The sequence below is a fragment of the Paracoccus thiocyanatus genome (assembly GCF_900156255.1).
In the GTDB taxonomy this organism is placed as follows: Bacteria; Pseudomonadota; Alphaproteobacteria; order Rhodobacterales; family Rhodobacteraceae; genus Paracoccus; species Paracoccus thiocyanatus.
The window spans coordinates 1-54,614 of record NZ_FTMK01000006.1 but is presented as its reverse complement, the minus strand read 5'-3'; the positions used below and the strand labels follow the sequence as shown (position 1 = coordinate 54,614).

Below are 54,614 nucleotides of genomic sequence, written 5' to 3'. Positions count from 1 at the left end.
GTCACCACGATCCCCGAGGACGGCAAGGCCAATGCCGCCGTGATCAAGCTTTTGGCCAAGGCGCTGGGCGTGGCCAAGTCGCGGCTGGTTCTGGTGCGCGGCGCCACCGGGCGCGACAAGCTGTTCCGCCTGGATTAATCGCGTTGCAGGCGATAGTTGCCCTCGGGCAGGTTCAGGGCGGCGCGCAGCTCTTCCAGTTGTTCGATGGTCAGCACGATCTGCGCCAGTTCGCCCGTGTCGGGGTCGAACTGCTCGATCACCACCCGGTCGTCGAAGCTGTGGATGGTCACATCCTCGTTCAGCGGCCGCGACCGGGCCTCGGACGGGGGAAGCTCGTCGATCAGGGTGATGACGGTCGCATCGAAATCATGTTCGATGGTGAACATGGCGCCTCCTTCCCGTTCCGCTTTCGCAACAATCGCGTGATATTGCGGCGGGGGCAACCCCAGGCCTTGGCGGCGCGGGAACGCCGCGGCTAAAGTGGCGCGAACAAGCATGCGAGGCGGCAGATGATCAGGATGTGGCAGGCGGTGGCGGCGGGGATGCTGGTCCTGGCGGGCTGTGCCGCCGCGCCGGTGCCGCAACCGGGCATCCCGCAGCGCAGCCTGCCCGATGTCGCCATCGTGCCGGCCCCGGACACGCCGGCGAACGCCTCGGCATCCGCGCGCACCTTCGTGTCGGTCGTCAGCCGCATGGAGCCGGCGGTCGAGCGGGAATGCCTGGAGCGCCGCACCCAGCCGATCAACTGCGACTTCCAGTTCGTCGTCGACGACCGCGCCGGGTTAGAGCCGAACGCCTTCCAGACCGTCGATGCGACCGGGCGGCCGATCATCGGCTTTACCCTGTCCCTGATCGGCGAGGCGCGCAACGCCGATGAGCTGGCTTTCGTCGTCGGGCACGAGGCAAGCCATCACATCCTGGGCCATATCAACCGCAAGACCGGCGCGGCGACGGTGGGGGCGGTGATCCTGGGCGGGCTGGCCAGCGCCTATGGCGGCGACCCCGAGGTGATTCGCACCGCGCAGGATTACGGCGCGCAGTTCGGCGCGCGCTATTATTCCAAGGATTGGGAACTCGAAGCCGATTACCTGGGCGCCATCATCACCCTGAATGCCGGTTTCGACCCCGAACATGGCGCGCTGTTCTTTGCCCGGATTCCCGATCCGGGCGACAAGATTCTGGGCACGCACCCGTCGCGCAGTGCCCGGATGGGACAGGTCGCGCGCGCCGTCGCCGACTACCGGGCCGGCCGGGTGCGATAAGCCATCCGGCCGCCGGCTTGCGGGGCGGGCATATTTTCCGTTGGAATCGCATAGCTGCATCAACAGCCTGTGGCGATAAAGCCTAATTTGCCTGCGACCTGCGGCAAACTGAACTGTTCCGCCAAAAATCCCTTTCATAGGCGAGAAATTGCCGATAGTTTCCCGCTTGGGTTGGATACGTCCATTGCCGGGCGGCTTGCTTTTTAGGAGCTTTCATGATCGGGGTTATTTTATGGAGCAGTCCTGCCAAGGAAAAAGCCGTGATCTGGTGCGAAGATCATGGGGCGCTGGCCTATCTTCAGGGCCGGGAGAACCTGTTTTCCCGCCAGGACTGGCCCGAGGCCGGCGATCTGGTCGAGCTTGAATTCGAAGTCCTGGCCGGGCTGCGCCACGCGCGCTTCGTCAGCCTGGTGACTGGCAATAAGCGTTCGGAACTGCCAAGCCTGCTGCGGGACATCGGCGACAAGCCTGCGCCGGCCCGCCCGGCGCTGCGCGTTATCTCGAACCCCGAGGACGAGGCGCCAGAGCGGCCGCTGAAACTGGCGGCCGCCCGCTGATCCCTTACGCGCCGCGCGCCAGGGCGGCGACGCCGGTGCGCGCCTGGTCCGACAGGCCCAGCGGGCGCATCAGATCGGCGAATGCGTCCAGTTTCTCGGGCGTGCCGGTGATTTCAAAGACAAAGCTTTCCAGCGTGGAATCCACCACGCTCGCGCGGAAGATCTCGGCAATGCGCAGGGCCTCGACCCGCTTGTCGCCCTTGCCCGTGACCTTGAGCAGGCCCAGTTCACGCTCGACGCTGGGGCCTTCGACGGTCAGGTCGTGGACCTCGTGCACCGGGACGATGCGGCCAAGCTGCGCCTTGATCTGTTCGATCACCGCCGGCGTGCCGCGGGTCACGATGGTGATGCGCGAACGGTGGCCCAGGTGGTCCACCTCGGCCACGGTCAGGCTGTCGATATTGTAGCCGCGCCCGGAAAACAGGCCGATGACGCGTGCCAGCACGCCCGGCTCGTTCTCGACCAGCACGGCCAGGGTATGGCTTTCGATGGTCTGGGCGTTCGGGTCGCGCAGGTCATAGGCCGAATGGCTGGATGCGCCCTTCTGGATGTTCAGTGCCGCCATGTTCTTCTCCTATCCTCAGACCAGGGCCGCGCCGGCGCCGGTGATGGCGCCTTCGGTCGATGCCTCGCCCAAGAGCATCTCGTTATGCGGCTTGCCCGAGGGGATCATCGGGAAGCAGTTCTCGTGCTTTTCGACCAGCACGTCCAGGATGAACGGGCCGTCATGGTCGATCATCTCCTGGATGGCCGCGTCCAGGTCGGCCGGGTCCGAGACGGTTCGCCCGCCGCAGCCGAAAGCCTCGGCCAGCTTGACGAAATCGGGCAGGCTTTCCGACCAGCTTTGGCTATAGCGTTCGCCATGCAGCAATTGCTGCCACTGCCGGACCATGCCCAGGCGTTCGTTGTTCAGGATGAACTGCTTGACCGGCGCGCGGAACTGCACGGCCGTGGACATTTCCTGCATGTTCATCAGCCAGGACGCTTCGCCCGCGACATTGATCACCAGCGCCTCGGGATGGGCGACCTGCACCCCGATCGAGGCGGGCAGGCCATAGCCCATCGTCCCCAGCCCGCCCGAGGTCATCCAGTGGTTCGGTTCCTCGAAATGCAGGAACTGCGCGGCCCACATCTGGTGCTGCCCGACCTCGGTGGTGAAATAGGGGTTGCGCGCGGCGGTCAGCGCCTGAAGGCGCTGCAAGGCGTGCTGCGGCTTGATGACCTTGTCCGAGTTGCGATAGCCAAGGCAGTCGCGCGCCTTCCATTGCTCGATCTGCGCCCACCAGGCGCGCAACCCTTCGGCATTGGTCTTGCGGCCGCGGGCCTTCCAGACCTTCAGCATGTCCTCCAGCACATGGCCGACATCGCCGACGATGGGCAAGTCGACATGGATCACCTTGTTGATCGAACTGGGGTCGATGTCGATCTGCGCCTTGACCGAGCCGGGGCTGAAATCCGCGACCCGCCCGGTGATGCGGTCGTCAAAGCGCGCGCCGACGGCGATCATCAGGTCGCAATCGTGCATGGCCATGTTGGCTTCGTACAGCCCGTGCATGCCTAGCATCCCGATCCAGCCCTGCCCCGAGGCCGGATAGGCCCCCAGCCCCATCAGGGTCGAGGTGACGGGAAAGCCGGTCGCATCCGCCAGTTCGCGCAGAAGCTGGCTGGCGCCGGGACCCGAGTTGATGACGCCGCCGCCGGTGTAGAAGATCGGCCGCTGCGCCGTCTCCATCCGCTCGACCAGGCGGGTGATGGTGGCCAGGTCGCCCTTTTTCGCCGGCTGGTAGCTGGGGGTTTCGATCTGCCTGGGCCCGACATAGTCGCCGGTGGCGAATTGCACGTCCTTGGGAATGTCGATCAGCACCGGCCCCGGACGGCCCGAGGTGGCGATGTGGAACGCCTTGTGGATCGTCGCCGCCAGTTGGTCGGTGTCCTTGACCAGCCAGTTATGCTTGGTGCAGGGGCGGGTGATGCCGATGGTGTCCGCTTCCTGGAAGCCATCGGTGCCGATCAGGAAGGTCGGGACCTGCCCGGTCAGCACGACGATGGGGATCGAATCCATCAGCGCATCGGTCAGCCCGGTGACGGCATTGGTCGCGCCCGGCCCGGACGTGACCAGCACCACTCCCGGCTTGCCGGTCGAGCGGGCATAGCCTTCGGCCATGTGGACGGCGCCCTGTTCGTGGCGCACCAGGATGTGCTTGATGTCGTTTTGCTGGAAAATCTCGTCATAAATGGGTAGCACCGCCCCGCCCGGATAGCCGAATACCGTATCGACGCCCTGATCGCGCAGAGCCTCGATAACCATCCTTGCACCCGTCATTTGTCGGGACATGCCCATTCTCCATCTCTGAAACAAAGCGCGGCAGGGGACTCGCCCCTGCTGCGTCGCGGGAAACTATTGGCGTGGGGCGGCGCGGTCAATGGCGTTTATCCAAGAATATGACCCGCTTCCGCAAAATATTGAAATAATCTTGCGAAACGAACGCGTCTTCGATAATTATCTCCGGCCCGAGGGCAGGCTGATCCGCGCCACCTGCTCGACGATCGGGTCGATGGACAGCGGATGGATGTCCGAACTGTGCTGCGCCGGGTCGCCGATCGGTTGCCAGACGCCGCCCTTATAGATCTCCAGCGCCGAAAATCTGGCTTTGTAGTCCATCTTGCGGCTGCCCGGCACCCAATATCCCAGATAGACAAAAGGCAGCCCGGCGCTGCGCGCCAGCTCGATATGGTCAAGGATGATATGCGTGCCCAGGCTCGCGCTTTCCAGCGCCGGATCGTAGAAGCTGTAGACCAGGCTCAGCCCGTCATCCAGCACGTCGGTCAGGCAGACCGCCGCCAGCCGGTCGCCGCCCGGCTGCGCCCCGCCCTGCTGGCCGTTCTCGGTGTCGTTCTCGGCGCCATGCGCGGTGCGATATTCGATGACGCGGGTGCGGACCGGCGTTTCCTCGATCATGGCGGCGAATTCGAAGATGTCCATGTCGGCCATGCCGCCATCGGCGTGGCGTTCGTCCAGATAGGCGCGGAACAGTTCATATTGCTCTTCGGTCGCCCAGGCGCTGGTGGCAAGCCGGCGCAGGCCGGTGTTCCGGCGCATCACCCGGCGCTGCGTGCGCGAGGGCTTGAAATCGGACGCGCGGATGCGCGCCGACATGCAGGCGACGCAGCTTTCGCAACTGGGCCGATACAGCACGTTCTGCGAGCGGCGAAAGCCCTGGCGCGACAAGGCGTTGTTCAGTTCGTTCGCGGCATCGCCCGCCAGGGCGGTGAACAGCTTGCGCTCGGCCCGGCCATGCAGATAGGGGCAGGGCTGCGGCGCTGTCACATAGAATTGCGGCGCATGGGGCAGGCTGTGCCGCATCAGCCCCGCCCCCGGCCCAGGGGGCGCGCCACGCCATGGGGCGCATATGGTCGGATGATTGTCATGTCGGCGCGCATCGGCGGCGGCTTGGGCTTTGCTGTCAATTGCACTTGGATCGAGCCTAGCAACAGTTGCCCTCCGCGCCAAGCATGGAAAACCGTAAGATTTGAACCAGCGGGTCCATCCGTGCGGCATTGACGCTGCGCCGGCCGCGGCTAGGCTGCGGCCATGGATTTCGCCGCCCGCATCACCCGACTGCCCCTTGCCGCCGATCCCGCCCGCGGCCTGTCCGCGCTGCAAGCGTCGGGGATCGCCGAACCTCGCCTTGGCGACCTGATCCGGGGGGCCGCGGGATGCAGCCCCTATCTGGCCGGGCTGGTCGAGCGCGAGGCGGACTGGCTGGCCGAGGCGCTGGCGCATGAGGATGTCGTCGCCCGCGAGACGGCGGGGTTCGAGGCGCTTGCCGCCGACGCCCTTGGCCCGGCCTTGCGCCGCGCCAAGCGGCGGGTGGCGCTGTGGGTGGCGCTGGCCGATCTGGGCGGGGTCTGGCGGCTGGAACAGGTGACGGGCGCGCTGACCGAACTGGCCGACCGCGCAACCGATCTGGCGTTGCGCGCCCATGTCGCGGCCGAAGGGGCGCGCGGCAAGCTGCCCGCCAATGCGGCCGACGCCGGCGGCATCGTGGCGCTGGCCATGGGCAAGATGGGCGCGGCGGAACTGAACTATTCCTCGGATATCGACCTGATCGTGCTTTACGACGACAGCGCTTATGCCCCCGACGATCAGCACGAGGCGCGGGCCAGCCTGATCCGCGCCACCCGAAAGGCGGCGGCGACGATTTCCGACAATACCGACCAGGGCTATGTCTTTCGCACCGATCTGCGGCTGCGGCCCGATGCCGCGGTGACGCCGGTCTGCATCTCGATCTCGGCGGCGCTGGCCTATTACGAGGCCGAGGGTCGCACCTGGGAACGCAGCGCCTATATCAAGGCGCGGCCCTGCGGCGGCGACCTGGCGGCGGGGGCGCGCTTCTTGCGGGAATTGCGGCCCTTTGTCTGGCGGCGGCACCTGGATTTCGCCGCGATCCGTGACGCGCATGACATGCGGCTGCGCATCCGCGACCACAAGGGGCTGCACGGCCGCATCGAGCTGCCGGGGCACGACATGAAGCTGGGCCAGGGCGGCATCCGCGAGATCGAGTTCTTCACCCAGACCCGGCAGTTGATCGCCGGCGGCCGCGATCCCGACCTGCGTGCGCGCGGCACGGTCGAGGGGCTGGCGCGGCTGGCCGAAAAGGGCTGGGTGCCGCCCGAGGTGGCCCAGGAACTGACCGCGCATTACCGCGAGCATCGCGAGATCGAGCATCGCATCCAGATGGTGAACGATGCGCAAAGCCATTCGCTGCCGAATTCGGCCGAGGGGCTGGACACCATCGCCCGCATGATGGGCGAGGGGGACACCGCCGCCTGGTCGGCGCGGCTGGCCGGCCGGCTGGCGCGGGTCGAGGCGCTGACCGGCGCCTTTTTCGCGCCCGGCGAAAGCCGCGCCCGCCCGGCGCTGTCGCCCGAGGCCCAGGCGCTGGTCGAGGGCTGGCGCAGCTATCCCGCCCTGCGTTCGGCCCGCGGCCGCGAGGTCTTTGCCCGGATCGAGCCCGATCTGCTGACCCGGCTGACCGCCGCCGCCCATGTCGAGGAAGCGCTGGCGCGCTTCGATGCCTTCCTGGCCGGATTGCCTGCCGGGGTTCAGCTTTTCTCGCTTTTCGAGGCCAATCCGCAACTGATCGACCTGATTGCCGACATCTGCGGCACCGCGCCGCGGCTTGCCGCCTATCTGGCGCGCCACCCCGAGGTGCTGGACGGGGTGCTTGCCGGCAGCTTCTTCAGCGCCTGGCCGGGTGCGGCCGGGCTGCGCCGTCAACTGGATCAGGTGCTGGAACAGGCGCTGGGCGCCCCGAACGGCGGCTATGAACAGGCGCTGGACGCGGCGCGGCGCTGGGCGCATGAGGCGCAGTTCCGCGTCGGCGTTCATCACCTGCGCAACCTGATCGGCGCCGAGGAGGCGGGCGGTCAATATGCCGATGTGGCCGATGCCGCGGTGGCCGGCCTGTTCCCGGTCGTCGCGGCCGAGTTCGCCCGCCGCCACGGGCCACCGCCGGGCCGCGGGGCGGTCGCCCTGGGCATGGGCTCGCTGGGCGCGCGGCAGTTGAACGCATCTTCGGACCTGGACCTGATCGTGATCTACGACGCGGCCGGGCAAGAGACGTCCGAGGGGCCCAAGCCCCTGGCCACGCGGGCCTATTACGCGCGGTTGACCCAGGCGATGATCACCGCGCTTTCCGCCCCGACCTCGGCCGGGCGGCTTTACGAGGTGGATATGCGGCTGCGTCCTTCGGGGCGGCAGGGGCCGGTGGCGACGGCGCTGCAAGGCTTTCGCGACTACCAGATGGCCGAGGCGTGGACCTGGGAACATCTGGCGCTGACCCGCGCGCGGGCGATCGGCACCTGCGGGCCCGATGCCCCGGCGCTGGCCGATGAGGTCGAGGCGCTGCGCGTCGAGGTGTTGCAAACCCGCGGCACCGATCCGCGGGTGATGCCGGACCTGGCCGGGATGCGGGCGCGGATCTTTGCCGCCAAGCCCCCCGACGGCGCCTGGGAGGCCAAGATCGGCCGCGGTCGGTTGCAGGATATCGAACTTTTGGCGCAAAGCATGGCGCTGCGTGCCGGGTCGCCGGCGCGGGGCGCGCAGGCGCAATTGCGCAGCGGCCCGCGCGCCGGGCTGATCGGCCGGGCCGAGGCCGAAAGCCTGGCTTCGGCGCGGCGCTTCTTGTGGAACCTGCAATGCGCGGGGCGGCTTCTGACCGAAAAGCCGCTGGACATGGACAGTCTTGGCAAGGGCGGACAGGCGTTTCTTTTGCGCGAGACCGGCACAGGCTCGCTGGAGGAACTGGCGCAGCGCCTGGCCGAAACCGTCAGGACCGCGGGCGCCATCATCGACGGCGTGCTGGCCGGGATCCAGGCGGGGGCGCAGGCGCAATAGCATCATCGGCCCTAGCCGATCCGGCCCAGCAGGGGCACCCGCCGCGGCTGTCCCTGGGCTGCGGCTGGTGCAGGCCCCGGCGGGCCGGGCGGTTGCTTGTGCAAGGGCAGCAGCTTGCCGGCGGGGGCGGCGACGGGATCCGTTGCCTCCTCTTGCCCGGCCTCGAAGATGCCGTGCTGCGTCTTGTCCCAGTAAAAGGGCTTGACCAGCATTTCATACATCGCCTTCCACGCGGCCAGGCAGCCCAGCGGGAAATACAGATGCAGCGTGGGCACCCAGGCCATCAGGTGGCGGTGCGGCCCCCGCACGGCCCAAAGCCCGATGGCGATGTTGAGCAGTTCCGAAACCATGAACAGCGCAAACAGGACGGCGATGGCATGGCCGCCCAGCATTTCCGACAGCACGGGGCGCATCGGATGCGGCAGCCCAAGCGCGAAAAGCCAGAAGCTCCACAGCACCGGGGCCAGCAAATATTGCGAGACCGAGGCGAAAAGCTGCACCTGCAAGCCGATGAAGCGCCGCGCCCCCAGGTCGCGCCACAGCGCCCGCGGGTCGCGCATATGCACCCCCCAGGTCATGGCAAAGCCCTTGAGCCAGCGCGAGCGCTGCTTGACCCAGGGGATCAGCCGGCAATTCGCCTCTTCATGGGTCACGGTGTCCAGCATCTGCGTGCGATAGCCGCGCCGGGTCAGGCGCACGCCCAGATCGGCATCCTCGGTCACGTTCCAGGCATCCCAGGCGCCGACCTCTTCCAGCGCGTCGCGGCGAAAGAACAGCGTCGTTCCCCCCAGGGGGACCACCAGGTCCAGCGCCGCCGCCCCGGCCAGCGTGCCGCGGAACCAGGACGCGTATTCGATGGTGAACGCGCGGGCCAGCCAGTTGGTGCGCGGGTTGTAATAGTCCAGCACGCCTTGCAGGCAGACAACCTCGGGCGGGGCAAAGTGAAAGCCGCGCGCGACCTTGTGGAGCTGGTCGGGCTCGGGCCGGTCCTCGGCATCCCAGACCCCGATGATCGAGCCGCGGCAGAAGTTCAGCGCGTAGTTCAGCGCCCGCGGCTTGGTGCGCACCGGCCCGTCGGGCACCTTGACCACCCGCAGCCAGCGCGGCAGCCGGACCCCCTCCAGCGCGTCGCAGGTGACGCGGTCGGTTTCCTCGATCACGATCAGGATATCGGTCAGTTCGCGCGGGTAATCCAGCCGCGACAGCCGGCCGATCAGCTTTTCGGCGATGTCGGCTTCGGCGAACAGCGGCACCATGACCGAAATCACCGGCAGGGGCGCCGTCATCTGTGGCGGCGAAAGCCGGGCGCCCGCCACGGCCTGGGCCTGGGCGCGACCTTGGCGCTGCTGGCGCAGGATGGCCGCGAAGGAAAGACCCTTCAGCATGGCCGAGGCGATCAGCGTCAACACCGCCCAGCCCGTCAGCAGGGCGACCACCGCCACCGGCGCCAGCGCCAGCCCCAGCACGACCGCGGCGATCAGGACCGCGGCCATCCGCCCAAAACGGCCCTCATTGCGGGTACGGCAGCTTTCCCCGGCGGGGACACGGGTTTCCGCCTGGCGGATCAGCGCGGTGCGGCGCAGAGCCAGGATCGCCTCGCGCGCGGCGTTTTCCGAACAGAGCAGCATGCGCACCGGCCCGAAATCCTGTGGCAGGCGGTCTTGCAGCGCCGCGAACCCTTCGGGCCGGGCGGTGGCGATGAAGGTCACGCCGCCGACGCGCCGCCACGGCACCACGGCTTCGGCCAGGCAAAGCTGCGCGCCCATGGCGTCCACCAGCCGCGGGTCGGGCGGCAGCGCCCCCAGGTCCAGCAGGCTGGCCCGCCATTGCCGCGACAGGGCGCGCATGAGCGCGTCTTCCCGGACCCAGCCATGCGCCAGCAAAATCTCGCCCAGGCGCGCGGATTGGCGCTGGCGCATGACCAGCGCCCGAAGCAGGTCGCGCGGATCGACCGCGCCATCCTCGATCAGGATCTGGCCCAGCGGGCGCAGGTCGCGGGCCGACACCACCGTTTCGGCGGCAACGGGGGCGGCAAGGGGAACGGGTGCGTCCCGACGGGGCCTGATGGGGGCGATGCGGGCCATGCGCGATTCCCGGTCCTGGTCATTTCCGACCCCCTCTGTGGCATGCCGAGGGTTAAGAACGGGTTAATCGCGCCTTGGCCCCGGCATTATCCGCGGCGGCTGCGCATCGCCTCGGTAAAGCGTTCGAACAGATGAGCGCTGTCCTGGGGACCGGGGCTGGCCTCGGGGTGGTATTGCACGGAAAACACCGGCTTGCCGGCGACGCGCAGCCCGCAGTTCGAGCCGTCGAACAGGCTGACATGGGTTTCGATCACACCCTCGGGCAGGGTTTGGGCATCCACGGCAAAGCCGTGGTTCATCGACGTGATCTCGACCTTGCCGGTTTCAACGTCCTTGACCGGATGGTTGGCGCCGTGATGGCCGTGGTTCATCTTTACCGTATCGGCCCCCAGCGCCAGCGCCAGCATCTGGTGGCCCAGGCAGATGCCAAAGATCGGCAGGTCGCGGTCCAGCAGTTCCCGGATCATCGGCACGGCATATTCGCCGGTGGCGGCCGGATCGCCTGGACCGTTCGACAGGAAGATGCCCTCGGGGTTGTGGGCCAGCACCTCTTCGGCGGTGGCGGTGGCGGGCAGGACCGTCACCTCGGCGCCGCTTTGCGCCAGCGAGCGCAGGATGTTGCGCTTTGCGCCGTAATCGACGGCCACGACGCGGAGGGGGGCCTTTCCGTCCGGCTGGCCGAAGCTGCCCGGCCAGGACCACATCCCTTCGGTCCAGCGATAGCTTTGCCGGCAGCTCACCTCCTTGGCAAGGTCCAGCCCGACGATGCCCTTCCACTCGCGCGCCTTGGCGACCATGGCGGCGATGTCGAAATCGCCCTGCGGATCATGGGCCAGGACGACATGCGGCGCGCCCTGCTGGCGGATCGCGCGGGTCAGCCGGCGGGTGTCGATGCCGCCGATGCCGATGCGGCCGCGCCGCGCCATCCAGTCGACCAGGTCGGCGCTGGCGCGCCAGTTCGACGGCTCGGTCGGGTCCCATTTCACCACGATGCCCGCCGCGACCGGATCGGCGGATTCGTCATCCTGTTCGGTGACGCCGGTATTGCCGATATGGGGAAAGGTAAAGGTCACGATCTGGCTGGCATAAGAGGGATCGGTCATGATCTCCTGATAGCCGGTCATCGCGGTGTTGAAGACCAGTTCGGCCACCACTTCCCCGACCGCGCCGAAGCCATGGCCGTGGAACACGGTGCCGTCGGCAAGCGCAAGACATGCGGTCGGTTTCTGGGGCATCGTCACTCTCCGGGTAAATCGGCGGGAACCTAGGGAAAGGCCAGGCGGGCGTCAAGGCGCGAAGGGGACCCTGCACGGAACTTTGACGCATGGCCGGGGTTGACGCCACGGCTTGACTGCGGGAACCAAGCCGGGCACCACCCGGCCAAACGGACAAGCGAGGATCAGATGGGACTGCGCGAACGCATTCTGGCCGACACGAAAGAGGCGATGAAGGCCAGGGACACGGCACGCCTTTCGACATTGCGGCTGATCTCGGCCGCGATCAAGGATCGCGAGATCGCCGCCCGCGGCGAAGTCGAAGGCGGCGACGAGGCCGGGCTGACCGATGCCGACCTGACCGCCATCCTGTCCAAGATGGTCAAGCAGCGTCAGGAATCGGCGAAAGCCTATGAAGAAGGGGGGCGGCTGGAGCTGGCCGAGCGGGAACTGGACGAGATCAAGGTGATCCAGCCCTATCTGCCGCGCCAGCTTAACGAGGATGAGACGCGGGCGGCCATCGACAAGGCCATTGCCGAACTGGGCGCCGGGTCGATCCGCGACATGGGCCGGGTGATGGCCGAGTTGCGCGCCCGCCATGCCGGGCAGATGGATTTCGGCGCCGTCGGCCCCATGGTCAAGGACCGGCTGATGAAGTGACGGCCTGATTCTGTGTGCGAAGCGGCTGCCCGGCCCATCCGCGCGCAGGCCGCATCCTTTTCCCGATCCGCCCCTGATACAATTATTCCGGATATGGGCAAAAGCCCGCGCAAGGCGCGGGTTTCTGTTTACAACCGGCCCGACTCGCCGCCAAAGACGCCGTAAGGGCGCCCCAGGGCGGCGCGGCCATCAGGAGGACGGGCGATGAAGGCATTGGTGCTGGAAGAAAAGGGCAGGCTGTCGCTGCGGGATTTCGACATTCCCGGCCGGCTTGGCCCCAGGGACGTGCGGATCAAGACCCATACGGTCGGTATCTGCGGCTCGGACGTGCATTATTACACCCATGGCAAGATCGGGCATTTCGTCGTGCGCGAGCCGATGGTGCTGGGGCACGAGGCCGCGGGCACGGTGATCGAGGCCGGGGCCGAGGTCGCGCATCTGAAACCGGGCGACCGGGTGTGCATGGAGCCGGGGATACCCGATCCAACCTCGCGCGCGGCCAAGCTGGGGATCTACAACGTCGATCCGGCCGTCAGCTTCTGGGCCACGCCGCCGGTGCATGGCTGCCTGACGCCCGAGGTCATCCACCCCGCCGCTTTTACCTATAAGCTGCCCGACAATGTCAGCTTTGCCGAAGGCGCGATGGTGGAACCCTTTGCCATCGGCATGCAGGCGGCCTTGCGCGCGCGTATCCAGCCGGGCGACCTGGCGGTGGTCACGGGTGCCGGTCCCATCGGCATGATGGTGGCGCTGGCGGCGCTGGCCGGCGGTTGCGCGCGGGTGATCGTCGCGGATCTTGCCCAGCCCAAGCTGGACATCATCGGCGCCTATGACGGGATCGAGACCGTGAACATCCGCAACCGCCCGCTGGCCGAGGCGGTGGCCGAGGCGACCGACGGCTGGGGCGCCGACATCGTCTTCGAATGTTCGGGCGCGGCGCCGGCGGTGCTGTCTATGCACCAGCTTGCACGTCCGGGCGGCGCCATCGTGCTGGTCGGGATGCCGGTCGATCCGGTGCCGGTGGACATCGTGGGCCTGCAAGCCAAGGAGCTGCGGGTGGAAACGGTGTTCCGCTATGCCAATGTCTATGACCGGGCGATTGCGCTGATCGCCTCGGGCAAGGTGGATCTCAAGCCGCTGATCTCGGCCTCGATCCCGTTTCAGGACAGCATCGCCGGTTTCGACCGCGCCGCCCAGGCGCGCGACACCGACGTGAAGCTGCAAATCGTCATGCCGGAGTAAGGCCATGTATCTGGGGATCGACCTGGGCACCTCGGGCATCAAGGCGATGCTGGTGGACGAGACCTTTGCGACCGTGGGCGTGGCCCATGCGGCGCTGACCGTCAGCCGCCCGCATCCCGGCTGGTCCGAACAGGCGCCCGCCGACTGGATCGCCGGGGCCGAGGCGGCGATCGGGGCGCTGCGGCGCGATTATCCGCAGGACATGGCGCGGCTTCAGGCCATCGGCCTGTCCGGGCACATGCACGGGGCCACGCTGCTGGACGCATCGGACCAGGTGCTGCGGCCCTGCATCCTGTGGAACGACGGCCGCTCTGGTCCGCAATGCGCCGAACTGACCGTGCGCGCCGATTTCCACGGCATCGCCGGCAACCTGGTCATGGCGGGTTTTACCGCGCCCAAGCTGCTGTGGGTGGCGCAGAACGAACCCGCGATCTTTGCGCGTGTCGCCAAGGTGCTGCTGCCCAAGGATTACCTGCGGCTGTGGCTGACGGGCGAGCATGTCGCGGAAATGTCGGACGCCGCGGGCACGCTGTGGCTGGACGTGGGCCGGCGCGACTGGTCGGATGCGCTGCTGGCCGCGACCGGGCTGACCCGCGCCCAGATGCCGCGGCTGGTCGAGGGCAGCGAGGTTTCCGGCCACCTGCGCGCCGATCTGGCGGAACGCTGGGGCATCCCGCGCGTGCCGGTGGCAGGCGGCGGCGGCGACAATGCCGCCACGGCCTGCGGCATGGGGGTGATGACCCCCGGCACCGGCTTCTTATCGCTGGGCACCTCGGGCGTGCTGTTCGCCGCGACCGCATCTTACGCGCCGAATACCGGCGATGCGGTGCATACCTTTTGCCATGCGGTGCCGGATACCTGGCACCAGATGGGGGTGATCCTGTCGGCGACCGACAGCCTGACCTGGCTGGCCGAGATCACCGGGAAAACTGTGCCCGAGCTTGCGGCGATGGTGGGCGATGATGTGACGGCGCCCGCGCCGGTCACGTTCCTGCCCTATCTGTCGGGCGAGCGCACGCCGCTGAACGACCCCGACGCGACCGGGGCTTTCCTGGGCCTGCGCCGCGCCACCGGGCTGGCCGATCTGGCGCAGGCGGCGATGGAAGGCGTGGCCATGGCGTTTACCGACTGCGTCCATGCCCTGCGCAAGGCCGGCACCCCCATCGAGGCCGCCTATGCGGTGGGCGGCGGTGCGCGGTCGCGGGCCTGGCTGCGCATCATGGCCTCGGCCACCGGGCTGACGCTGCTGGAGCCCGAGGACGGCGATTTCGGCGCGGCCTTCGGGGCGGCGAAGCTGGCGGCGGCCTGCGCGACGGGCGACATCTCGGCCCGCATCTTTGCCCAGCCGGCCGTTCGCTCTGAAGTTGTGCCAAATCCTGAACTGGCGGCAGCCTATGCGGAAAAGTATGAAATCTATCATGCTGCTTATCCGCATCTGCGCGACCTGGCCTCGGCGCGCGCAAAATAGCGCCGGCGCCAGGTTTTTGCGGAAAACCAAGCCTGTTTCGCCGCGCCGCAGCATGGATTTTCTGCTGCGCAGCATGTTTGGGCGGCGGCGCTTTGCGGTCGGCTCTTCATTTCCTGAACCGACCAGTGCAAAAAAGTATCGGTATTTTTTTGGCCCTGATGTGGAGCGCGGGCGCACATCGGGCCTATGATTCCCGGACGTCCCGCGGCGGGTCCGCGCGGCGTGCAGGAGGAAGGCGATGCAACCCGATCTGGAACTGGTCCACATCCGCAAGGGCGAATCCTTCGCCGCGTGGATGCATGGCTATCCGTTCCGCACCGTGCGCTGGCATTACCATCCCGAATACGAAATCCACCTGGTCGTCGCCACCTCGGGCACGTTTTACATCGGCGACCATGTCGGCAGCTTCCAGCCCGGCCAGTTGATCATGACCGGCCCGAACCTGCCGCAGAACTGGATCAGCGACATCGCGCCGGGCGAGGCGGTGCCCCTGCGCTCGCTGGTGATCCAGTTCCCCGAGGCGTTCATCGACGAAGCCAGCGCGGCCATGTCCGAGATGCAGGCCCTGCGGCCGCTTCTGGAACGCTCGCGCCGCGGCTTGCTGTTCGACGACGAGACCAGCGCCCGCGTCCGCCCGCTGATGGAACGGCTGATCGAAGCCGAGGGGCTGCGCCGCCTGGCGCTGTTCTGGGAGATTCTGGACCTGCTGGCCCATGCGCCGGAATACGAGGTGCTGGCCAGTCTCAGCTTTGAGCTGGACCTGACGCGCATCCACGACGGCGGCATCAATCGCGCGCTCAGCTATCTGCGCGAGCATCTGACCGAACAGGTCGAGGAAAGCGAACTGGCCGGCCTGGTCGGGCAAAGCCAAAGCGCCTTTTCCCGTGCTTTCAAGCGCCATACCGGCACGACGCTGGTGCGCTATCGCAACCAGCTACGCATCGACCTGGCCTGTCAGATGCTGCTGACCGATCCCGACATCAAGGTGGCCGAGATCTGCTACGACGTCGGGTTTTCGAACCTGTCGAACTTCAACCGGCATTTCCTGAAGCTCAAGGGAATGTCGCCCTCGCAGTTCCGCGCGACGTTCGCGGCGCAAAAGGCGCTGGTCATGGCGGACTGACAGGGACGCAATATCGCGACTTTCACCAATTCGGGCGGCGTGCCGCCACCCGGAGACGCGCAGGCCTTGCCTGCTTTACTCAGATGGGAGGGAACCCTGATGAAATCGAAACTTCTGACCGCCTCGGCCGCGCTTGCGCTGGTTGCGGCCCCGGCGCTGGCTCAGGACAAGCTCAAGATCGGCATGACCTTCCAGGAGCTGAACAACCCCTATTTCGTGTCCATGCAAGAGGCGCTGAACGAAGCCGCCGCATCCTTGGGCGCCGAGGTGGTCGTGACCGATGCCGGCCATGACGTCGCCAAGCAGCTTTCCGATGTCGAGGACATGCTGCAACAGGATATCGACATCCTGCTGCTGAACCCGACCGACAGCGCCGGGATCGAGGCCGCCGTGCACGCCGCCAAGGCCGCCGGCGTGACCGTGGTCGCAGTCGATGCGAACGCGAACGGCCCGGTCGATACCTTCGTCGGCTCCAAGAACCGCGATGCGGGCTATATGTCGTGCAAATACCTGGGCGATGCCCTGGGCGGCAAGGGCGAGGTCGCGATCCTGGACGGCATCCCGGTGGTTCCGATCCTGCAACGCGTCGAAGGCTGCAAAGCCGCGCTGGAAGAGTTCCCGGATATCCAATTGGTCGATACCCAGAACGGCCGCCAGGACCGCTCGGTCGCGCTTGGCGTGGTCGAGAACATGATCCAGTCGCATCCGAACCTGGCCGGCCTGTTCTCGGTCAACGACGGCGGCGCCATGGGCGCGCTGGCAGCGATCCAAGGCTCGGGCAAGGATATCAAGCTGACCTCGGTCGATGGCGCGCCGGAAGCGGTCAAGGCGATCACCGAAGGCGGCCCCTTCATCGAGACCACCGCGCAATTCCCGCGCGACCAGGTCCGTGTCGGCCTGGCCATGGCGCTGGCGCAGAAATGGGGCGCGCGCGTGGTGCCGAAGGAAGTGCCGATCGACGTGATGGTCGTGGACAAGGAAAACGCAGCCGATTTTAGCTGGTAAGGGTTCATCCCCATTCCCGTCCCCGCTTGCTGCGGGGACGGGGCTTTCCCGGCGATCCATGAGGGGCATCATGCTGGAACTGAACGGTATCCGAAAAAGCTTCGGCAAGATCGAGGTCCTGCACGGCGTCGATCTGGAGGTCCGCGCGGGCGAGGTCCATGCCCTTCTGGGCGAGAACGGCGCCGGCAAGTCCACGCTGATGAAGATCCTGTGCGGCATCCTCCAGCCCAGCGAGGGCACGATCCGCATCGAAGGGACCGAGCGCCAGTTCGCCGATTACGACCAGGCCATCGCCGCGGGCATCGGCATCGTGTTCCAGGAATTCAGCCTGATCCCTTATCTGGACGCGGTGGAAAACATGTTCCTGGCGCGCGAGATGCGCGGACGCTTCGGCACGCTGGACCGCAAGGCGATGCGCGCCCGCGCCGCCCAGATCATGCGCCAACTGGCGGTGGACGTGCCGCTGGACGTGCCGGTCCATCGCCTGTCCGTGGCCGAGCAGCAATTCGTCGAGATCGCCAAGGCGCTATCGCTTGATGCCCGCATCCTGGTCCTGGACGAACCCACCGCGACCCTGACCCCCTCCGAGGTCGAGCACCTGTTCAAGGTCATGCGCGAATTGCGCCGTCAGGGCGTGGCGATCATCTTCATCTCGCATCACCTTGAGGAAATTTTCGAGATCTGCGACCGTATCACCGTGCTGCGCGACGGCGAATTCGTCGCCTCTTGCGCGGTATCCGAGGTGGACAACGACCGGCTGGTCGAAATGATGGTCGGCCGGCGGATCGAGAACAACTTCCCGCCCAAGCCCGCCCCTTCGGCCGCCCCCGTGGTGGTCGAGGTCGAGGAGGTGCAGTTGAAAAAGGGCGGCCCGGTGTCGCGCTTTGCCCTGCGCCGGGGCGAGATCCTGGGCTTTGCCGGCCTGGTCGGCTCGGGCCGCACGGAAACCGTGCTGGCGATGCTGGGCGCCGGCCCCGCGCAACGCTGCAAGGTCAAGGTGGACGGGGCCGAGAAACGCTTTCGCGGCCCCGACGAGGGGCTGGCGCATGGCATCGGCCTGCTGCCCGAAAGCCGCAAGGAACAGGGGCTGATCACCAGCTTTTCCATCCTGCAAAACGTTTCGCTGAACAATTACGGCAAGTATCGCAAGAACCACTGGTTCATCGACCTGAAAAAGGAACTGGCCGCGACCACGGCGGCGATGGCGCAGGTCCGCGTCAAGGCGCAGGGACCGCATGCCCGCGTCGACACGCTGTCGGGCGGCAACCAGCAAAAGGTGGTCATCGCCCGCTGGCTGAACCACGACATGCAGGTGCTGATCTTCGACGAGCCGACGCGCGGCATCGACGTCGGCGCCAAGGCGGAAATCTATGCCTTGATGCGCGAATTCACCGCCAGGGGCGGCGCCATCATCATGATCTCGTCCGAACTGCCCGAGGTGATCGGCATGTCCGACCGGGTCTGCGTGTTCCGTTCCGGCGGGATCGTGGCCACGGTCGAGGGCGACGAGATCGAATCCGAAACCATCATGACCCATGCCACGACCGGGAGAGTTGACCATGTCGCATGACGCAAACACCGGCGCGGCCGGGAAAACCGGCGGCTTCTCGTTCGGCCGCCTGCTGCATTCGCCGCTGGCGCTGCCGCTGATCGGGCTGATCGTCGTTTCGGTGCTGATGGGGCTGGCAAGCGACAGTTTCTTCAGCCTCAGCAACATCATGAACGTGCTGCGCCAGGTGTCGGTCGTCGGCATCCTGGCCGTGGGCATGAGCTTCGTGATCCTGACCGGCGGCATCGACCTGTCGGTCGGCGCGGTCATGGCGCTGGTCGGCACGCTCAGCGCCGGGCTGATGGTCAATACCGGACTGCCCGCGCCGGTGGCGCTGCTGGCCGGGCTGGGCATCGGGCTGGGCATCGGGCTGGCCAATGGCGTGCTGGTCGCCTGGGGCCGGATGCCGGCGATCATCGTCACGCTGGCCACCATGGGCATGGCCCGCGGGCTGGGCCTGATCTATTCCGGCGGCTATCCGATCAGCGGCATCCCCAGCTGGATTTCCTGGTTCGGGGTGGGCCGCGTCGGCGTGGTGCCGGTGCCGGTCATCGTCATGGTGGTGATCTATGCGCTGGCCTGGGTGCTGTTGCAGCGCACCGCCTTTGGCCGCCATGTCTATGCGCTTGGCGGCAACGAGACCGCGGCGCGGCTGTCGGGGGTCAAGACCCAGCGGGTCAAGCTGGCGGTCTATGGCATCTCGGGCCTGACCTCGGCATTCGCCGCGGTGATCCTGACCGGCCGGCTGATGAGCGGCCAGCCCAATGCCGGCGTGGGGTTCGAACTGGACGCCATCGCCGCGGTGGTGCTGGGCGGCACCGCGATTTCCGGCGGCCGGGGCCTGATCCTGGGCACGCTGATCGGCGCGGTGCTGCTGGGCATCCTGAACAACGGCCTGAACCTGATGGGCATCAACCCCTATCTTCAGGACGTCATCAAGGGCGCGATCATCCTCTTGGCCATCTATATCGGGCGCGAATGGCGCTAGACCCCGCCCGCACCATACCGAAGACAGGAGAACGGAATGTCTGAATCGCTGGACGGCAAGGTTGCCGTCATCACCGGCGCGGCCTCGGGGATCGGGCTTGCGACCACCCAGCGGCTGCTGGATCGCGGCGCCACCGTGGTCATGGTGGACTGGAACCAGGCGGCGCTGGCCGAACTGGCCGCCAGGCTGGGCGACAGGGCGATCCCGCAGGTGACGAACCTGCTGGACGCCGAAAGCTGCAACGCCATGATCCCCCAGATCCTGGCCAAGGTCGATCACATCGACATCCTTTACTGCAATGCCGGCACCTATATCGGCGGCGATCTGGCCGACACGACGCCCGAGGCCATCGACCGGATGCTGAACCTGAACGTCAACGCGGTGATGAAGAACGTCCACGCCGTGCTGCCGCACATGACCGGGCGCAAGACCGGCGACGTCGTCGTCACCTGCTCGATCGCCGGGCATTTCCCGACCTGGTGGGAGCCGGTCTATTCCGGCTCGAAGTGGGCGATCACCAGCTTTGTCCAGGGGATGCGCCGCCAGATGATCCCGCATGGCGTGCGGGTCATGCAGGTGTCGCCCGGCCCGGTCGTCTCGGCTTTGCTAGCCGACTGGCCCGAAGAGAACCTGCGCAAGGCCAAGGAATCGGGCAGCCTGATCGACCCGGAAGAGGTCGCGGATGCGGTCGAATACATGCTGACCCGCAAGCGCACCGTCACCATCCGCGACATGCTGGTGCTGCCGACCAATTTCGACCGCGTCTGACGCCCGGCCCCCGGAACGGAGTAGCGCCATGGACCAGTATCTGATCGGCATCGACGTGGGCACCGGCTCGGCGCGGGCCGGGCTTTTCGACCGCGCCGGCCGCCTGCTGGCCACGGCCAAGCGCCCGATCGAGATGCATCGCGAAGGCGGCGTGATCGCCGAGCAATCCAGTGAGCAGGTCTGGCGCGCGGTCTGCGATTGCGTCCGGGAATGCGTCAGCGGCGCGGGGATCGACCCCGCGCAGGTGGCGGGCATCGGTTTTGACGCCACATGTTCGCTGGTCGTGCGCGGGGCGGGGGATGCCACGCTGCCGGTGGGCGACCCCGCCCATCCCGAACGCGACATCATCGTCTGGATGGACCACCGCGCCGTCGAACAGGCCGAACGCATCAATGCGCAGGGCCACGACGTGCTGGCCTATGTCGGCACCCGCATCTCGCCCGAGATGGAGACGCCGAAGCTGCTATGGCTGCGCGAGAACCGCCCCGAGGTCTATGCGGCAGCGGCGCATTTCTTCGACCTGACCGATTTCCTGACCTGGAAGGCGACCGGCGCGCTGGAACGCTCGGCCTGCACCGTGACCTGCAAATGGACCTATCTGGCGCATGAGGGGCGCTGGGACGCGGGCTATTTCCGCCAGATCGGGCTGGGCGACCTGGCCGATGACGGCTTCGCCCGCATCGGCGCCCGCGTCGTCGATCCCGGCACGGCGCTGGGGCAGGGGCTGACCCCGGCGGCGGCCACGGCGATGGGGCTGCGCCCCGGCATCGCGGTCGCGGCCGGGCTGATCGACGCCCATGCCGGCGGCGTCGGCACGGTGGCGGCCGGGGGTGATGCGACGGCTTGCCTGGGCTATGTCTTCGGCACCTCGTCTTGCACCATGACCACGACGCGCGAGCCGGCTTTCGTGCCGGGCGTCTGGGGTCCCTATTACTCCGCCATGGTGCCCGGCATGTGGCTTAACGAGGGCGGGCAATCCGCCGCCGGCGCCGCCATCGACCAACTGGTGCAGCTGCACCCCGCCACGGCCGACGCGACGGCGCTGGCCCAGGCCGCGGGCAAGTCCCTGCCGCAATGGCTGGCCGACCGGGCGCTGGAACTGGCCGGTTCGCCCAGCGGCGCGGTGCGGCTGGCCGACGACCTGCATGTCGTGCCCGAATTCCTGGGCAACCGCGCGCCCTTTGCCGACCCCCATGCCCGCGCCGTCGTCATGGGCCAGGGGATGGAGAGCGGGCCGGATTCGCTGGTCGCGCTTTATGTCGCCGGGATCTGCGGCCTTGGCTATGGCCTGCGCCAGATCATCGAGACCCAAGGCCAGCATGGCGCCCCGGTCCAGACCATCAGCGTCAGCGGCGGCGCCGGCGCGCATCCGCTGACCCGGCAATTGCTGGCGGACGCTACCGGCCTGCCGGTCGAGGTGACGGAATGCCCCGAGCCGGTGCTGCTGGGTTCGGCCATGCTGGGCGCGGTGGCGGCGGGGGTGTTTCCCGATCTGTTGACGGCGATGCCGGCCATGTCGCGCATCGCCACGCGCTGCGCCCCCGACCCGGCCAGCCGCGCCAGGCAGGACGCGCGCCATGCCGCCTTCCTGGCGCTGCAATCCACGGCGCGGCAGATCCGCGCCGCCATGGCGGCCCTGCCGCAAAACTGAACACAGCGCGGCCCTGCCGCCGAACTGAACACCGGCGGCCTTGCCGCAAAACTCATGCGAGGGAAACCATGCCATTCACGGGCAAGACCGTCATCATCACCGGCGCCGGCAAGGGGATCGGCCGCGCCTGCGCCCAACTGATGGCCGGGCGCGGCGCGCAGGTCGTGGCGCTAAGCCGCACCCAATCCGATCTCGACAGCCTGCATGACGAAACCGGCGCGCGCGGCATCGCCGTCGACCTGGCCGATGCCGCCGCCGCCCGCGCCGCCATGGCGCAGGCCGGACCTGCCGATTTCCTGATCAACAGCGCCGGCATCAACGTGCTGGAAAGCGTGCTGGACATGACTGAGGCCGGCTATGAGGCGGTGCTGGGCATCAACCTGCGCGCCGCGCTGATCTGCTGCCAGGAATTTGCCCGCGCCCGCGTCGTGGCGGGCGGTGGCGGCGCCATCGTCAACATCACCTCGATCGCCGGCCATCGCGGCTTTCAGGACCACCTGTGCTATGCCGCCTCCAAGGCCGGGCTAGAGGGCGCGACCCGCGTCCTGGCCAAGGAACTTGGCCAGCATGGCATCCGCGTGAACGCGGTCGCGCCCACCATCACCCTGACCGAACTGGCGGCCGAGGCCTGGTCGGATGCGGCGAAAAGCCAGCCGATGATGGTGCGCCACCCCCTGAACCGCTTTGCCGAGGCCGACGAGGTCGCGCAGGCCATCGCGCTGCTGCTTTCGAACGACAGCCGCATGGTTTCGGGCGCGGTCCTGCCGGTCGATGGCGGCTTCCTGGCGGTCTAGCGCGGCCTGCACCCAAGGTCCGGCGCGGGCGGTGGAACCGGCGCCGGCCATTGCGGCTTGTCCCCTGGCGCAAACCACGCGCGGACAAGGAAAAACGGCCGCCATGATCGACGAATTTCACCGCATCTTCCTGGGCGACCAGAACCTGAGCTTTGCCTGGGAGGTGTTTCTTCGCACCGTCATCATCTATTTCTACACGCTGGCGCTGATGCGCTGGCTGGGCGGGCGCACGGTGGCGCAGCTTTCCATCGTCGAGTTCCTGCTGGTCATCGCCATCGGCTCGGCCGTGGGCGATTCGCTGTTCTATCCCGATGTGCCCCTGTTGCCGGCCATGCTGGCGATCCTGCTGGTGGCCGGCTTCAACAAGCTGCTGGACGTGGCCATCCTGTCCTCGGACCGGCTGGGCCGCATCTTCGAGGGCCGCCCGCGCATCGTCATCACCGAAGGGCGGGTGCATCTGGACCGCCTGCGCCGGCAGGGCATCGGCATGGGCGAACTTTACCTCAAGCTGCGCGAACACGGCATCGCAGACCTGTCGCATGTCAAGTTCGCCATCCTGGAATCGAACGGCACGCTTTCCGTGCTGACCCATCGGCACGAGGGCGAGGCGGGGCTTTACCAGTCGCCGGCTTTGCCCAGCCGCGAAATGATCTGGGCCGAGCGGCGCTGACCGCCCCGCAGCCCGACCGCGGCGCGCCTTTTCCCGCATAGCCGGCCCCGACCCCGGCGGGGCCCCCGGTTTCATCGCCCCCGCCCGCGGCTGCGGCGACAAGTGAGTTGCATTCGGCGCCGGGCGCCGCTTACTGTCAAGGGGCGGAACAAAGACCAATAGGGAAACAGGGAGCCCGCATCGTGACAGCAGACCCCGGCAACGATGCTTTCGTTGTCTTCGACCATGTCCAGAAAAGCTATGACGGCCAGACGCTTGTGGTCAAAGACCTGAACCTGGCCATCGGCAAGGGCGAATTCCTGACCATGCTTGGCCCGTCCGGTTCGGGCAAGACCACCTGCCTGATGATGCTGGCCGGGTTCGAAACCGCCACCCATGGAGAGATCCGCCTGGACGGCCGCAACATCAACGACGTGCCGCCCCACAAGCGCGGCATCGGCATGGTGTTCCAGAACTACGCCCTGTTTCCGCATATGAGCGTCGGCGAAAACCTGTCCTTCCCGCTGGAAGTGCGCGGCATGGGCAAGGCCGAGCGCGAGACGCGCGTGGCCCGCGCGCTGGACATGGTGCAGATGGGCCGGTTCAAGAACCGCCGCCCGGCGCAGCTTTCGGGCGGCCAGCAGCAGCGCATCGCCCTGGCCCGCGCGCTGGTCTTCGATCCCAAGCTGGTCTTGATGGACGAACCCCTGGGCGCGCTGGACAAGCAGTTGCGCGAGCACATGCAGTTCGAAATCAAGGCCCTGCACGACCGGCTGGGCATCACCGTGGTCTATGTGACCCACGACCAGGGCGAGGCGCTGACAATGTCGGACCGCATCGCCGTCTTCGACGATGGCCGGATTCAGCAGCTTGCCGCGCCGCCGGTGCTTTACGAGCAGCCCGAAAACAGCTTTGTCGCCGGGTTCATCGGCGAAAACAACGCGCTGCGCGGCACGATCGAGCAGTTGCAGGGCGACAAGGCGCTGGTGCGGCTGGGCAATGGCGAACTGATCGACGCCACCGCCGTCAACATCCGCGAGGTTGCGCAGACCACCACCGTCTCGATCCGGCCCGAGCGCGTCGAGTTCAAGCCCGATCTGATGCCCCAGGGCGCACACACGATCGAGGCGCAGGTGCGCGACGTGATCTATATGGGCGATATCCTGCGGGCGCGGCTGCATGTCGCCGGCCAGGACGATTTCGTGATGAAATACCGCAATACGCTGGGCCAGGTGAAACTGTCGCCCGGCGAGACGATACGGATCGGCTGGCACCCCGAGGATGCCCGCGCCCTTGATCCGGTGTGAACGTGCATCAAAAGCAAGGAACCAGGGAGTTATGATGAAACGCACGCTGATACTGACCTCTGCGCTGGTCGCCATCGCCGCCACGGCGCAGGCGCAGGACAAGCAGGTCAACCTGTTGTCCTGGGGCGGTGCCTATGGGCGCAGCCATGTGGAAGCCTATGTCAAGCCGTTCGAGCAGCAGACGGGGATCAAGGTCCAGGTCTCGGATGCCGACAACCCCGCAACCCCGGTCAAGGCCCAGGTCGAAGCCGGCAACGTCACGATCGACGTCGCTTCGGTGGAATATGCCGATGCGGTGCGGCTTTGCGACGAAGGGCTGCTGGAAGAGTTCGACCCGTCGATCCTGCTGCCCACCGCCGACGGCACCTCGGCCGAGGATGACTTCATCGAGGGCGCGATCACCGAATGTTTCGTGGGCACGGATGTCTATTCGATGATCCTGGCCTATGACGACAGCAAGTTCCCCGATGCCAAGCCCGCCGGGGCGGCCGATTTCTTTGACACGGCCAAGTTCCCCGGCAAGCGCACCATGCGCAAGGGCGCCAAGTTCAACCTGGAATTCGCGTTGATGGCCGACGGTGTCGCGGCCGACCAGGTCTATGAGGTGCTGGGCACCCCCGAAGGCGTGGACCAGGCTTTTGCCAAGCTTGAAACCATCAAGAACGACGTCATCTGGTGGGAAGCCGGCGCCCAGCCGCCGCAGCTTCTGGCCGATGGCGAGGTGACGATGGCCTTTGCCTTCAACGGCCGGATCTTCAATGCGGCCCAACAAGAGGGCAAGCCCTTCAACATCGTCTGGGACGGCCAGATCTACGAGATGGAAGGCTGGGTCGTGCCCAAGGGCGCCCCCAACCCCGAGGCGGCCAAGGAGTTTATCGCCTTCTCGACCGCGCCCGAGCAGCAGGCCCGCGCCGCCGAGTTCATCAGCTATGGCCCGCCCCGCACCTCGGCCGCGGCCTTGGTCGGCAATATCGAGGGGACCGACGTGCCGATGGGTCCGAATCTGCCCACCTATGCCGCGAACCTGGAAAATGCGCTGGCCTCGAACCTGGATTTCTGGGTCGATCACGATGCCGAATTGCAGGAACGCTTCAACGCCTGGCTGGCGAACTGACGCATCGGACCCGCGGCGGGCGGACCCCGCCGCGGCCATCTGCACGCCGCAGGCCGCCCAAGAGCCGCAAGCACCAACGGGAGCAGACGATGAAAACCGGGCCGATCCTGATCCCGGCGCCATGCCGGCCCTGGGGTCCAGGAACTGCCCGCCCCCGATGATCCGGCTGGGGTTGCCCCCGGCCACCCCGCGGCCCCCAGGTTCCGGGCCGCGGCTTCGACCCATGGATTGCCCGACGAAGGACCAAGATGGCCAATGCGCTTGACCCCCATGCTGCCATCGTGACCAAGGCCGGCGGCCTTGACCGGCAAGGCACGCTGCGAACCGCGGACGGCCGCCCGTTAAAGGCGGCCCTGGCGCGCAGTTCGCGCCGGGCAAGGCGGCGCGCGTTCTTCCTGGTTCTGCCGCTGCTGCTGTTCGTGCTGATCACCTTTGTCCTGCCGATCGGGCAGATGCTGCAACGCTCGGTCAAGAATGACGGCTTTTCAGCCAACATGCCGCAGCTAACGGCCTGGTTCCACGACAACCCGCGCGGCACCCAGCCCGACGACGCGGCCTGGGCGGCCTTGGCCGCCGATCTGGCCGCCGCCGCCCAGGCGCGCACCATCGGCGTCGTCGGCACCCGCATCAATTACGACATGCCGGGCACGCGTTCGCTGTTCACCTCGGCCGGGCGCAAGGCGCGGGGCGGCATCGACCCGCCCTATCGCCAGGCGATCCTGGACATGGACGAGACATGGGGCGATCCGAAACTGTGGTCGGTGATGCGGATGGCCGCCTCGCCCTATACCGCGAACTTCTATCTTGCGGCGGTGGACCGCACGCGCGACGACCAGGGCCAGATCACCGCCGTGCCCGAGCAGCAGCAGATCTATGTCAAGCTGTTCATGCGCACCTTCTGGCTGTCGCTGGCCATTACCGCCACGACCTTCCTTCTGGGCTTTCCGGTGGCGCATCTGCTGGCCACCCTGCCGATGCGGCAATCGAACCTGCTGATGATCCTGGTGCTTTTGCCATTCTGGACATCGCTGCTGGTGCGCACCACCTCGTGGATCGTGCTGTTGCAGCAGCAGGGCGTGGTCAACGACATGCTGGTCTGGCTGGGGCTGATCGGCAACGGGCAGCGATTGCAGATGATCTTCAACCAGACCGGCACGATCATCGCCATGACCCATATCCTGCTGCCCTTCATGATCCTGCCGCTTTATTCGGTGATGCGCACCATCAACCCGTCCTATGTGCGCGCCGCCCGCAGCCTGGGCGCGACAAGCTGGACCGCGTTTCGCCGCATCTATTTCCCGCAGACCCTGCCGGGACTGGGGGCGGGGGCGCTTTTGGTCTTCATCCTGGCGGTCGGCTATTACATCACGCCGGCGCTGGTCGGCGGCGCGTCCGGGCAACTGATTTCCAACATGATCGCGATGCACATGACGCAGACGCTGAACTGGTCCATGGCGGCGGCGCTGGCCGCGCTGCTGCTGGCCGGGGTCCTGATCCTTTACTGGGTCTATGACCGGCTTGTCGGCATCGACAACCTGAAACTGGGATAATCGCCATGGCGCTTCCGACTTACGCCTCGCCGCTGGAGAAGGTCTGGCATTATGCCTATCTGGCGATCTGCGCCGCGATCTTCTTTTTCCTGATCGCGCCCATCGTCGTGGTGATCCCGCTGTCCTTCAACGCCGAGCCTTACTTCACCTTTACCGACAAGATGCTGTCCCTGGATCCCGAGGGTTATTCGCTGCGCTGGTATGACAGCCTGCTGACCTTTGGCATGGCGCGGCCGGATGCGCCGCGCGACCTGACCTGGTGGGCGGATGCCTGGCAGAACGCGAAATGGGTCAATGCGGCGAAAAGCTCGATCATCATCGGCGTCTTCTCGACGCTGGTCGCCACGGTCCTGGGCACCCTGGCCGCGCTTGGCCTGTCGCGGCCCGAGATGCCCTGGCGTCGCGCGATCATGGCCATCCTGATCTCGCCCATGATCGTGCCGATCATCATCACCGCGACGGGGATGTTCTTCTTTTACTCGAACCCCTGCGAGCCGCTGACCTGGATCGGGCTGGATCCGCAATGCGGCCGGCTGGCGGGCACCTATCTGGGGGTGATCCTGGCCCATGCGACGCTGGGCATTCCCTTCGTCATCATCACGGTGACGGCGACGCTGGTCGGCTTTGACCAGTCGCTGAACCGGGCGGCGGCCAGCCTGGGCGCCAATCCGCGCACCACCTTTTTCCGCATCACCATGCCGCTGATCCTGCCGGGGGTGATCTCGGGGGCGCTGTTCGCCTTTGTCACATCGTTCGACGAGGTGGTGGCGGTGCTGTTCATCGCCGGCCCCGACCAGCAGACCATTCCCCGCCAGATGTGGAACGGCATCCGCGAACAGATCAGCCCGGCCATTCTGGCGGTGGCGACGTTGCTGGTCATCTTTTCCATCGCGCTTCTGACCACGGTCGAACTGTTGCGCCGCCGGTCGGAACGGCTGCGCGGCCTGACGCCCCGCTGACCACGGAACGCCGCCTTGGCCGGGCGGCGTTTCCGCGTCAGGGCAGGACCGCGAGCCAGAACCAGACGGTCAGCACCGAAAGCGCGGTCGCCACCAGCACGGCCGAGGCCGAGACGCGCTTGGCCACCCCGTAAAGCGCGGCGAAGATATAGGCATTGACCCCCGGCGGCATGGCGGCGGTCAGCACGGCCGAACGCATCTCGGCCAGGTTCAGCGCGAACAGCTTGCCCAGGCCAAAGGTCACGGCCGGATGCAGCAGCAGCGACGCGCCGCAGCACAGGGCGATGGCCCGCGCCTCGCCTTCGGGCCGATAGCGGTAAAGCACGCCGCCCAGCCCGAACAGGGCGGCCGGCAGCGCGGCGTTGGATATCATCTTCACCGCCGCCCAAAATCCCTGGGGCAGCACCAGCCCGGCCTGCATGGACAGGTTTACGGCAAAGCCGCACAGGATGCCGATGACCAGCGGCGTGTGCAGCACCCCCGACAGCGCCCGCAGCGCCACCCCGCCCAGCGACAGGTTCTGGCCGCGCGCGCGCACGAATTCCATCGCGGTGATGCCAAAGGTGTACAGCAGCGGCGAATGGATCGAGATGATGGTGAAATTGCCCAGCACCGCCTCGGGGCCATAGGCGCGTTCGGTGATCGGTACCCCCAGCAGCAGCGAGTTCGAGAACAGGCAGACGAAGCCGATGGCGATGGCATCCTCGGCCGGGCGGCGCAGCCAGTAAAGCGAAAGCGCGGTCCCCAGGGCAAAGGACAGCAGCGCGCCGCTGTAAAAGGCCAAAAGCAGCAGCGGCTTGTAATTCGCGCCCAGGTCCAGCCCGGCGATGGCGCCAAACAGCAGCACCGGCAGCGCGAAGTTCTGGGCAAAGCGCATCACCCCATCGACCGCGACCTCGGACAGCCACTTGCGCCAGCAGACCAGATAGCCGAAGCCGACCACCAGAAAGACCGGCAGGATGACGTCGAACAGCGCCGTCATGCCATGTCGATCCTCATGCCGTCATAGGCGGGCACGACGTTTTCCGGCGTTTCGCGCATGACCGCGTCATAATCCAGGTCGATATGCATGTTGGTGATCACCCCCCGCGCGCAGCCCGAGCGCGCGATCCATTCCAGCGTCAGCGCCAGATGGGCATGGCTGGGATGAGGAATGCGCCGCAGCGCGTCGCAGATGAACACATCGCAGCCCATGATCACCGGCCAGGCGTCTTCGGGGATGGCCAGGACGTCGGGCAGGTAAACCAGGCTTGGGCCGGTTCCGCCGAGGCGAAAGCCAAGCGCATTCATGTCGCCATGTTCGACCTGGAACGGCGCGACCTCGATCCGGCCGCCCGCGCCGTCGATGGCAAAGGGACCGTCAAGCGCCTGCAAGTCGCAGACCGGCGGATAGGACGAGCCGGGCGGCGTTTCGAAAATATAGCCGAAGCGGGCCTTCAGCGCGGCCGCGGTGGGCGCATCGGCCCAGGCCGGCATCCGTCGGCGGGTGTTGAACACGACCTGCCGCAGGTCGTCGATGCCGTGGATATGATCGGCATGGGCATGGGTATAGGCGACGGCGTCCAGCTCTCCGACCCCGGCATCCAGAAGCTGCGCCACCAGATCGGGGCCGGTGTCGATCAGCAGCCGGGTAATGCCCCCGTCGCCCAGCCGCTCGACCAGAAGCGAGCAGCGGCGGCGGCGGTTGCGCGGGTTCGACGGATCGCATTCGCCCCAGCGGCCGCCCAGCCGCGGCACCCCCCCCGAGGAGCCGCAGCCGAGGATGGTGGCGCGGATCATGCCGCGGCCTTGGAAAACAGCCGCTCGAAATTGCGCGTGGTCAGCTCGGCGAATGCCTGCGGGGTCATGGCCAGGGCTTCGGCCCCGACCCTGGCGGTATGGGCGACATAGGCCGGCTCGTTGCGCTTGCCGCGATGGGGCGGGGGGGCCAGATAGGGCGCATCGGTCTCGACCAGGATGCGGTCGCGGGGCGCTGCGGCAAAGATTTCGCGGATCTCGGTCGAGCGCGGAAAGGCCGCGATGCCCGACATGGACAGGTATAGCCCCAGGTCCAGCGCCGCGCGCGCCAGTTCTGCGCCGCTGGTATAGCAATGCATGACGCCGGTGAAGGCGCCGGCGCGATATTCCTCGGTCAGGATACGGGCCATGTCCTGATCCGCGTCGCGCGAATGCACGATCAGCGGCAGGCCGGTGCGGCGCGCCGCCTCGATATGGATGCGCAGGCTTTCGGCCTGCACCGCGGCGCTGTCGGCGGTGTAATGATAGTCCAGCCCGGTTTCGCCGATGCCGACGAAACGCGGATGACGCGACAGGGCGACCAGCTCCTCGACCTTGGCCATGGGTTCTTCTGCGGCATGCATCGGATGGGTGCCCGCGGCGTAAAAGACGCCGGAATGCGCCTCGGCGATGGCGCGCACCAGCGGTTCATGGCGCAGGCGGGTGCAGATGGTGACCATGCGGGTCACGCCGGCGGCATGGGCGCGGGCGACCAGTTCGGCATGTTCGCCATCGAAATCGGGAAAATCCAGGTGGCAATGGCTGTCCACCAGGATGGGAAGATCGGGTTCGGACATCGGCGGCTTCCGTCAGGCGGCAGGCTGGTTTGCCAGCCCCACCAGCATATCCAACACCAGCGCGGAAGGGTCAAGGTTGACCGCCCGCCCGGCGCGGGCGCGGGCCGACAGTTCGGCCTGGGCTGTCGCCCAACGCCGTGCCGCGGCCGGATCGGGGGCGATGCGGCTCAGCACCGCGGCTTCGCCTTCGGCGGCCTCGGGCAGGGGGGCGCCCAGAAGGCCGGCGCGCGCGGCGCGCGTCAGGAAGCGGTCAAGCAGCGTGACGACCAGGTCGAAGGGATCGCCCTCGGCCCCGGCGCGGGCGGCGGCCCGTTCGGCCAGGGCCGCGGCGACGCGGCGGTCCATGCGGGGATGTTCCGCGAAAAGCCCGACGATCTGTCGGTAAACTGCCAGCCCGTCCTGCCCGGCCAGCCGCAACGCCTCGCCGATCGAGCCGGCGGACAGTGCCGCAAGCGCCGCCGCGTCGTGGTCCAGCCCCAATTCGTGCAGCACCAGGCCCATATCCGCGGCGTCCAGCGGATGCAGCCGCACTTCCCGGCAGCGCGAGCGGATGGTCGGCAAAAGCCGGGCCGGCTGATGCGCGACCAAAAGCAGGATCGCATCCTGCGGCGGTTCTTCCAGCAGCTTCAGCAGCGCATTGGCGGCGGCCGGGTTCATCTCGTCGGCCGCATCGACGATGGCGACGCGCCGCCCGCCCTCGGCCGCGCTCATGTGGAAAAAGCCCTGAAGGCGGCGGATTTCGTCCACGGTGATCTCGGCACGCAGGCGCAGGGTCTTTTCGTCGACCGGGCGCCGGACCAGGTGCAGCCGCGGTTCGGACAGGGCGCGGATGCGGCGGATGACCGGGTCGTCCGGGGGCGCTGTCAGGTCGGCGGTGGCCGCGCCGCTTAGCAGCCATTTCGCGATGCACCAGGCCAGGGTGGCCTTGCCGGTGCCGCGCGGCCCCGAGATCAGCCAGGCATGGTGCAGCCGCCCCGCGCGCGCGGCCGCCAGGAAATCTGCGACCGCGCCGTCCTGGCCGATGATCCGCGTCGCTTCGCGCGGATGGGGGGCGCCCGGCACGCGGTCGGGCTCGGGCAGCGGCTCGTCGTCCCGGTCGGATCTTTTCATTCCAGCGCCTCCAGCACGCGGGCGGCGATGTCATCTTCGGTGCCGCGGCCATCGATGATGCGGATGCGGTCGGGGCATTCGGCGGCCAGCGCCAGAAAGCCCGCCCGTAGCCGGCGCTGGAAATCGACGCCCAGCCCTTCGAAGCGATCCTCGGCCCCGCCGCGGGCCTGGCCGCGGGCCAGCGCCACGGCCGGGTCGATGTCGATAAGAAAGGTGCGGTCGGGTTCGATGCCGATGGTGAGCCGGTGCAATTCTTCGACCAGATGGCGTAGGTCGGCGCGGGCTACGCCCTGATAGACGCGGCTGGAATCGGCAAAGCGGTCGGTGACGATCCAGGCGCCGCGGTCCAGCCCCGGACGGATCAGCCGTTCGACATGATCGCGGCGGGCGGCGGTGAACAGCAGCAACTCGGTCTCGGGGGACCAGCGTTCGCCGCGCCCCTCGACCAGCAGGCGGCGGATTTGCTCAGCGCCCTCGCTGCCGCCGGGTTCGCGGGTCAGCAGCGTCTCGGTGCCGCGCGCGTTCAACGCTTGCGCCAGCCGCCGCGCCTGGGTGGATTTTCCCGAACCGTCGATGCCTTCGAAGCTGATGAACATGGGCCGGTCGCGCGTCAGTTCCGCACCGCCTGGATGGCCTTGTGGCCCAGGCGGAACGCCGCGCCCTGCATGCGGCCCAGCACGCCGGTGCGGGCCACGTCGCTGGCGGCGAGAAGCGGCAGGCGCGACTGGCCGGCGCCGGGGATGTTCACCACCAGCTCGCCCAAGCGGTCGCCCTTGGTGATCGGGGCCTCGATCGGGCCGCGGAACACGGCCTCGGCGGTGACGCCGGATTGCGATCCGGCGGGGATCAGCACCCGGACGCCATCGACGGTCGTCAGCCCCACCTTGCCCTGGCCGCCCAGCCAGACCGGGGCCTGGGCCACGATTTCACCCTGGGGAATGATGGTTTTCATGGTGAACTGGCGATAGGCCCAATTGACGATGCGCTCGGCCTCTTCGGCGCGGGCACGGTCGCTTTGCAGCCCCGAGATCACAAAGATGACCCGCCGGTCGCCCTGAACGGCCGAGCCGACAAGGCCGTAGCCCGCCTCTTGCGTGTGGCCGGTCTTCAGCCCGTCGGCGCCGATCCCAAGCTTCAGCAGCGGATTGCGGTTGAAGCGGTTGGCGGGGGCGCGGTCGTCGAAACGGTATTCCTCGATCGCGAAGCTCCGATAGAGGTCGGGAAAATCGCTGATCAGCCGCTGCGCCAGGATGCCCAGGTCGCGGGCCGACATACGATGCCGCGGATCGGGCCAGCCGGAAGCATTGGCAAAGGTCGAATGCGTCAGCCCCAGCGCCTTGCCGCGCTCGGTCATCTGGCGGGCAAAGGCTTCTTCGGTGCCGGCAAGACCTTCGGCCACCACCACGCAGGCATCGTTGCCGGAAAGCACGATGATGCCCTTGATCAGCTCCTCGACCGTGGGGCGGTCCTGTTCGTTCAGGAACATGGTCGAGCCCTGCATCTGCCGCGCCTTGGTCGAGACGGGCAGCCGGGTGTCGGATTGCACCCGGCCTTCCTCAAGCGCCTCGAACAGCATGTAGACGGTCATCAGCTTGGACATCGACGCCGGGGGCAGCGGCTCGTCGGCGTTCTTTTCCATCAGCACAGTGCCCGTCGCCACGTCATAGACCCAGGCCGCGCGGGCATTGGTGTCAAAAGCCCGTGCCGGCAGCGCAAGCAGCATGACCAGAGCGAAGATGCGGAACGTCAGAGCGCGCATGGATAATCCTTGAGCTGTCGCCTTTGGCCCCATGGTTAGCGCAGCCGGCCAACCCCCGCAACGCCAGCCGGCGGCCCGTGCCGCGCAAGTGAACGCCGGCCTTTGCCTAATAGCTGCGGATCAAGCCCACCAGCCGGCCCTGGACGCGCACCTTGTCTTCGGGCAGGACGCGGGTTTCATAGGCGGGGTTGGCGGCTTCCAGCGCGATCATGCCACCCTTGCGGCGATAGCGTTTCAGCGTCGCTTCGTGACCGTCGACCAGGGCGACGACGATGTCGCCGTTTTCAGCCGTGTCCTGTTCGCGGATGACCACGACGTCGCCGTCGTTGATGCCGGCGTCGATCATCGAATCGCCCCGCACCTCCAGCGCATAATGCCGGTCCTGGCCGGAAAGCATCGAGCCGGGCACGGCGATGTGATGCGACACTTCCGATATCGCCTCGATCGGGACGCCGGCGGCGATGCGGCCCATCACCGGCAATTCGATGGCCGATACAGAAATCTCCATCGCGCCGCGGGGCAGCGGGGCGGCGCGGTCGGGGACGGCGCCGTCGATCACGCGGGGCTGGAAGCCCGATCCCTTGCTGAGGCTGTCGGGCAGGCGGACGATTTCCAGCGCTCGGGCGCGATGCGGCAGGCGGCGGATGAACCCGCGTTCTTCAAGGGCGGTCACGAGGCGATGAATTCCCGATTTCGAGCGCAGGTCCAGCGCGATTTTCATTTCGTCGAACGAAGGCGGCACCCCGTCGCGGGCCATGCGGGCCTGAATGAATTCAAGAAGCTGGATCTGTTTCCTGGTCAGCATGCTCTGCCCCCGATCTGCTGCGGCCGCCGTTATGTTCGTCGAATGTTCTAGCGCGGCCAATCCCTTGCGTCAATCACTATGGCGATTCGGGTAAATTTCCGGTTAACGCGCTTAGAGCGGCAGGTAGCTCATGCGTTCGCCGGCCTTGCGGGCCGGATCATGGGCGGGACGGACAAGCAGCGCATCGGCCTCGGCCAGCACCCACAGCCGGGCGGAATCCTGGTCGTCGAAGGGCTCGATCAGCGGCAGCGCGTCGCCTGCGGCAAGCCGGGCGCGCAGATAGTGCTGGCGGTCGCCTTCGGGGGCCAGATCGCGGGCCAGGACGGCTTGCAGGATCGCCGGTCCCGGCGGCAGGCCCTGCATGGCGCGGATCAGCGGCTGCATGAACAGCTTGGCGCAAACGACGGCAGAGACCGGATTGCCCGGCAGGCCAAGCATCGCGGCCGTCCCGATGCGGCCGGCCATCAGCGGCTTGCCCGGCCGCATCGCCAGCTTGTAGAACGCCCGCTCCATGCCCAGGTCGGCCGCAACCTTTCCGATCAGGTCGTGATCGCCGACCGAGGCCCCGCCGATGGTCACGATCAGGTCGCAGCCCTGCGCCTGGGCAAAGCGGTCGCGCAGGCTTTCCTCGGTATCGCGGGCCAGCGGCAGGACGACGGGCTCGGCCCCGGCCTCGCGCGCCAGGGCCGCGATGGCGAGATCGTTCGAGCTGATGATCTGTCCGGGCGCCGGCATGCTTCCGGGGGGAACCAGCTCGTCGCCGCCGGCCAGCACCGCGACGCGGGGGCGGCGGGCGACCGTCAGCCGCGGCACGTTCATCGCCGCGGCAAGCGCCAGGTCGGCGGGGCGAAGCGGGCGCTGCGGCTGAAACGCCGATCCCTGCGTGAAATCATTGCCCTTGGCGCGGATGTTGTGGCTGTGGCCCGGCTCGGCCACGGTAATGCGGTGGCCGTCGCGCTGGACCAGTTCCTGCATCACCACGCGGTCATAGCCCGCCGGCACGGGGGCGCCGGTAAAGATGCGGATGGCGCTGCCGGGCGGCGTGTCGCCTTCATAGGGCTGGCCCGCGGCGGCGGTGCCGATCACCGGCAGGGGACCGGGCAGGTCGGCCGAGCGCAGCGCATAGCCATCCATGGCGGCAGCGTCGAAGGGCGGCTGGGTCAGCCGCGCCATTGCCGGCGCGATCAGGGCGCGGCCAAGCGCCTGTTCCAGCGCGATCTCTTCGGGCTCGGGCGGGCGGGCCAGGGCCAGGACGCGGGAACGGGCTTCTTCGACGCTGATCATTCTATCCCCTTCAGGGCGCGCGAAAGGCGCCCGATTTGCCGCCGGTCTTGGACAGCAGGCGGACACCTTCGATCCGCATGTCCTTTTGCGCGGCCTTGAGCATGTCGTAAACGGTCAGGCAGGCGGTCGTGACGGCGGTCAGCGCCTCCATCTCGACCCCGGTCTTGCCGGCGGTCTTGACCGTGGCGGTGATGCGGATGCCGGGCAGGGCGGGGTCGGCCGCCAGTTCGACCGAGACCTTGGTGATCGGCAGCGGATGGCAAAGCGGGATCAGGTCCGCGGTGCGCTTGGCACCCATGATGCCGGCCAGCCGCGCCACGCCCATCACGTCGCCCTTGGCCGCGCCGCCCTGGGCCAGCGCCAGCGTCTCGGGGGCCATGATCACCACGCCCTCGGCCACCGCCTCGCGCGCGGTTTCGGGCTTGTCCGAGACATCGACCATATGCGCCTGGCCCTGGGCGTCGAAATGCGTCAGGCTCATGCGGCAAGTCCCAGGATCTGGCGGGTGGCGCCGGTCACGTCCTGCTGGCGCATCAGGCTTTCCCCGATCAGGAAGCGCCGGATCCCGGCCTCGGCCATGCGGTTCAGGTCGGCAGGCGTGAAAAGCCCGCTTTCGCAGACCAGGTCGCGATCCGCGGGCACATGCGGCGCCAGGTCCAGCGTCGCGTCCAGGCTGACCTCGAAGGTCTTGAGATTGCGGTTGTTCACCCCGATCAGCGGCGATTTCAGGCGCAGGGCGCGGTCCAGTTCGGCGCGGTCGTGCACCTCGACCAGCGCATCCATGCCCCAGTGAAAGGCCGCGTCCTCTAGTTCGGCGGCCAGGGCGTCATCGACCGAGGCCATGATGATCAGGATGCAATCGGCGCCCCAGGCGCGCGCCTCGGCCACCTGATAGGGATCGTAAAGGAAATCCTTGCGCAGCACCGGCAGGTCGCAGGCATCGCGGGCGGCGGTCAGGAACTCGGGCGCGCCCTGGAAGCTGGGGCCGTCGGTCAGCACCGAAAGGCAGGCGGCACCCCCGGCCTGATAGGCGCGGGCCAGCGCGGGCGGGTCGAAATCCGGGCGGATCAGGCCCTTGGAGGGGCTGGCCTTCTTGATCTCGGCGATCAGCGCGTGGCCGGTCGCAGCCTTGGCCTCCAGCGCGGCGGCAAAGCCGCGCGGCGGGGTGGCGGCACGGGCCGCGGCCTCGATGCCGGCCAGCGGCCGGGCGGCCTTGGCCGCGGTGATTTCGTCAAGCTTGTAAGCCCGGATGCGGTCGAGAATATCCATGACGCAGCTTTACCCCGCGACGGTCGTTTCGGAAAGGGCCCAGTCGATCGGCGGCTCGCCCCGCGCCGTCAGCCACGCGTTCATCCGGCTGAAGGGACGCGAGCCGAAAAAGCCGCGCCGCGCCGACAAGGGCGAGGGATGGGCGCTTTCGATCAGTAGGTCCTGGGGGCGCGGCAGCCCGGCCATGGCCTTTTGCGCCTGTGCGCCCCAAAGGATAAAGGCCAGCGGCCGTTCGGCCTGCGCCAGGATGACGGCTTGGCGCGCCAATTTGTCCCAGCCCCATTTCGCATGGGCGCCGGCCTGGCCGGGCGGGACGGAAAGCGACGAGTTCAACAGCAGCACGCCTTGCCGCGCCCAATGGCCCAGGTCGCCATTGGCTGGCGCGGCGCCGATGTCGTCGCGCATCTCGGCATGGATGTTGCGCAGCGAACGCGGCAGCGCGGTTTCCGGCGTCACCGAAAAGGCCAGCCCATCGGCATGGCCCGGCGTGGGATAGGGGTCCTGTCCCAGGATGACCGCGCGCACCTGCTGCGGAGCGGTCAGTTCCAGCGCGGCGAAGACGCGGCCGGGGCCGGGCAGCCAGTCGCATCCGCTGAGCCGGGCGGCGATGGCGGGCCAATCCTCGCTGAAAAACGGCAGGCCGGCCCAGCGGTCCGGGATGCGCGGATCAGGCATCGGGCTCGGGTGCGCCGACGCGGGCGGCAAGCGCCGCAAGCTTGGCGCCTGCCTTGCCGCTGTCGATGGAATCGCGGGCGATCTCGGCCCCTTCGCGCAGCGAGGCGGCCCGGCCCGCGATCAGCAGCGCGGCGGCGGCGTTCAGCAGCACGGCGTCGCGATAGGCGCCCGGCGCGCCGTCCAGCAGCCCCCGCAGCGCCGCGGCGTTCTGCGCCGGGTCGCCGCCCAGGATGGCGTCGAACGGGTGGACGGGCAGGCCGGCATCCTCGGGCGAGATCTGGAATTCGGTGATTTCGCCGTCTTTCAGTTCGGCCACCCAGGTCGGCTCGGCGATGGAAATTTCGTCGGTGCCGTCGCCGCCATGCACCAGCCAGGCGGCCTCGCTGCCCAGTTCCCGCAGCGTCTCGGCCATCGGCCGGTTCCAGACCCGGTCGAAGGTGCCGGTCAGCTGCCGCTTGACCAGGCCGGGATTGGTCATCGGCCCCAGCAGGTTGAAGATCGTCCGCGTGCCCAGTTCCGCGCGCGCCGGGCCGACATGGCGCATGGCGGGGTGATGCACCGGCGCCATCATGAAGCAGATGCCGGTCGCGGCCAGCGCCGCCTGGGCCAGTTCCGGCGTGGCCATGACGTTCAGGCCAAGATGGGTCATCGCATCGGCCGAGCCGGATTTCGACGACAGGTTGCGGTTGCCGTGCTTGGCGACCGGCACGCCCGCGCCCGCCACGACAAAGGCCGTGGCGGTCGAGATGTTCAGCGTGCCCTTGCCGTCGCCGCCAGTGCCGACGATGTCCATGGCGCCCTGGGGCGCCTTGATGCGGTTCATCCGCGCGCGCATGGCGCGGGTGGCGGCGGCCATTTCCTCGACCGTTTCGCCGCGCACGCGCATGGCCATCAGCAGGCCGCCGATCTGGGCGGGGGTGGCCGCGCCCTCGAACAGCGCGCCGAATGCCGCCTCGGCCTCGGTCCCGGTCAGCGGGCGGCTGGCGGCCAGGCCGATCAGCGGGCGGATGTCGGTCGGCGCGCTCATGCGGCGCGGTCCAGGTTCGAGCAGCGGCGCAGGAAGTTGCGGATCATGTCGTGGCCGTATTCCGAGGCGATGCTTTCGGGATGGAACTGCACCCCCTCGACCGACAGGGTGCGGTGCATCAGCCCCATGATCGTGCCGTCCGCCGCGGTGGCGGTGACGCGCAGGCAGTCGGGCAGGCTTTCCGGTTCCACCGCCAGCGAATGATAGCGTGTCGCGGTCAGCGGCGAGGGCAGGCCCGTGAACACCCCGGTGCCGTCATGGCTGATCGCGTCGGCCTTGCCATGCACGATGCGGCCGGCGCGCACCACCTTGCCCCCGAACGCCTCGCCGATGGCCTGGTGGCCCAGGCAGACGCCCAGCAGCGGCACGCCCTTGTCCGCCGCCGCCCGGATCAGCGGCACGATGATCCCGGCATGGGCCGGATCGCAGGGGCCGGGCGAAATCACGATGCCCTGCGCGCCCATCCCCAGCGCCTCGTCGACGCTTAGCGCGTCGTTGCGGCGCACGACGACCTCGGCCCCGGCCTCGCCCATGTAATGCACCAGGTTCCAGGTGAAGCTGTCGTAATTGTCGATGAGCAGGATCATGGCGGGTGCCTTGCATTGGGGGGTGAACCCCGGAAAATCTGCGGCTATAGATGGGCTAAAGCCCCGCTGCGGGTCAAGACCGCGGGCAAGAAAAACCGTGGCGGGGGCGGCAATCGGCGAGACGGGCAAAGGCTGGGCGTGGGCATGGCGAAAGGGTTTGCGACAGGTCTGATTCACGGCGCGCTGGCTTGCGGCGCGGCGCTGGTCGGGCTGTCGCTGGCGCTGCCGCAACCGCCGCGCCCCCAGGCGCCGGACGCCGGCCATACGCCCGCGGCCGAGACGCTGGCCGTCCCCGCCGGTTCCGGCTTTTCGCGCGCCAGCGACATGCAGCCGCAGCCGCCCGCACCCCTGGCGGCCCGCACCCCGCCCCCATCCCCGGCGCCGCCGGCAACGACAACGGGCGAGGCTGCGCCCCTGCCGGCCGAGCGCGCCGCCCTGCGTCCCGATATCCCGGCCAGCGCGCCGGCCGCACCCGAGATGACGGGCCCCGAGGCCGATCCTCTGGACCTGCCCGACCCGGCTTCGGAAGCACCGATCCCGGTGCCGCCGCCCGGCAAGGTAGAGGTGCCGGGGCTGGATCCTGCGCCGGCACGGGCGGCCGCCGCGCCCGCCATGGCGCAGCCGTCGCCCGCCGGGCACGAAACTGCCCCATCCCCACCGGCGGCACAGGCACCCGCCGCGCCTTTGGCCGATGCGGCGGTGCCGGACGCGACGCTGGCGGCCGGGGCCGCGGCGGCCCCAGGCGGCGACGCGACCGCCACCGAACCGCCCTTGTCCCAGCCGCAGGATGCGGCGCAGGCCGGTGCCTCGGGCCAGGGCCGGCCGGGACAGGGACCCGACCTTTCCATGCCGCCCGATTTCGGCGCGCTTCGCCTGACCGACTAGGGTGGCCTTTGGCGCATCGCATCGCGGCCTGTCCCGATCCGATTGTGAACCGCCGGCGGCGGTTGCGGGGCTTTGCGGCACTTGCCGCCGGGCCTTTCGCGCCCTAAAGACTTGCGCTGACTGGCAAGAACAACGGTGGGGCACGGCGACAAGATGCGGGGCAAGGGCAAATCGACCATCGTCTGGTTGCTGATGGGCATGCTGGTTCTGGGACTGGGCGGCTTCGGCGTCACCAACTTCTCGGGCGGCAGCGCCGATATCGGGGCGGTCGGCGATGTCGAGATCTCGGCCCAGGATTATGCCCGCACCCTGCGCGCCGAGATGCAGGATTTTTCCGCCCGCGCCGGCCGCCAGATCAGCGCGGCCGAGGCCAAGGCGATCGGCATCGACCAGGCGGCGCTGGCGCGGCTTTACACCGCCGCCGCGCTGGAGGCCGAGGCGAACCGGCTGGGCGTCTCGGTCGGCGACCGCGCGGTGGCCGAGCAGATCACCGGCATCAGTGCCTTTCAGGGGCTGAGCGGCCAGTTCGACCGGGCGATCTATGCCGATACCTTGCGCCGCGAGGGGCTGCGCGAGGCCGAGTTCGAACACGACCTGCGCATGGACATGGCCCGGCTGATCCTGCAAGACGCCACGCTGGCCGGGGTCAGCGCGCCCGAGCCCGTGGTGGCGCAGACCCAGGGCTGGCTGCTGGAAACCCGCGACATCCATTGGCGCGAACTGACCGCCCAGGATCTGCCGACGCCGGTGGCCCAGCCTGACGAGCCGGCGTTGCAAGCCTGGCACCAGGCCAATGCCGACCGCTTCACCGCGCCCGAGATCCGCAAGATCACCTATGTCTGGCTGACCCCCGAAATGCTGGAGGACCAGGTAGAGGTCGACGAACAGGGGCTGCGCGACCTTTACCAGGACCGGATCGACGAATTCCAGCAGCCCGAGCGCCGCATGGTCGAACGCCTGGTGTTCCCGACCATGGCCGCCGCCGAGGAAGCCAAGGCCCGCATCGACAGCGGCGAGGTCACGTTCGAGCAGCTTGCCGCCGAGCGCGGGCTGAGCCTGGCCGATATCGACCTGGGCGAGGTCGCCAGGGACGACCTGGGCGCAGCCGGCGAGGCGGTCTTTGCGCTGGACGGTCCCGGCGTGGCAGGCCCCGCCGGCTCGGACCTGGGACCGGCGCTGTTTTCCATGAACGCGATCCTGGAGCCGCTGGACATCCCGTTTGAACAGGCGCGCGACGACCTGCGCGTCGAGGCCGCGATCGACCGCGCCCGCCGCCAGATCGAAGAGCGCGCGGGCGAATTTGCCGACCTGCTGGCCGGCGGCGCCACGCTGGAAGACATCGCGCAGGACACGCCGATGAAGCTGGACCGGATCGACTGGGACCAGGGGGCAGAGGCCGATCCGAACGGCATCGACGCCTATCCCGAGTTCCGCGAGCGCGCGGCAGAGCTGACCGAAAAGGACTTTCCCGAACTTTTCGAGGCCGAGGACGGCGCCGTCTTTGCCCTGCGGCTGGACGAGATCGTGCCGCCGACGCTGATCCCCTTTGACGAGGTGCGCGACCAGGTGGCCGAGGACTGGACCCGCAACGAGCTGCATCGCCAATTGCTGGCGCTGGCCGACGAGCAGCGCGTCCAGGCCGAGGCGGCCGCCGATCCGGGCATCGAATCGGCCCCCGCGGCGGCGACCGCCCCGGTCGCCCAGGCGCTTGGCGCGGAAGCGATGGGAGCCGATGCGCCCACGCTTGCGCAGGCGAAGCCGGCCCCCGATCTTGGCCGGCCGGCGACCGCGCTGGCCCGCGGCGGCTTCATCGCCGGCGTGCCGCAAGATGTGGTGACGCAAGCCTTCGAGATCGACGAGGAGGGCGCGACCGAGGTGGTCGATGCCGAAGACCGGGTCTTCCTGGTGACGCTGGACAAGATCCACCCGGCCCGGACCGATGGCGACGAGGCGCGGCAAATCGGCGAGGGTATCTCGGCCCGGCTGGCGGATTCGCTGCGCCAGGACGTCTTCGACTATTTCACCCGCGCGCTTCAGGTCCAGGCCGGGGTGACGCTGAACCAGACCGCCGTGGACGCGGCCGGCGCACAGGTCCAGTAATGGAGATCAGCCCGGATTTCGCCGCATTCGAGCGTGGCTGGGCCCAGGGCCGCAACCAGCTTCTGACCATCCGGCTGGCGGCCGACCTGGATACGCCGGTCAGCCTGATGCTGAAACTGGCCGAGGCCGCGCCCAATTCCTTCATGCTGGAAAGCGTCACCGGCGGCGAGGTTCGTGGCCGCTATTCCTTTGTCGGCATGAAGCCCGACCTGATCTGGGAATGCCGCGACGGCCAGGCGCGCATCAACCGCAATGCCCGCTATTCGGACGAGTTCGCGGCTGACGACCGCCCGGCGCTGGACAGCCTGCGCGCCCTGATCGCGGAAAGCCGGATGGAGATGCCCGAAGGGGTTCCCGCCGGCGCGGCGGGGCTTTTCGGCTATCTGGGCTACGACATGATCCGGCTGGTCGAGCGGCTGCCCGACGTGAACCCGGACCCCCTTGGCCTGCCGGATGCGATGATGATGCGCCCCTCGGTCGTTGCCGTTCTGGACGGGGTCAAGGGCGAGGTGGCGCTTTGCGCGCCCGCCTGGCACGACGCAGACACGCCGGCCCGCGCCGCCTATGCCCAGGCCGCCGAGCGGGTGATGGAGGCGCTGCGCGCCCTGGACCGCCAGCCGAGCGAGCCGCGCGCCCTGGGCCATGACCTGAAGATCGGCGAATTGCGCAGCAATTTCAGCAAGCCCGCCTATCTGGCGGCGGTGGAAAAGGCCAAGGATTATATCCGCGCCGGCGACATCTTCCAGGTGGTGCCCTCGCAACGCTGGGCGATGGATTTCCCGCTGCCGCCCTTTGCGCTTTACCGGGCGCTGCGGCGCACCAACCCGTCGCCCTTCATGTTCTTCCTGAATTTCGGCGGCTTCCAGATCGTCGGCGCCTCGCCCGAGATCCTGGTGCGGCTGCGCGAGGGGCAGGTCACGGTCCGCCCCATCGCCGGCACCCGCCCGCGCGGCGCCACCCCCGACGAGGATCGCGCGCTGGAGGCCGACCTGCTGGCCGATCAAAAGGAACTGGCCGAACACCTGATGCTTCTGGATCTGGGTCGCAATGATGTGGGCCGGGTTGCAAAGACGGGCACCGTCCAGCCGACCGAGCAATTCACCATCGAACGCTACAGCCATGTGATGCATATCGTCTCGAACGTGGTGGGCGAGCTAAACGAGGGCGAGGATGCGCTGTCGGCGCTGCTGGCGGGGATGCCGGCGGGCACCGTTTCAGGCGCGCCCAAGGTCCGGGCGATGGAGATCATCGACGAGCTGGAGCCGGAAAAGCGCGGCGTTTATGCCGGCGGCGTCGGTTACTTTGCCGCCAATGGCGAGATGGACATGTGCATCGCGCTGCGCACCGGCGTCGTCAAGGACGGGCAGCTTTACATCCAGGCCGGCGGCGGCGTGGTCTATGACAGCGACCCCGAGGCCGAGTTTACCGAGACGGTGAACAAAAGCCGCGCCCTGCGCCGCGCGGCCGAGGAAGCGGCGCGATTCGTGCGCGGGAACGGATAGCACCGGCGCGCGGGCCGCGCCGGGGTTGAAACCCGTTCAGTCCCGCCAATAGGGGATGAAGGTGCGGCAAAAGCTTCCCACCGCCATCCCCACCGACAGCGACCCGTCCCGCTGCCCCGCGCCGAATGCCGACACCCCCGCCCCCTCGGCCTTGTTCGCAGGATCAAGGGTGAAGACGATGCCTTGCCCGGCCTGGCGCGGTTTGGGCGTCGCGCGCCAGATCCGGGTCTGGCCCGGCAGGTCCAGCGCCCGCTGGGCGAAATCGCCGGCGGCGCACCAATAGTCGGTGTCGTCCCGGCGCATGCGGTGGGCCACAGCGATCTCGGTCGGGCCGACCTGCGTGGCGATCATGCCGTTCCGTGCGGTAAAGGCCTCTGCCGGCAACGGCAGGATCAATGCGGCAATCAGCATCAGTCGCATCGCAAGTTCCCTCGGAAAAGGCGGCGCGCCTTTGCCCCTGCCTGGCGATGATGCGCCACGCGGCCGGCCTGGGCAATCCGAAAACGGGCCTGGCGCAACCGCCGCGCCGATCAATCCTCGCCGCGATAGGGCTGGACGTATTGCAGCGCCATGTCCCAGGGAAAGAAGATCCAGGTGTCCTGGCTGACCTCGGTCACATAGGTTTCGACCATGGGGCGGCCCTTGGGCTTGGCATAGACGGTGGCGAAATGCGCCTTGGGAAACATGCTGCGCACATGTTCCAGCGTGCGGCCCGAATCGACCAGGTCGTCCACCACCAGGATGCCGTCGCCATCCTGCATCACCGCCGGGTCGGGGGCCTTCAGCACCGCGACCTCGCCGCGTTCCTGGCCGCCCTTGCCGCGATAGGACTTGACCGAGATCGTGTCGATGACCCGCACGTCCAGTTCGCGCGCCACGATCATCGCCGGCACCAGCCCGCCGCGGGTGATGGCCAGGATGGCGCGCCATTCGCGATGTTCCAGCCGCCAGGCCAGGGCGCGGGCATCGCGGTGCAACTGGTCCCAACTGATGTGGAATCCGCGTTCATGGGGCAGGGGGTCGTTCATGCTGGCTCCTAGTGGTTGGCGATCAACAGGACGCCCAGCAGGCCCATGGCGATGCTGGCGGCGCGGTCGATCCAGGTCTTGGCGGCAAAATAGCGCGCGCGCAGGATGGCTGTCGACATCAGAACCGCGACCAGCGCATACCAGAACAGTTCGGTCGCCAGGCAAAGCCCATAGATCAGCGCCTGCCGCCCGACCCCCATCGGTTCGGGAAAGACCGACAGGATCAGGGCCGCATAGAATAGCGCCGGCTTGGGATTGGACAGGTTCAGCGCGATCCCGCCCCAGAACCCTTTCGTGGCGCCGCCGGCCGCCGGCGGCAAGGGCCGGGCCGAGGCGCGCCATAGCGTCCAGGCGAACCACAGCAGGTAGAAGCCGCCAAAGATCTTGAGCGCGACGAACAGCGCCGGATGCAGCCGGAACAGCACCGCCAGCCCGGCCAGCGCGAACAGGCACCACAGCGACGCGCCCGTGGCCAGCCCCAAGGCATAGGGCAGGGCGCGGCGGCGGCCATGCAGAAAGGCGGTCTGGACCGTGGCGATGATCGCCGGTCCCGGCGTCAGGATCGCCAGCGACAGCGCCGAGACAAGCGCGATGACCTGTTCGGCGCTCATCGACGCGGATCAGTCCTTTTTCGTCGTGGCGATGTCGGGGGCGTCCACGGCCTTCATGCCGACGATGTGATAGCCGGCGTCGACATGGTGGGTTTCGCCGCTTACGCCCGAGCCCAGGTCGGACAGCAGATAGACCGCCGACTTGCCCACATCGTCGATGGTGACGTTGCGGCGCAGGGGCGAGTTCAGCTCGTTCCATTTCAGGATATAGCGGAAATCGCCGATGCCGCTGGCCGCCAGCGTCTTGATCGGCCCGGCCGAGATGGCGTTGACGCGGATGCCGTCCTTGCCGAAATCCTCGGCCAGATAGCGCACCGATGCCTCCAACGCGGCCTTGGCGACGCCCATGACGTTGTAATGCGGCATCACCCGTTCCGCCCCGTAATAGGTCAGGGTCAGCATGGCGCCGCCGTTCGTCATCATCGCGCTAGCGCGGCGCGCCACGGCGGTAAAGGAATAGACCGAGATGTCCATGGTCATCAGGAAATTGTCGCGGGTGGTGTCGGCATAGCGGCCGCGCAATTGTTCCTTGTCGGAAAAGCCGATGGCATGGACGATGAAGTCCAGGCTGTCCCAGCGTTCCGCGATGGTCGAGAACAGCCCGTCGATCGACGCCTCGTCGGCCACGTCGCATTCGGCCAGCAGGTCCGAACCGATCTGCGCGGCCAGCGGCTCGACCCGGCGCTTCAGCGCCTCGCCCTGATAAGAGAACGCCAGCTCCGCGCCCTGCTCGGCAAGCGCCCTGGCGATGCCCCAGGCGATGGACTTGTCGTTCGCCAGACCCATGATAAGGCCGCGGCGACCCTTCATCAGCCCATTCCCGCCGTCACTTGACATGATGCTGCCCCTCGCGCTTCTTCGGTTTTCAGCAGGATTAGGACAAGTGCATGGAGGCATCAAGTGTCGGCAAGCAGGCAGCCATGAGCGACCGCAGCGGAATCTTTGCCGGCGACGACCCTTTCGCCATCGCCCGGCGCTGGCTGGCCGAGGCCGAAAAGGTCGAGCCGAACGACGCCAACGCCATCGCGCTGGCCACGGTGGACAGCGCCGGCATGCCCGACGCGCGCATGGTGCTGCTTAAGGAAATCGAGGGGGCGGGGGCGAATGGCGCCTTCGTGTTCTATACCAATTACGAAAGCGCCAAGGCCGGTCAGATCGAGGCGACCGGCACCGCCGCCTTCGTCATGCACTGGAAATCGCTGCGCCGGCAGGTTCGCGTCCGCGGCCATGTCAGCCGGGTCGAGCCGGAACTGGCGGACGCCTATTACGCCTCGCGCGCGTTGCAGTCGCGGATCGGCGCCTGGGCCTCGCGGCAAAGCCGGCCGCTGGCTAGCCGCGGCGCCCTGATGGCCGAGGTGGCGCGCCAGGGAATCAACCTGGGATTGAATCCCGCCCGGCCAGCGCATTGGGGCGGCTATCGAATCCGCCCGGTCCAGATCGAGTTCTGGGCTGATGGGGCGTTTCGGCTGCATGACCGCTTTCGCTGGACAAGGCTTGACTCTGAAAGCGAAAACAACGCCCTGTCGGAAGGGCGGCGAAACTCCGCTCAAAGTTTATGGCAGGTCTGCCGTCTTAGCCCTTGATGCGGGTCCGGGATTTATCCATGGTATGGAAAACCTGACCAATCCGGCTCTGTCTTCGTTCAATGCAGTCGAAGGGATGCGGGACCGGGGCTTCGGGTTGTTTCTGGTTTCCAAAGGGTGATGGGAAGACATGGAAGAAGACGACGGGCAACAACGCAAGATTGCGGGCGTCGTGAAGTGGTTCGATGGCGGCAAGGGCTTTGGTTTCCTGACCGATCCCGATGGCGGCGCCGATATCCTGCTGCATGCCAATGTGCTGAGGAATTTCGGGCAGAGCTCGGTCGCCGAGGGCGCTCATGTCGTTGCCATCGTCCAGACGACGCCGCGCGGCATGCAGGCGGTCGAGGTGCTGGAGATCACGCCGCCGGCCAGCGAGCCGATGCCGGCCATTGCCGACCTGTGCCAGGCCACGCCGGAAGAAATCGCGCAACTGCCGCTTTTGCCGGCGCGGGTGAAATGGTTCGACAAGGCCAAGGGCTTTGGCTTTGCCAATATCTTCGCCGAAAAGGCCGATGTGTTCCTGCATGTCGAGGTCTTGCGCCATTCCGGCTTTGCCGACCTGGCCGTGGGCGAGGCGGTGGCGCTGCGCGTGGTCGATGGCCGGCGGGGGATGATGGCCGCACAAATCCTTTCATGGGAAAGAGCCGCGGTCGAGGCGCGGCAGACCCAGCCGGGGGGAGCAGCCGCGCTCGCTAAATTGCGGCTGGTCGCGGGCGCGGTATGAAGTTGCGGGCCGTTACGGTTTTTACAACTTTTCTTCTAACACTCCAAACACCGGCCCTCGCGGCCGGTTGCCATCCCGACCGGGCGCTGTTCCATGGCAGGGGCGCGCCGGTCGAGATTGCGGTCGAGATCGCCGATACCGAGGCGGAACGCGCGCAGGGCCTGATGTTCCGCCGCGATCTTCCGTCGGGACAGGGGATGCTGTTCATCTACGAATCACCGCAGCCGGTGGAATTCTGGATGCGCAACACGCTGATCCCGCTCGACATGATCTTTATCGACGCCCGCGGCGAGGTGCGCCACGTCCACCCGATGGCGCAGCCGCTGGACGAGACGGGGATCCCCGGCGCAGCCCCCGGCGATGCCGCGCCCGAGCGGCTGATGGTGCTGGAGGTGCGGGGCGGCGATGCGGCGCGGCTGGGCATATTCCCCGGCATGGCGCTGTCGCATCCGGCCCTGCCGCAGGACCAGGCGCTGGCGCCTTGCGATTGACGCGGCCCGGCCGTCAGTTTTCGCTTTCCCCCCGCGCATCCAGCCGCTAGACAGCGCCACGAGGTCCGGGGCGTAGCGCAGCCTGGTAGCGCGACGGTTTTGGGTACCGTAGGCCGGAGGTTCGAATCCTCTCGCCCCGACCACGTCCAGCCGCATTCCCCCACGCAACCGGCCCGGCATGCCGAAAAGGCCAGCGTGACTTCACCGCATCACTGCCGCTTCATGGCCGGATGGCCGCCCGGTTGTTTTCCGGGCGTCACATTCGTCTGTTCGAAGCTGTTTTGACGAGTCGGCGAGGTTTCGCATGAACGCCTGGTGGAGCGCATCCGTCTGCATCAACCGCACCCTTGGGGGCCAGCAATCCGAGCCGCTTTGCTCGCGCGTGTATCGCCAGCCGCCATCGCTGTGGCGCAGCGCCTTCATGGTGCTGATGGATCGGCTGTTCTTCGAAAAGGCCCATTGCCAGAACATCCATCTGCGCTGGCGCGACCGGCGGGGTGCCTAGGACCTGGGGGCCAGCCGCCGCTCCAACTCTTCCAGCGCGGCCAGGGTGGCGTCATAGCTGGCGCCGGTGCGGGGAAAGCGCGCCTTGCGGCTGCGGTAAAAGGCCAGCCATCGCGGCAATTCCTCTAGCGGATAGGCCGCCGCCCAGATCCTGCCGGTCAGGGTAAAGCTGGTCTCGTCATGCGTCACTTTCATGGCCGCCTTTTGCCGCCTGGCGCCGGCGCCATCAAGATCCCAGTTGCCGCGCCGGGGCCAGGGACAAAATAATGCGCCCCAAACCGCCGGAAACATCCGCCGCCCCTTGTTCTTTTCCCGGCTCGCCCATAGAACCCGCCCCGGAAAACTGCTGGGGGGCAAGATGCCGCTTCTGGTGATGAAATTCGGCGGCACCTCGGTGGCCGACCTGGACCGCATCAAGAATGCCGCGCTGAAAGTCCAGCGCGAGGTCGAACGCGGCTATGACGTCATCGTCATCGTCAGCGCCATGTCGGGCAGGACGAACGAGCTGGTGGGCTGGGTCGAGGCGACCTCGCCCATGTTCGACGCGCGCGAATACGACGCCGTCGTCGCCTCGGGCGAGAATGTGACCGCGGGGCTGATGGCGCTGACCTTGCAGGAAATGGGCGTGCCTGCGCGTAGCTGGCAGGGCTGGCAGGTGCCGATCAACACCACCTCGCAGCATTCGGCGGCGCGCTTCCTGGAGATTCCGCGCCACAATATCGACCAGAAATTTGCCGAGGGCATGAAGGTCGCCGTGGTGGCGGGCTTCCAGGGCATCTCGCCCGAGGGGCGCATCACCACGCTGGGCCGTGGCGGCTCGGACACGACGGCGGTGGCCTTTGCGGCGGCCTTCGGGGCCGAACGCTGCGACATCTATACCGATGTGGACGGGATCTATACCACCGATCCGCGCATCACCTCCAAGGCGCGCAAGCTCAAGAAGATCGCCTTCGAAGAGATGCTGGAACTGTCAAGCCTGGGGGCCAAGGTGCTCCAGACCCGCTCGGTCGAGCTGGCGATGCGCTACAAGGTCCGCCTGCGGGTGCTGTCATCGTTCGAGGACACCGACGAAAGCAGCGGCACCCTGGTCTGCGATGAGGATGAAATCATGGAATCGAAAGTCGTCAACGGCGTCGCCTATTCCCGCGAAGAGGCCAAGATCACCCTTGTCACCGTCGAGGACCGGCCGGGCATTTCCGCCGCGATCTTCGCGCCCCTGGCCGAGGCCGGCGTGAACGTGGACATGATCGTCCAGAACATCTCGGAAAAGGATTACGAGGATCATCCCGGCTCGGTGACCGACATGACCTTTTCCTGCCCGGTCAGCCAGGTCGCCCGCGCCCGCAAGGCGATGGAGGATGCCAGGGCCGCCGGCCATATCGCCTATGACGAACTGGTGGTCGATACCGAGGCCGCCAAGGTCTCGGTCGTGGGCATCGGCATGCGCAGCCATGCCGGGGTCGCCGCCCGCATGTTCAAGGCGCTGGCCGATGAAAACATCAACATCAAGGTCATCTCGACCAGCGAGATCAAGATTTCGGTGCTGATCGACCGCAAATATATGGAACTGGCGGTTCAGGCGCTGCATGATGCCTTCGAACTGGAAAAGCCCTGAATCCGGGCCGATAGCCTGACGCAGGAGGAGCATGCCCGAGCGCAAGGACAGCGATTCGCGCAAGCTGCTGCGGCGGCTGCGCGAAACCTTGGCTGCCCCTGGGGGCGGCCAGGACCGGCTGGATCAGATCACCACCCATATCGCCGATTCGATGGGGACCGAGGTTTGCTCGATCTATCTGTTCCGCGATCCCCGCACGCTTGAGCTTTGCGCGACCGAGGGGCTGAAGCCGGAATCGGTCCACAAGACCCGGCTGCGCCTGGGCGAGGGGCTGGTGGGCCGCGTGGCCCGCAGCGGCCGGCATGTGAACACCGCCAATGCCCCCGCCGAGCCGGGGTTCCGCTATATGCCCGAGACCGGCGAAGAGGTCTATTCCAGCTTCCTGGGCGTGCCGATCCAGCGGGTCGGCGAAAGGCTGGGGGTGCTGGTGGTGCAATCCGGCGATGCCCGCCAGTTCAGCGAGGACGAGGTCTATGGCCTTGAGGTCGTCGCCATGGTGCTGGCCGAGATGGCGGAACTGGGGGCTTTCCTGGGGTCGCAGGCCGATGGTTTGCCATTGCAGCACCGCTTTCCGGCGATGTTTCGCGGCTCGATCGCGCAGGAAGGCGTGGCCGAGGGCCATGTCTGGCTGCACGAGCCGCGCGTGGTGGTGACGAACCCGGTGGCGGACGATCCGCTGAAGGAAAAGGCACGGCTGAACGAAGCCGTGGCCATGCTGCGCACCAGGGTCGATTCCATGCTGGCCGCCAATGACATGGGACCCGGCGATTCGGCCGAGGTCATGGAAACCTATCGGATGTTCGCCCATTCCCGCAGCTGGCTGCACCGGATGGAAGAAGCGATCGACCTGGGCCTGTCGGCAGAGGCCGCGGTGGAAAAGGAACAAAGCCAGGCCCGCGCCCGGCTGGAAAGCGCCGCCGATCCCTATCTTCGCGACCGGCTGCACGATCTGGACGACCTGTCCAACCGCCTTTTGCGCATCCTGACCGGGCAGGGCCGCGACACCGGGGCCGAGATGCCCGAGGATCCGATCCTGGTCGCCCGCAATATCGGCCCGGCCGAGTTGCTGGATTACGGCCGCCGCCTGCGCGGCGTGGTTCTGGAAGAGGGCTCGGTCGGCAGCCATGCCGCCATCGTGGCGCGCGCGCTGGCGATCCCGCTGGTGATCCATGCCGAGCGCATCACCAGCGAGGCGCTGAACGGCGACCTGATCCTGGTGGACGGCGACATGGGCAGCGTGCATCTGCGCCCCGAGGAGACCGTCGCCAAGGCGTTCCGCGACAAGATGGCCATGCAGGCCGAGGCGCAAAAGCGTTACGCCGGGCTGCGCGACCTGCCCGCCACCGCGAAATGCGGGGCGACGATCCAGCTTTATATGAATGCCGGGCTGATGGCCGACCTGCCCAGCCTGGAAAGCTCGGGCGCCGAGGGGGTGGGGCTGTTTCGCACCGAATTGCAGTTCCTGACCCGCACCCGCGTTCCGCGCCGGGGCGAGCTGGCGGCGCTTTACGCCCATGTGCTGGACAATGCCCATGGCAAGCCGGTGCTGTTTCGCACCCTCGACATCGGGTCGGACAAGGTGCTGCCCTATATGAAGCCCCAGGACGAGCCGAACCCGGCCATGGGCTGGCGGGCGATCCGGGTGGGCCTGGACAAGCGCGGCGTGCTGCGCATGCAGCTTCAGGCGCTGATCCGCGCCGCCGTGGGGCGGCCGCTGCACGTCATGTTCCCCTTCATCACCGAGATGAGCGAGTTCGAAGAGGCGCACAAGCTGTTGATGGAGCAGGTGGCGCGCGAACAGCGGCTGGGCCATGCCATGCCCACGGACGTGCGTGTGGGCGCGATGCTGGAAACGCCCTCGCTGGCCTTTGCGCCGAAGAAGTTCTTCGAGATGTGCGATTTCGTTTCGGTGGGCGGCAACGACCTGAAGCAGTTCTTCTTTGCCGCCGACCGCGAGAATGAACGGGTGCGCCGGCGCTATGACACGCTGAACACCTCGTTCATCGCGCTTCTGGACCAGATCGTGCGGCGCTGCGACGAGGCGCGGGTGCCGGTGTCGTTCTGCGGCGAGGATGCGGGCCGCCCTATCGAGGCGGTGACGCTGGCGGCGCTGGGTTTCCGGCGGCTGTCGATGCGCCCGGCGTCGATCGGGCCGGTCAAGCATCTGATCCGGCGGGTGGACCTGGGCGAGCTGAAGCGGCTGATCGACGACGCCCGCGCCTTGGGCGAAACGAACCTGCGCCGCGCCATCACCGACTGGCTGGCGCGCCAGTAACGCCCCGCCGGCTGGCGACCGGCGCCCGGCCGCTGCCTGCCCCGGTCCCGCATCACCAGCGAATCACGGAAAGCCGAAGCCGCGACGGGGCAGGGGCGCTTCGCAGGCCAGCATAGGCCGTCCGCCGCAGCAAGGAATCCGCGTGCCGGAGCCAAGGGTTACAACATGACCGAGGCCAGGCCCGGTCGTGCCGTTCCCTTGTCCGGCGCAAACCCGGTCCCCGTGCTGTCGCAGCACGAAGGGCCTTTAACGACCTGGCAATCCGAATGGGATAAATGGCGGACCCGGAGCGATTCGAACGCCCGACCCCCAGATTCGTAGTCTGACTGAATCCTTTGTTTCTAAAGCACTTTTTCTGCAACTGCCGCAGAAAGTGTCTCTTTCGGATCAATCGTTTACGATTCCCGTGCAAACCGGAGTGGGTGATTCGTATTCGTCGTTTTTCGACGGGGCGTGGCGATGAGCTACCACGTTGAAAGCCTCTGCGACTGCCGCAAGTTCGGCAGCGCAGCGCGGAAGCAGATCGCCATGTATTTGGCCAACAAGGCAAGCGATGACGGTTCATCGTGACCATCCGCCCCAAATATGCGTGTCGTCGATGCGCCGGCGGTGTTACCCAAGCACCGGCGCCCGCGCACCTGATCGAGGGCGGACTGCCGACCGAGGGTGCCCTTGCGCATGTGCTGGTCAGTAAATACGCCGACCATCTTCCCTTATACCGCCAGAGCCAGATCCTGGCCCGCGCCGGGATCGAACTGCATCGCAGCACGCTGGCCGATTGGGTCGGCACCGCCGCCTTCCATCTCGGTCCCGTGGTCGATCGGCTGTCCGAACACCTGAAGCGTTCGGACAAGCTGTTCATGGACGAGACCACCGCACCCGTGCTCGATCCTGGCAGGGGGCGAACGAAGACAGGCTACCTTTGGGCCCTGGCGCGCGATGACCGGTCATGGGGCGGGGCAGATCCACCCGGCGTGGTCTTCACCTACGCCCCCGACCGCGCGGGCGAGAATGCCGAGCGTATCCTGCAGGGCTTTGACGGCATTCTGCAGTTGGATGGCTATCCCGGCTACAACCGCCTGACACGGCCCTCCCGGACAGGCGGTGTGCCGATCACCGTCGCCCATTGCTGGGCCCAGCCCCCTTTGCCGCCGGCGCGAGAGTCGGCCCTTTGCAGGTCCACACGGAAATTCCGACAGGTTTACAACTGAGATCCATCACCCGTGCCGAGGTCGTCGACTTCATCCTCGACAGTCTGGAATGCGAAAGCTTCATACGCCAGAAACCATTCATCGGTCATTCCTGATATCGTCAAGGTGACGTTCCGAAAGGTTGTATCCATCTGGCGGATCATCCAATCCGGTTTTGCTTACCCGTAGTCAAACTCGAGAGTATTTTCCGCCGAAGCGGAAGTCTATTCGACCGGAACCGGAGCTTGCGTAGCGGCAGGGTCGGTAATTGTGGCATCATCGGCATCGCCTGATTCCTTGCAGGCGCCGAGTGCCGTGGAGAGTAAGCATCCGCCGAAGGCCGCAGCCGTGCTATATTGATCAGAGGCGTTTGGGTGCGGCCCTTGGTTTGCGCGGCTTTGGTGCCCACTTTTTGGCGAGGCGCTCGAAGTTATCGAGGATACGGCCGATCTCTGCCTCTTCAGGGTCGAACTTTGCCCCATACCATTCCAACATCCGGTCGTGCTCATCGTGCTTGGGTTCGGCCATGGCTTCGAGGAAGTCGGCGTAGCCGGGAAAGCCACCCACATCTTCAGGGGGACAAGCACCGATGGCCCTGACGAGGCGCGGGTAGTCGGCACCCGGGATGGCGTCATCGATCTTCTCGACCTTAATCACATGGTGCCAGTTGTCT

At 67.4% G+C, this 54,614-nt stretch carries 55 protein-coding genes, 1 tRNA gene and 1 pseudogene (1 of these 57 running past the window's edge); 31 read left to right on the top strand and 26 right to left on the bottom strand.

Translation table 11 applies throughout. From position 1 onward, the window contains the following. Positions 1–138 carry the 3' portion of a DUF167 domain-containing protein gene (locus F3H32_RS06260; protein ID WP_149765098.1) on the top strand. Its footprint begins 111 nt before the window's first position, so 138 of the gene's 249 nt are visible here — the last part of the coding sequence; its start codon lies beyond the left edge, outside the window; its stop codon occupies positions 136–138. Here the strand turns inward: F3H32_RS06260 and F3H32_RS06255 are convergent. Continuing rightward, on the bottom strand, positions 135–386 hold the full coding sequence (locus tag F3H32_RS06255) for a hypothetical protein (RefSeq protein WP_149765097.1): 252 nt from the start codon (positions 384–386) through the stop codon (positions 135–137). The genes F3H32_RS06260 and F3H32_RS06255 overlap by 4 nt on opposite strands. 123 nt (positions 387–509) lie before the next feature. On the opposite strand from F3H32_RS06255, the gene F3H32_RS06250 reads away from it, so the two are divergent. Further along, the gene (locus F3H32_RS06250; protein ID WP_149765096.1) at positions 510–1,262 is read left to right on the top strand and encodes a M48 family metalloprotease; all 753 of its coding nucleotides are present in this window, start codon (positions 510–512) and stop codon (positions 1,260–1,262) included. A 260-nt stretch (positions 1,263–1,522) separates the two neighbouring features. Beyond that, positions 1,523–1,819, top strand: coding sequence for a hypothetical protein (locus F3H32_RS06245; RefSeq protein WP_223191358.1), 297 nt, complete (start codon positions 1,523–1,525; stop codon positions 1,817–1,819). 4 nt (positions 1,820–1,823) lie between these two features. Here F3H32_RS06245 and ilvN read toward each other — a convergent pair whose 3' ends face one another. From ilvN to F3H32_RS06230, 3 genes are all read right to left on the bottom strand, one after another. Beyond that, positions 1,824–2,384 carry an acetolactate synthase small subunit gene (gene ilvN, locus F3H32_RS06240; protein WP_149765094.1) on the bottom strand — a complete coding sequence of 187 codons (561 nt, stop codon included), beginning with the start codon at positions 2,382–2,384 and terminating at the stop codon, positions 1,824–1,826. Between the two features lie 15 nt (positions 2,385–2,399). Further along, positions 2,400–4,154: an acetolactate synthase 3 large subunit gene (locus F3H32_RS06235; RefSeq protein ID WP_149765093.1), complete on the bottom strand. Its 1,755-nt coding sequence runs from the start codon at positions 4,152–4,154 to the stop codon at positions 2,400–2,402. A 165-nt stretch (positions 4,155–4,319) separates the two neighbouring features. Then, on the bottom strand, positions 4,320–5,183 hold the full coding sequence (locus F3H32_RS06230; protein ID WP_149765092.1) for an arginyltransferase: 864 nt from the start codon (positions 5,181–5,183) through the stop codon (positions 4,320–4,322). 228 nt (positions 5,184–5,411) lie between these two features. Here F3H32_RS06230 and F3H32_RS06225 point away from each other — a divergent pair, with 228 nt between their 5' ends. After that, the gene (locus tag F3H32_RS06225) at positions 5,412–8,219 is read left to right on the top strand and encodes a [protein-PII] uridylyltransferase family protein (protein WP_149765091.1); all 2,808 of its coding nucleotides are present in this window, start codon (positions 5,412–5,414) and stop codon (positions 8,217–8,219) included. A gap of 11 nt (positions 8,220–8,230) precedes the next feature. Here F3H32_RS06225 and F3H32_RS06220 read toward each other — a convergent pair whose 3' ends face one another. Together F3H32_RS06220 and carA are read right to left on the bottom strand one after the other, a co-directional pair. Then, positions 8,231–10,303, bottom strand: coding sequence for a glycosyltransferase family 2 protein (locus F3H32_RS06220; protein WP_149765090.1), 2,073 nt, complete (start codon positions 10,301–10,303; stop codon positions 8,231–8,233). Positions 10,304–10,389: 86 nt separating this feature from the next. Beyond that, positions 10,390–11,538: a glutamine-hydrolyzing carbamoyl-phosphate synthase small subunit gene (gene carA / locus F3H32_RS06215; RefSeq protein WP_149765089.1), complete on the bottom strand. Its 1,149-nt coding sequence runs from the start codon at positions 11,536–11,538 to the stop codon at positions 10,390–10,392. Positions 11,539–11,706: 168 nt separating this feature from the next. On the opposite strand from carA, the gene F3H32_RS06210 reads away from it, so the two are divergent. The 16 genes from F3H32_RS06210 to F3H32_RS06140 all read left to right on the top strand — a co-directional run bounded on the left by F3H32_RS06210 (position 11,707) and on the right by F3H32_RS06140 (position 28,344). Beyond that, on the top strand, positions 11,707–12,177 hold the full coding sequence (locus F3H32_RS06210; protein WP_149765088.1) for a GatB/YqeY domain-containing protein: 471 nt from the start codon (positions 11,707–11,709) through the stop codon (positions 12,175–12,177). 204 nt (positions 12,178–12,381) lie between these two features. Then, entirely contained in the window at positions 12,382–13,419 is a 1,038-nt protein-coding gene (locus tag F3H32_RS06205) for an NAD(P)-dependent alcohol dehydrogenase (protein ID WP_149765087.1), read from the top strand. A 4-nt stretch (positions 13,420–13,423) separates the two neighbouring features. Beyond that, positions 13,424–14,887 carry a xylulokinase gene (xylB, locus tag F3H32_RS06200; RefSeq protein WP_149765086.1) on the top strand — a complete coding sequence of 488 codons (1,464 nt, stop codon included), beginning with the start codon at positions 13,424–13,426 and terminating at the stop codon, positions 14,885–14,887. A 52-nt stretch (positions 14,888–14,939) separates the two neighbouring features. Continuing rightward, positions 14,940–15,077 carry a hypothetical protein gene (locus tag F3H32_RS17670; RefSeq protein WP_188128603.1) on the top strand — a complete coding sequence of 46 codons (138 nt, stop codon included), beginning with the start codon at positions 14,940–14,942 and terminating at the stop codon, positions 15,075–15,077. Positions 15,078–15,125: 48 nt separating this feature from the next. Further along, entirely contained in the window at positions 15,126–16,010 is an 885-nt protein-coding gene (locus F3H32_RS06195) for an AraC family transcriptional regulator (RefSeq protein WP_149765085.1), read from the top strand. 99 nt (positions 16,011–16,109) lie between these two features. Then, positions 16,110–17,015, top strand: a complete 906-nt coding sequence (locus F3H32_RS06190; protein WP_149765084.1) for an ABC transporter substrate-binding protein — start codon at positions 16,110–16,112, stop codon at positions 17,013–17,015. Between the two features lie 58 nt (positions 17,016–17,073). Further along, positions 17,074–18,585 (top strand): sugar ABC transporter ATP-binding protein, encoded by a 1,512-nt coding sequence (locus tag F3H32_RS06185; protein WP_223191357.1) that lies wholly within the window; start codon positions 17,074–17,076, stop codon positions 18,583–18,585. Then, complete coding sequence (locus tag F3H32_RS06180; RefSeq protein ID WP_115755041.1) at positions 18,575–19,552, top strand: ABC transporter permease; 978 nt, start codon at positions 18,575–18,577, stop codon at positions 19,550–19,552. Before F3H32_RS06185 ends, F3H32_RS06180 begins: the two co-directional genes overlap by 11 nt. A 36-nt stretch (positions 19,553–19,588) precedes the next feature. Continuing rightward, a complete protein-coding gene (locus tag F3H32_RS06175; protein ID WP_149765083.1) occupies positions 19,589–20,320 on the top strand; it encodes an SDR family oxidoreductase in 732 nt (243 codons plus the stop codon). A gap of 28 nt (positions 20,321–20,348) precedes the next feature. Continuing rightward, positions 20,349–21,971, top strand: a complete 1,623-nt coding sequence (locus F3H32_RS06170; protein ID WP_149765082.1) for an FGGY-family carbohydrate kinase — start codon at positions 20,349–20,351, stop codon at positions 21,969–21,971. Positions 21,972–22,039: 68 nt separating this feature from the next. Then, complete coding sequence (locus F3H32_RS06165) at positions 22,040–22,765, top strand: SDR family oxidoreductase (protein ID WP_149765081.1); 726 nt, start codon at positions 22,040–22,042, stop codon at positions 22,763–22,765. Positions 22,766–22,868: 103 nt separating this feature from the next. Then, positions 22,869–23,435 carry a DUF421 domain-containing protein gene (locus F3H32_RS06160; RefSeq protein ID WP_188128602.1) on the top strand — a complete coding sequence of 189 codons (567 nt, stop codon included), beginning with the start codon at positions 22,869–22,871 and terminating at the stop codon, positions 23,433–23,435. 182 nt (positions 23,436–23,617) lie between these two features. Further along, entirely contained in the window at positions 23,618–24,721 is a 1,104-nt protein-coding gene (locus tag F3H32_RS06155; RefSeq protein ID WP_115756674.1) for an ABC transporter ATP-binding protein, read from the top strand. 34 nt (positions 24,722–24,755) lie between these two features. Beyond that, positions 24,756–25,835 (top strand): ABC transporter substrate-binding protein, encoded by a 1,080-nt coding sequence (locus tag F3H32_RS06150; protein WP_188128601.1) that lies wholly within the window; start codon positions 24,756–24,758, stop codon positions 25,833–25,835. A gap of 248 nt (positions 25,836–26,083) precedes the next feature. Beyond that, on the top strand, positions 26,084–27,385 hold the full coding sequence (locus F3H32_RS06145; RefSeq protein WP_149765078.1) for an ABC transporter permease: 1,302 nt from the start codon (positions 26,084–26,086) through the stop codon (positions 27,383–27,385). A gap of 5 nt (positions 27,386–27,390) precedes the next feature. Next, positions 27,391–28,344 carry an ABC transporter permease gene (locus F3H32_RS06140; RefSeq protein ID WP_149765077.1) on the top strand — a complete coding sequence of 318 codons (954 nt, stop codon included), beginning with the start codon at positions 27,391–27,393 and terminating at the stop codon, positions 28,342–28,344. A 37-nt stretch (positions 28,345–28,381) separates the two neighbouring features. Here F3H32_RS06140 and F3H32_RS06135 read toward each other — a convergent pair whose 3' ends face one another. The 13 genes from F3H32_RS06135 to F3H32_RS06075 all read right to left on the bottom strand — a co-directional run bounded on the left by F3H32_RS06135 (position 28,382) and on the right by F3H32_RS06075 (position 39,433). Further along, positions 28,382–29,326: an AEC family transporter gene (locus F3H32_RS06135; protein WP_149765076.1), complete on the bottom strand. Its 945-nt coding sequence runs from the start codon at positions 29,324–29,326 to the stop codon at positions 28,382–28,384. Beyond that, positions 29,323–30,123, bottom strand: a complete 801-nt coding sequence (locus tag F3H32_RS06130) for an MBL fold metallo-hydrolase (RefSeq protein WP_149765075.1) — start codon at positions 30,121–30,123, stop codon at positions 29,323–29,325. The genes F3H32_RS06135 and F3H32_RS06130 overlap by 4 nt, the downstream gene beginning before the upstream one ends. Further along, the gene (locus F3H32_RS06125) at positions 30,120–30,917 is read right to left on the bottom strand and encodes a TatD family hydrolase (RefSeq protein ID WP_149765074.1); all 798 of its coding nucleotides are present in this window, start codon (positions 30,915–30,917) and stop codon (positions 30,120–30,122) included. Before F3H32_RS06125 ends, F3H32_RS06130 begins: the two co-directional genes overlap by 4 nt. Before the next feature lie 12 nt (positions 30,918–30,929). Further along, the gene (locus tag F3H32_RS06120; protein WP_149765073.1) at positions 30,930–32,027 is read right to left on the bottom strand and encodes a DNA polymerase III subunit delta'; all 1,098 of its coding nucleotides are present in this window, start codon (positions 32,025–32,027) and stop codon (positions 30,930–30,932) included. Then, positions 32,024–32,623 carry a dTMP kinase gene (tmk, locus tag F3H32_RS06115; protein ID WP_149765072.1) on the bottom strand — a complete coding sequence of 200 codons (600 nt, stop codon included), beginning with the start codon at positions 32,621–32,623 and terminating at the stop codon, positions 32,024–32,026. The genes F3H32_RS06120 and tmk overlap by 4 nt, the downstream gene beginning before the upstream one ends. Before the next feature lie 14 nt (positions 32,624–32,637). Further along, positions 32,638–33,786, bottom strand: a complete 1,149-nt coding sequence (locus tag F3H32_RS06110; RefSeq protein ID WP_149765071.1) for a D-alanyl-D-alanine carboxypeptidase family protein — start codon at positions 33,784–33,786, stop codon at positions 32,638–32,640. A 106-nt stretch (positions 33,787–33,892) separates the two neighbouring features. After that, positions 33,893–34,591 (bottom strand): transcriptional repressor LexA, encoded by a 699-nt coding sequence (gene lexA / locus F3H32_RS06105; RefSeq protein ID WP_149765070.1) that lies wholly within the window; start codon positions 34,589–34,591, stop codon positions 33,893–33,895. Positions 34,592–34,702: 111 nt separating this feature from the next. Continuing rightward, positions 34,703–35,875, bottom strand: a complete 1,173-nt coding sequence (locus F3H32_RS06100; protein ID WP_149765069.1) for a molybdopterin molybdotransferase MoeA — start codon at positions 35,873–35,875, stop codon at positions 34,703–34,705. Positions 35,876–35,885: 10 nt separating this feature from the next. Beyond that, positions 35,886–36,356 (bottom strand): cyclic pyranopterin monophosphate synthase MoaC, encoded by a 471-nt coding sequence (moaC, locus tag F3H32_RS06095; RefSeq protein ID WP_149765068.1) that lies wholly within the window; start codon positions 36,354–36,356, stop codon positions 35,886–35,888. Next, on the bottom strand, positions 36,353–37,144 hold the full coding sequence (gene trpC, locus F3H32_RS06090; RefSeq protein ID WP_149765067.1) for an indole-3-glycerol phosphate synthase TrpC: 792 nt from the start codon (positions 37,142–37,144) through the stop codon (positions 36,353–36,355). The genes moaC and trpC overlap by 4 nt, the downstream gene beginning before the upstream one ends. A gap of 9 nt (positions 37,145–37,153) precedes the next feature. After that, a complete protein-coding gene (locus tag F3H32_RS06085) occupies positions 37,154–37,819 on the bottom strand; it encodes a uracil-DNA glycosylase (protein WP_149765066.1) in 666 nt (221 codons plus the stop codon). Beyond that, positions 37,812–38,846, bottom strand: coding sequence for an anthranilate phosphoribosyltransferase (trpD, locus tag F3H32_RS06080; protein WP_149765065.1), 1,035 nt, complete (start codon positions 38,844–38,846; stop codon positions 37,812–37,814). The genes F3H32_RS06085 and trpD overlap by 8 nt, the downstream gene beginning before the upstream one ends. After that, complete coding sequence (locus tag F3H32_RS06075; protein WP_149765064.1) at positions 38,843–39,433, bottom strand: anthranilate synthase component II; 591 nt, start codon at positions 39,431–39,433, stop codon at positions 38,843–38,845. Before F3H32_RS06075 ends, trpD begins: the two co-directional genes overlap by 4 nt. Before the next feature lie 144 nt (positions 39,434–39,577). Between F3H32_RS06075 and F3H32_RS06070 the strand changes: the two genes are divergently transcribed. From F3H32_RS06070 to trpE, 3 genes are all read left to right on the top strand, one after another. Beyond that, entirely contained in the window at positions 39,578–40,318 is a 741-nt protein-coding gene (locus tag F3H32_RS06070; RefSeq protein ID WP_149765063.1) for a hypothetical protein, read from the top strand. 153 nt (positions 40,319–40,471) lie between these two features. Further along, entirely contained in the window at positions 40,472–42,418 is a 1,947-nt protein-coding gene (locus F3H32_RS06065) for a peptidylprolyl isomerase (RefSeq protein ID WP_149765062.1), read from the top strand. Further along, complete coding sequence (gene trpE / locus F3H32_RS06060) at positions 42,418–43,920, top strand: anthranilate synthase component I (protein ID WP_149765061.1); 1,503 nt, start codon at positions 42,418–42,420, stop codon at positions 43,918–43,920. The genes F3H32_RS06065 and trpE overlap by 1 nt, the downstream gene beginning before the upstream one ends. A gap of 36 nt (positions 43,921–43,956) precedes the next feature. Here trpE and F3H32_RS06055 read toward each other — a convergent pair whose 3' ends face one another. The 4 genes from F3H32_RS06055 to fabI form a co-directional block, all read right to left on the bottom strand. Further along, entirely contained in the window at positions 43,957–44,340 is a 384-nt protein-coding gene (locus tag F3H32_RS06055; protein ID WP_149765060.1) for a hypothetical protein, read from the bottom strand. Positions 44,341–44,450: 110 nt separating this feature from the next. Continuing rightward, positions 44,451–44,948, bottom strand: a complete 498-nt coding sequence (gene gpt, locus F3H32_RS06050) for a xanthine phosphoribosyltransferase (RefSeq protein ID WP_115754916.1) — start codon at positions 44,946–44,948, stop codon at positions 44,451–44,453. 8 nt (positions 44,949–44,956) lie between these two features. Further along, on the bottom strand, positions 44,957–45,559 hold the full coding sequence (locus tag F3H32_RS06045) for a LysE family translocator (protein WP_115754915.1): 603 nt from the start codon (positions 45,557–45,559) through the stop codon (positions 44,957–44,959). Between the two features lie 9 nt (positions 45,560–45,568). Further along, complete coding sequence (gene fabI, locus F3H32_RS06040; RefSeq protein ID WP_149765059.1) at positions 45,569–46,396, bottom strand: enoyl-ACP reductase FabI; 828 nt, start codon at positions 46,394–46,396, stop codon at positions 45,569–45,571. A gap of 83 nt (positions 46,397–46,479) precedes the next feature. Between fabI and pdxH the strand changes: the two genes are divergently transcribed. From pdxH to F3H32_RS06015, 5 genes are all read left to right on the top strand, one after another. Continuing rightward, a complete protein-coding gene (gene pdxH / locus F3H32_RS06035; protein ID WP_149765058.1) occupies positions 46,480–47,142 on the top strand; it encodes a pyridoxamine 5'-phosphate oxidase in 663 nt (220 codons plus the stop codon). Between the two features lie 130 nt (positions 47,143–47,272). Beyond that, positions 47,273–47,866, top strand: coding sequence for a cold-shock protein (locus F3H32_RS06030; RefSeq protein ID WP_115754912.1), 594 nt, complete (start codon positions 47,273–47,275; stop codon positions 47,864–47,866). Further along, complete coding sequence (locus tag F3H32_RS06025) at positions 47,863–48,357, top strand: DUF192 domain-containing protein (RefSeq protein WP_149765057.1); 495 nt, start codon at positions 47,863–47,865, stop codon at positions 48,355–48,357. The genes F3H32_RS06030 and F3H32_RS06025 overlap by 4 nt, the downstream gene beginning before the upstream one ends. 66 nt (positions 48,358–48,423) lie before the next feature. After that, a tRNA-Pro gene (locus F3H32_RS06020) sits at positions 48,424–48,500 on the top strand. A gap of 161 nt (positions 48,501–48,661) precedes the next feature. Further along, positions 48,662–48,862 (top strand): hypothetical protein, encoded by a 201-nt coding sequence (locus tag F3H32_RS06015; protein WP_149765056.1) that lies wholly within the window; start codon positions 48,662–48,664, stop codon positions 48,860–48,862. Here F3H32_RS06015 and F3H32_RS06010 read toward each other — a convergent pair. After that, complete coding sequence (locus F3H32_RS06010; RefSeq protein WP_149765055.1) at positions 48,859–49,056, bottom strand: hypothetical protein; 198 nt, start codon at positions 49,054–49,056, stop codon at positions 48,859–48,861. The genes F3H32_RS06015 and F3H32_RS06010 overlap by 4 nt on opposite strands. A 163-nt stretch (positions 49,057–49,219) precedes the next feature. On the opposite strand from F3H32_RS06010, the gene F3H32_RS06005 reads away from it, so the two are divergent. The 3 genes and pseudogenes from F3H32_RS06005 to tnpC all read left to right on the top strand — a co-directional run. Beyond that, the gene (locus F3H32_RS06005; RefSeq protein ID WP_115754921.1) at positions 49,220–50,476 is read left to right on the top strand and encodes an aspartate kinase; all 1,257 of its coding nucleotides are present in this window, start codon (positions 49,220–49,222) and stop codon (positions 50,474–50,476) included. Positions 50,477–50,507: 31 nt separating this feature from the next. Further along, the gene (gene ptsP, locus F3H32_RS06000; RefSeq protein WP_149765054.1) at positions 50,508–52,751 is read left to right on the top strand and encodes a phosphoenolpyruvate--protein phosphotransferase; all 2,244 of its coding nucleotides are present in this window, start codon (positions 50,508–50,510) and stop codon (positions 52,749–52,751) included. Between the two features lie 557 nt (positions 52,752–53,308). Beyond that, positions 53,309–53,887: pseudogene (gene tnpC / locus F3H32_RS05995) on the top strand (IS66 family transposase); the annotation flags it as partial. A gap of 65 nt (positions 53,888–53,952) precedes the next feature. On the opposite strand, the gene F3H32_RS17665 reads toward tnpC, so the two are convergent. Beyond that, on the bottom strand, positions 53,953–54,105 hold the full coding sequence (locus F3H32_RS17665; protein ID WP_188128600.1) for a hypothetical protein: 153 nt from the start codon (positions 54,103–54,105) through the stop codon (positions 53,953–53,955). A 196-nt stretch (positions 54,106–54,301) separates the two neighbouring features. Continuing rightward, on the bottom strand, positions 54,302–54,614 hold a 313-nt coding region (locus F3H32_RS05985), incomplete at its 5' end, for a plasmid pRiA4b ORF-3 family protein (protein WP_149765053.1).

Excerpts from the sequence above, each read along its gene's own strand:
- F3H32_RS06130 (WP_149765075.1), bottom strand. The coding sequence starts at position 30,123 with ATGATCCGCGCCACCATCCTCGGCTGCGGCTCCTCGGGGGGGGTGCCG.
- F3H32_RS06065 (WP_149765062.1), top strand. The coding sequence starts at position 40,472 with ATGCGGGGCAAGGGCAAATCGACCATCGTCTGGTTGCTGATGGGCATG.
- F3H32_RS06170 (WP_149765082.1), top strand. The coding sequence starts at position 20,349 with ATGGACCAGTATCTGATCGGCATCGACGTGGGCACCGGCTCGGCGCGG.
- F3H32_RS06070 (WP_149765063.1), top strand. The coding sequence starts at position 39,578 with ATGGCGAAAGGGTTTGCGACAGGTCTGATTCACGGCGCGCTGGCTTGC.
- pdxH (WP_149765058.1), top strand. The coding sequence starts at position 46,480 with ATGAGCGACCGCAGCGGAATCTTTGCCGGCGACGACCCTTTCGCCATC.
- trpD (WP_149765065.1), bottom strand. The coding sequence starts at position 38,846 with ATGAGCGCGCCGACCGACATCCGCCCGCTGATCGGCCTGGCCGCCAGC.
- ilvN (WP_149765094.1), bottom strand. The coding sequence starts at position 2,384 with ATGGCGGCACTGAACATCCAGAAGGGCGCATCCAGCCATTCGGCCTAT.
- F3H32_RS06190 (WP_149765084.1), top strand. The coding sequence starts at position 16,110 with ATGAAATCGAAACTTCTGACCGCCTCGGCCGCGCTTGCGCTGGTTGCG.
- F3H32_RS06015 (WP_149765056.1), top strand. The coding sequence starts at position 48,662 with ATGAACGCCTGGTGGAGCGCATCCGTCTGCATCAACCGCACCCTTGGG.
- F3H32_RS06120 (WP_149765073.1), bottom strand. The coding sequence starts at position 32,027 with ATGAAAAGATCCGACCGGGACGACGAGCCGCTGCCCGAGCCCGACCGC.
- F3H32_RS06185 (WP_223191357.1), top strand. The coding sequence starts at position 17,074 with ATGAGGGGCATCATGCTGGAACTGAACGGTATCCGAAAAAGCTTCGGC.
- F3H32_RS06075 (WP_149765064.1), bottom strand. The coding sequence starts at position 39,433 with ATGATCCTGCTCATCGACAATTACGACAGCTTCACCTGGAACCTGGTG.
- F3H32_RS06135 (WP_149765076.1), bottom strand. The coding sequence starts at position 29,326 with ATGACGGCGCTGTTCGACGTCATCCTGCCGGTCTTTCTGGTGGTCGGC.
- F3H32_RS06210 (WP_149765088.1), top strand. The coding sequence starts at position 11,707 with ATGGGACTGCGCGAACGCATTCTGGCCGACACGAAAGAGGCGATGAAG.
- F3H32_RS06045 (WP_115754915.1), bottom strand. The coding sequence starts at position 45,559 with ATGAGCGCCGAACAGGTCATCGCGCTTGTCTCGGCGCTGTCGCTGGCG.
- trpC (WP_149765067.1), bottom strand. The coding sequence starts at position 37,144 with ATGGATATTCTCGACCGCATCCGGGCTTACAAGCTTGACGAAATCACC.
- F3H32_RS06010 (WP_149765055.1), bottom strand. The coding sequence starts at position 49,056 with ATGAAAGTGACGCATGACGAGACCAGCTTTACCCTGACCGGCAGGATC.
- F3H32_RS06250 (WP_149765096.1), top strand. The coding sequence starts at position 510 with ATGATCAGGATGTGGCAGGCGGTGGCGGCGGGGATGCTGGTCCTGGCG.
- F3H32_RS06160 (WP_188128602.1), top strand. The coding sequence starts at position 22,869 with ATGATCGACGAATTTCACCGCATCTTCCTGGGCGACCAGAACCTGAGC.
- ptsP (WP_149765054.1), top strand. The coding sequence starts at position 50,508 with ATGCCCGAGCGCAAGGACAGCGATTCGCGCAAGCTGCTGCGGCGGCTG.
- xylB (WP_149765086.1), top strand. The coding sequence starts at position 13,424 with ATGTATCTGGGGATCGACCTGGGCACCTCGGGCATCAAGGCGATGCTG.
- fabI (WP_149765059.1), bottom strand. The coding sequence starts at position 46,396 with ATGTCAAGTGACGGCGGGAATGGGCTGATGAAGGGTCGCCGCGGCCTT.
- F3H32_RS06085 (WP_149765066.1), bottom strand. The coding sequence starts at position 37,819 with ATGCCTGATCCGCGCATCCCGGACCGCTGGGCCGGCCTGCCGTTTTTC.
- F3H32_RS06205 (WP_149765087.1), top strand. The coding sequence starts at position 12,382 with ATGAAGGCATTGGTGCTGGAAGAAAAGGGCAGGCTGTCGCTGCGGGAT.
- F3H32_RS06030 (WP_115754912.1), top strand. The coding sequence starts at position 47,273 with ATGGAAGAAGACGACGGGCAACAACGCAAGATTGCGGGCGTCGTGAAG.
- F3H32_RS17670 (WP_188128603.1), top strand. The coding sequence starts at position 14,940 with ATGGATTTTCTGCTGCGCAGCATGTTTGGGCGGCGGCGCTTTGCGGTC.
- F3H32_RS06225 (WP_149765091.1), top strand. The coding sequence starts at position 5,412 with ATGGATTTCGCCGCCCGCATCACCCGACTGCCCCTTGCCGCCGATCCC.
- gpt (WP_115754916.1), bottom strand. The coding sequence starts at position 44,948 with ATGAACGACCCCCTGCCCCATGAACGCGGATTCCACATCAGTTGGGAC.
- F3H32_RS06235 (WP_149765093.1), bottom strand. The coding sequence starts at position 4,154 with ATGTCCCGACAAATGACGGGTGCAAGGATGGTTATCGAGGCTCTGCGC.
- F3H32_RS06100 (WP_149765069.1), bottom strand. The coding sequence starts at position 35,875 with ATGATCAGCGTCGAAGAAGCCCGTTCCCGCGTCCTGGCCCTGGCCCGC.
- F3H32_RS06110 (WP_149765071.1), bottom strand. The coding sequence starts at position 33,786 with ATGCGCGCTCTGACGTTCCGCATCTTCGCTCTGGTCATGCTGCTTGCG.
- F3H32_RS06255 (WP_149765097.1), bottom strand. The coding sequence starts at position 386 with ATGTTCACCATCGAACATGATTTCGATGCGACCGTCATCACCCTGATC.
- F3H32_RS06140 (WP_149765077.1), top strand. The coding sequence starts at position 27,391 with ATGGCGCTTCCGACTTACGCCTCGCCGCTGGAGAAGGTCTGGCATTAT.
- F3H32_RS17665 (WP_188128600.1), bottom strand. The coding sequence starts at position 54,105 with ATGATCCGCCAGATGGATACAACCTTTCGGAACGTCACCTTGACGATA.
- trpE (WP_149765061.1), top strand. The coding sequence starts at position 42,418 with ATGGAGATCAGCCCGGATTTCGCCGCATTCGAGCGTGGCTGGGCCCAG.
- F3H32_RS06005 (WP_115754921.1), top strand. The coding sequence starts at position 49,220 with ATGCCGCTTCTGGTGATGAAATTCGGCGGCACCTCGGTGGCCGACCTG.
- F3H32_RS06175 (WP_149765083.1), top strand. The coding sequence starts at position 19,589 with ATGTCTGAATCGCTGGACGGCAAGGTTGCCGTCATCACCGGCGCGGCC.
- F3H32_RS06220 (WP_149765090.1), bottom strand. The coding sequence starts at position 10,303 with ATGGCCCGCATCGCCCCCATCAGGCCCCGTCGGGACGCACCCGTTCCC.
- F3H32_RS06025 (WP_149765057.1), top strand. The coding sequence starts at position 47,863 with ATGAAGTTGCGGGCCGTTACGGTTTTTACAACTTTTCTTCTAACACTC.
- tmk (WP_149765072.1), bottom strand. The coding sequence starts at position 32,623 with ATGTTCATCAGCTTCGAAGGCATCGACGGTTCGGGAAAATCCACCCAG.
- F3H32_RS06145 (WP_149765078.1), top strand. The coding sequence starts at position 26,084 with ATGGCCAATGCGCTTGACCCCCATGCTGCCATCGTGACCAAGGCCGGC.
- moaC (WP_149765068.1), bottom strand. The coding sequence starts at position 36,356 with ATGAGCCTGACGCATTTCGACGCCCAGGGCCAGGCGCATATGGTCGAT.
- F3H32_RS06195 (WP_149765085.1), top strand. The coding sequence starts at position 15,126 with ATGCAACCCGATCTGGAACTGGTCCACATCCGCAAGGGCGAATCCTTC.
- F3H32_RS06055 (WP_149765060.1), bottom strand. The coding sequence starts at position 44,340 with ATGCGACTGATGCTGATTGCCGCATTGATCCTGCCGTTGCCGGCAGAG.
- F3H32_RS06180 (WP_115755041.1), top strand. The coding sequence starts at position 18,575 with ATGTCGCATGACGCAAACACCGGCGCGGCCGGGAAAACCGGCGGCTTC.
- carA (WP_149765089.1), bottom strand. The coding sequence starts at position 11,538 with ATGCCCCAGAAACCGACCGCATGTCTTGCGCTTGCCGACGGCACCGTG.
- F3H32_RS06230 (WP_149765092.1), bottom strand. The coding sequence starts at position 5,183 with ATGCGGCACAGCCTGCCCCATGCGCCGCAATTCTATGTGACAGCGCCG.
- F3H32_RS06125 (WP_149765074.1), bottom strand. The coding sequence starts at position 30,917 with ATGTCCGAACCCGATCTTCCCATCCTGGTGGACAGCCATTGCCACCTG.
- F3H32_RS06150 (WP_188128601.1), top strand. The coding sequence starts at position 24,756 with ATGAAACGCACGCTGATACTGACCTCTGCGCTGGTCGCCATCGCCGCC.
- lexA (WP_149765070.1), bottom strand. The coding sequence starts at position 34,591 with ATGCTGACCAGGAAACAGATCCAGCTTCTTGAATTCATTCAGGCCCGC.
- F3H32_RS06165 (WP_149765081.1), top strand. The coding sequence starts at position 22,040 with ATGCCATTCACGGGCAAGACCGTCATCATCACCGGCGCCGGCAAGGGG.